Here is a 55,992-nt window from a genome sequence, read left to right on the forward strand (position 1 = left end):
TGGTTTCTACGGGCAGGCCGGCCTGGTGTCAACATCGATTTCGCGGCCTCGATGAAACTTCGTCCGCCGCTCTGTGGATAACCGACCCGGCTTTGCATAATCGATGGGCGAAAGGGCGCGGAATTCAGCGCTTTCAACGGGTGGATGATGATTTTTCGTTCGCCGGCTGCGTCGCAATCCGGACTGCCATTCGATAGCCGACGCAGATATCGCGCCTGCCTTCCCTCGCTTCAACGTCCCATCGGACGCCTTTCCCGCGATCCGCCAGGCGTCCGGACCGCCTCGCCATTGCATAGAAAGGCCCGTCTGAAATAATCCGCCGGAACATCCCGCGCGCTAGGCGGCGTGGGCGGAGGCATATCGCATGGCCCGATCGGCAGTCCCGACCCCGCAGGAAGCTCACGAGCCGGCCAATGCCGCGGTCGATCTCGTCGCCGTCCTTGTTGCCGTTACCGAGGGCGAGCCACGCGTGATGACACTGGAAGGGGGCCGCGCCCTCCCCTCAGGTCCATTTGAGACCGGCCATCGTTCCCTGCAGTCGGGACTGCGAGCCTGGGTCGAGCGGCAGACCCATCATCCGCTCGGCTATGTCGAACAGCTCTATACCTTCGCCGACCGCGACCGCGCCGGCGGAGAAGCCGGCCGGCGCACCATCGCGATCAGCTATCTCGGCCTCACACGGGAGAACGACGTACCGGACGAGGCCGGCGCCGGCTGGCGCGGCTGGTATGATTATTTTCCCTGGGAGGATCGGCGCTCCGGTGTTCCGGCCATCCTCAGGGAGGCGATCGGCCCGGCGCTGGCACGCTGGTCCGGATATGCCCCGACGGAGGCAGCCCAGCGCGAACGGCTCCAGCGCGCCGCGATTCATTTCGGTCTCGATGGAGCGCCCTGGAACGAGGAACTCGTGCTGCAGCGATACGAGTTGCTCTATGAGGCCGGGCTGGTTCCGGAAGCCCGCGAGGCGGCCAAGGACAATTTCGTCGCCGGCCGACCCATGGCGGGCGACCATCGCCGCATCCTCGCCACGGGAATCGCCCGCCTGCGCGCCAAGATCAAATACCGCCCCGTCGTCTTCGAACTGATGCAGCCGGCCTTCACGCTCTACCAACTGCAGAGAAGCGTCGAGGCACTCGCCGGCCTCCTCGTGCACAAGCAGAATTTCCGCAGGCTCGTCGAACAGCAGGAACTCGTCGAGGAAACCGGCGCCACCACCTCGGAAACCGGGGGCCGCCCGGCCCGCCTCTATCGTTTCCGCCACCAGGTGCTGGCCGAACGCGCTGCCGCCGGAACGAAATTGCCGCTCACACGGTCTTGACAGACCTTATGCTCCGTTTAAGTATATGCCTATGATATGCTCAGATGGAGTATAAGATGGCTATGGGATCGACCGAGGTGCTGGCGCGGACCGCACCGATCTATGAGCGCGTGAAGCGGGTCATCCCGCCCTTTGAATGGCCGGTCTTCGCCGACGATGTCGACGCGATTCTCCGCCTGAAGCGCGAGCGGAACGCCGTCATCCTCGCTCATAATTACCAGACGCCAGAGATCTTCCACGGCGTCGCCGACATTGTCGGCGACAGCCTGGCGCTGGCCCGCATGGCCATGAACGTCGATGCCGATGTCATCGTGCTCGCGGGCGTCCATTTCATGGCTGAGACCGCAAAGCTGCTGAACCCGTCCAAGACGGTGCTGATCCCCGATAGGGAGGCCGGCTGCTCGCTCGCCGACTCGATCACGCCCGCCGATGTTCGCCTTCTGCGCCAACGCTATCCCGGCGTGCCGATCATCACCTATGTCAACACTTCGGCGGCGGTGAAGGCTGAATCCGACATCTGCTGCACGTCGGGCAACGCCCGTGCCGTGGTCGAATCGCTCGGCGTGCCGCGCGTGATCATGATCCCCGACGAATATCTCGCCCGGAACATCGCGGCGGAGACCGATGTCGAGATCATCTCCTGGGCCGGGCATTGCGAAGTGCATGAGCTCTTCACGGCCGCCGAAGTGCGCCAGCTACGCGCGGATCATCCGGGCGTCGTCGTCCTCGCGCACCCCGAATGCCCGCCCGATGTGCTCGCCGAAGCCGATTTCGCCGGCTCGACGGCTGCGATGTCGGATTATGTCGGCACGCGGAAGCCGCCTCGGGTCGTGCTGCTGACCGAATGCTCGATGAGCGACAATGTCGCAGTCCAGCACCCTGAACTCGACTTCATTCGCCCCTGCAATCTCTGTCCGCACATGAAGCGGATCACGCTCGGCAACATTCGCGACGCGCTGGAGCAGAACCGCCACGAGGTCCAGGTCGATCCGAAACTCGCGGACCGCGCCCGCCGCGCCGTCGAGCGCATGCTGGAGGTGCGGTGATGGACATAGACGGCCTAAACGGCCTTCCCGTCATCGTCGGTGCCGGTCTCGCCGGCCTGATGACGGCGCTGTGTCTCGCACCGGCTCCGGCCATCGTCCTCTCGGCCGGACCGCTCGGCGACGGGACTTCGAGCGGCTGGGCGCAGGGCGGCGTTGCCGCCGCCGTCGGGCCGGACGATGCGCCCGAGTTGCATCTCGCCGATACACTTCTCGCCGGCGACGGACTTTGTGACAAAGCCGCTGCACGGCACATCATCGAGGCGGGACCGGTGACGATCGAACGTCTCGCCGCACTCGGAGTCCGCTTCGACCGTAATGCGGACGGAACACTGGCTCTCGGCCTCGAGGCGGCGCATGGCCGCAGGCGGATCGTGCACGCTGCCGGTGACGCGACCGGCAGCGAGATCATGCGCGCGATTGTAGCAGCCGCGCGGATGACGACGTCGATCCGCGTCCTCGAAGGCGCCGAAGCTCGCCGGCTCGTCATGGAGGATGGCCGCATCGCGGGCATCGATGTCGCCATGGGCGAACGCGCCTTTCGGATCGCGACCAACCGCGTCGTGATGGCGACCGGCGGCATCGGCGGCCTGTTCGAGCGCTCGACCAATCCGCGTGGCTCCTTCGGCCAGGGTCTCGCCATGGCCGCGCGGGCAGGAGCGGAACTCTGCGATCTCGAATTCATCCAGTTCCACCCGACCGCGCTCGACGGCACCAGCCGGCCGATGAAGCTGATCAGCGAGGCGGTGCGCGGCGAGGGCGCGGTTCTGGTCGACGAGGCCGGCGAACGCTTCCTGGCCGGCGAGCCGGGAGCAGAACTCGCCCCCCGCGATGTTGTCGCCCGCGCCGTCTGGCGGCATATGTCGGCCGGCCACACGGTGTTTCTCGACGCGCGCCGTGCCCCGCCAAGCGGCTTCGCCCGCCGCTTTCCCGCGATCGATGCTCTCTGCCGCGCTGAGGGATTCGACCCGGCCAGCCAGCCGATCCCGATCCGGCCCGCGGCGCATTACCACATGGGCGGCATCCGCGTGGACGCCGAGGGCCGCAGCTCCGTGCAGGGCCTCTGGGCGGCGGGCGAGGTCGCCTCGACCGGACTGCACGGCGCCAACCGCCTCGCCAGCAATTCGTTGCTGGAAGCCGCAGCGATGGCGATGAACGTCGCCGCAAGCATGACTGGAGTCGCGGCGGTCCAACATCGCGGCGGCGGCGAGATCTCCCCGATCGGAGCCGCCGATCCGGCGCTCGTGCAGCCGATCCTCTCGCGCGGCGCCGGCGTGGTGCGCGATCGCGGCCGGATGCTGGCCGCGCTGGATGCTCTCGCCCCGTTTGTGACGGAGGGCGGGCCGGCCAGCGATCCGGCCATCGTCGCCTTGATGATCGTGACCTCGGCGCTGGCGCGAGAGGAAAGTCGCGGCGCGCATTTCCGCAGCGATTTTCCGCTCCATGCGCCGATCGCCGCGAGCTCCGTGACGACTCTGGCCGCGGCGCTCGCCAGCGCCGCGCTGCTGCCTGCCTCCCCTCCCCTCGCCCGGAGCGCCTGAATCATGGCCCTTTCGCAAACGCAGCTCGCCCCCCTGCCCGCCATCCTGATCGAACCGCTGGTCCGCGCCGCGCTGCTGGAAGATCTCGGCCGCGCCGGGGACATCACCACAGACTCTATCGTGCCGTCCGACCAACGGGCGACGACCGTCCTCGCCGCGCGCCAGACCGGCACCATCGCCGGCCTCGACCTCGCGGCGCTTGCCTTTCGTCTGATAGACCCGGCCATCGAGTTCCATCGCGAAAAGCGGGACGGCGACCCCGTCGCGCCGGGAGACGTCGTCGCGCGCATCTCCGGTCCTGCACGCGGTATTCTGACGGGTGAACGCGTGGCGCTCAACTTTCTGAGCCGCCTCAGCGGCATCGCCTCGGCCACATCGGCACTCGCGGAAGCCATCCGCCACGAGCGCGCGACGATTGTCTGCACCCGCAAGACGACGCCGGGCCTCCGCGCGGTCGAGAAATATGCGGTCCGCGCCGGCGGCGGCGGCAATCATCGCTTTGGACTCGACGATGCCGTTCTCATCAAGGACAACCACATCGCCATGGCCGGCGGCGTCGCCATTGCCATCGAGCGCGCCAAGGCCGGCGTCGGCCATCTGGTCAAGATCGAGGTCGAGGTCGACACGCTGGAGCAGCTTGCGGAAGCGCTGCCACTCGGCGTCGATGCCGTGCTGCTCGACAATATGTCGCTCGACCAGTTACGCGAAGCGGTTGCCATGGTCGGTGGCCGGGCGCTGACCGAGGCGTCGGGCCGCGTCACCCCCGCAAGCGCCCCGGCGATCGCCGCGACCGGCGTCGATCTGATCTCGGTCGGCTGGCTGACGCACAGCGCGCCGATCCTCGACATCGGGCTCGACTTCGCGGACTGAGGTCGGGCGCCGCTTGTCCGACGTCGACGTTTCTTGCCTGCCTTCCGGCGGTGAATGAAGCTCAGTCGCCGGGTGACAGCGATGACCTCGCCGCGTCTGTCTGCCGGCGGATCGCATCGCTGCGACCCTCGCGCCAAGCGGCAAAAAGCGCAGTGAGGAGTGCTCGCACCGCCATCGGCGAGCCAGGCCGTTCCGCTTCTGCCTGGCGCGCGGCAGCAAAGAGGGCGGTGGCACCCACGGTGCGCATTTTCCGCCGGTTCAGCCAGTCGGCGGGGCGGCCGATACGATCGGCGAGCGAACGCCGCCGGCCGTGTCGCTGCAGATCCTCCTGCAGCCCGTGGCGGAACGCACGCGCCAGATAGTCGTCAACGCTTTCGCTGCCCGTAAGCCGCATACGAGCCTCCGGCGCAAAGACCGGGGCCAATGGCCGCTCGCACAGGCGCCATGCCCACTCGACATCCTCGAAGCCCGGCCGGCCGAGCGGATCGAACAGGCCGTGGCGGATCAGGAAGTCGCGCCTGACCGACACCGAGCCGCCCCAGGCCTCCCCTCGCGCGGGAATTCTCGGCGTGCTCTCGCGCCATCCGAAGGAAAAGAGCCGGGGCCGGTCGCCGAGCAGCGCATGGCCAAGCGCATTGCTCGACCCCGCGGAGACGGTGCCGATCACGGCATTGGCTTCGCTTGCCCTGCGATGGGCAGCGACATGCGCCGCGGCGAGGCCCGACTCCGGCGTCGCCTCGGGGTCGAGCAAAAGCAGGATCGGCGCGCTCGCGCCGAAGACCGCGAGGTTGCCGGCCATGGCGAGGCTTGCCGGCCCCTGCCGCAGCACGGTGACGGGAAACGCCTGCGCAAATTCCTCCGCGACCCCGGCGGCAACGAAACCCTCCGTCCGGTCGACGATCACCACCTCAAGCCCTGGATCCTGACCGGCAAAGCCCGCGAGCCTCGACCGGATCGAATCGGCCGTCTCGCCGATGAGCAGCAGCGAGATCGACGCGCTCACGGATAGGTCTCCAGCACGCGGTAGGCTTCGTGCCGCGACAGATGCCCAGCCGCGCCGACAACCGCCGTCATGCTCGCCTCGGCCTCGGCATAGCTGTAATTGACCGCGGATGGCCGCAGACGGTGATGCACCGGGACCGCGTCGACGATGCCGAGCCGGAGGCCCGCCGCTTCGACGATCGCCGGCCAGACGAAATCGAGCCCCCAGCCCATACCCTCGGTGTCGGTGAAGGGGAGCAGCAGCCGAGCCGCATCGCGCCGCAGCACGGTCACCGGACCAATCTCGACGAAACGCGTGCGCCGCGCGGCGATGCCTTCGATCCGCGCGGTGATGGCATGGTCGATATAGCTCTCGCGCGAGCGCGCGGGCTGAAAGAGGGCGAAGTCATGCCGGTCGGCCAGTGCGATCAGACGATCCACAAAATCTTCCGGAAACTCCACATCGTCGTCACAGGCGACGATCCAGTCGAAGTTTGAGGCATCCCCGAACAGTGAATTCAGCAACTGGTATTTCGGCGTTCGCTCGCCGACATGGCGCAGCGTATGGGCCACCGGACTCTGCGGCGCGGAGCCTAGCGAGATCCAGCGCTGAGTTACCGTATGTTGCCGGCTCGCCGAAAAGGCGGCGACCGCATCGTCGATAGTGCTCGGCTTGTCCGTCAGATAGACGCCGCCGACCAGGATTGTCGCCATGCCTTCCCGCCCCGCAAGCCTCGGCCGGCTCCCTCGTAGCATGCTCGCGCGACGCGTGCCTATCGCTCAGCCGGCGTGAAGCCGATCGAGGCAAAGCTCCAGCGACCCGCGCCATTCCGGAAGCGCGATGCCATGAACGCTGGCGAGCCGGCTGCAATCGAGGCGCGAATCGGCCGGCCGCTTCGCTGGCGTCGGATAATCGGCAGTCGTGATCGGCGCGACCTGGACCGAACGGCCCCCGCGTGCGATGCTGCCGGCAATGATCGCGGATGCAAATTCATACCAGTTCGCGTCGCCGGTGCCGGTCAGGTGAAACACACCGCGTCCCGACTCATCCTCCGTCTCGATCAACCGGCGGGCGACGGCGAAGACAGCGGCGGCGATATCGGGAGCATAGCTCGGCCGGCCGAATTGATCGGCAACCACCGTCAGCCGATCGCGCGTTGAGGCGAGCCGCAGCATGGTCTTCACGAAATTCGAACCGAAGGGCGAATAGACCCAGGAGGTGCGCAGAATCGCATGGTCGGGCGTCACCGAGGCGATCGCCGCCTCGCCGGCCAGTTTCGTCGCGCCATAGACGCCGAGCGGGCTGGTCGGATCGGTCTCCATATAGGGCGAGCCCTTGGTGCCGTCGAAGACGTAGTCGGTCGACAAATGCACGATCGGGATGCCGAGCCGAGTCGCAGCCCGCGCCAACGCTTGCGGACCGTCGCGATTGACGCGCGCCGCCAGATCCGCCTCGCTCTCGGCCTTGTCGACCGCCGTATAGGCCGCTGCCGAGACGACGACATCGGGCGCCGCGGCAAGCACTGCCGCTTCCACGGAGGCCGGATCGGCGAGGTCAATCTCGGGCCGGGCCAGCGTCACCAGTTCGAAGCCGGAAGCCTCGGCGCGCTCGGCAAGCGAGAGCGCAACCTGACCGCTGCGGCCGGTCACCGCCATGCGCAACATAGAATCAGCCTGTCTTTTCCAGAACGCCAAGACGCTCGCCGCCATAGACGCCATCGCGCAGCGGCCGCCACCACCAGTCATTATCTAGATACCAGCGCACGGTCTTCTCGATACCGCTGTCGAAGGTCTCCGCGGCCTGCCAGCCCAGCGACCGCTCCAGTTTGGTGGCGTCGATCGCATAGCGCTGATCGTGGCCCGGACGATCGGCGACGAAGGTGATCAGCCGGTCATGCGGCGCGGCGGAGGGCTTCAACTGATCGAGGATCGCGCAGATGCGCCGCACCACCTCGATATTGGAGCGCTCATTGCGGCCGCCGACATTATACTTGTGGCCTGGCTCCCCGCGCGTGACGATCGTCGCCAGCGCCTTGGCGTGGTCCTCGACATAGAGCCAGTCCCGGACATTGGCGCCATTGCCGTAGACCGGCAGCGTCTTGCCGGAGAGCGCGTTCAGGATCGTGAGCGGGATCAGCTTCTCGGGAAAATGATACGGCCCGTAATTGTTCGAGCAATTGGAGACGACGACCGGCAGGCCATAGGTCCGCTGCCAGGCGATGGCGAGATGGTCCGACGCCGCCTTGGACGAGGAATAGGGCGAAGACGGATCATAGGGCGTCTCCTCCGTGAAGAGCCCGTCGGCGCCGAGCGAGCCATAGACCTCATCGGTCGAGACATGCAGGAAGCGGAAATCGCGCTTCGCCTCGCCGTCGAGGCCGCCCCAATAGCGCCGCGCCGCCTCCAGCAGGGTGAAGGTGCCGATGACATTGGTCTCGATGAAATCCTTGGCGCCGGTGATGGAGCGGTCGACATGGCTTTCTGCCGCCAGATGCATGACATGCGTCGGGCGGAACGTCTCGAACGCCTCGGCAATCCCTGCTCCGTCGCAGATGTCGAGCTTGGTGAAGCGATGGTTCGGCGCGTTGGCGATGCTCTGCAGCGAGGCAAGATTGCCAGCATAGGTCAGCTTGTCGACCGTGAGCACCTCGGCGCCAAGATCGGAAACGAGATGGCGCACCAGCGCCGAGCCGATGAACCCCGCCCCTCCGGTGACGATGACGCGCATGGCCTTCTCCCTCTAGCCGTTTCCGCCATAGACGAAATAATCGGGCAGTTCCGCGAGCTTCGGCTGCCGGCGGTCCTTGTCGGAAAGCGTCGCCGAGGCGATGTCGCACGGCCAGGTGATGCCAAGTGCCGGATCGTCGAAGGCAAGTCCGCGATCATCGGCCTTGGAATAATAGTCGCTGACCTTGTAGACGACCTCGGTATCGGGCTCGAGCGTGCAGAAGCCATGCGCGAAGCCGACCGGGCACCAGAGCTGGCGGCCATTGGCGGCCGAGAGCTCGACAGCGCAATGCTGGCCATAGGTCGGCGAGCCTCGGCGGATGTCGACGACGACATCGAGGATCGAACCGCGGACGACGCGCACCAGCTTGCCCTGTGGATGGCCGGGCGCCTGGAAGTGCAGGCCGCGGATGGTGCCGGCCGGGCGCGACAGCGAATGGTTTTCCTGGACGAGGGCAACATCCTCGACCTCGCGGCGGAACCACTCCTCCCGGAAGACCTCGCTGAAAAAACCGCGATCATCGCCAAAACGGGCGGGCTCGATCACGGCGAGATCTGCGATCGGAAGTCGAGTGAGCTGCATAGACGGCCTTGAACAGTAATTTGGATGGCCGGCAGCAAAGACCGCAGGCAGGAAAAGCGCTTCACCTATAGCAATCCTGTCCTCAAAGGAAAGCCCGGAGCCCCCGAACGACGCGGCTAGGGCTGGGCGACCTTTGCCGGCTTGGAGGATGAGGAAGCGGCACCGGAGCCGGAAGATGAATCATGCGTCGCTCCCGCCCGGAGAGTGACGAGCCAGATGACGAGCAAGGTGACGAGCGCGACACTGGCGGCGGCAACGGCTCCTCGTCCGAGCCGGCGGACGAAATCGGGCCAATTCGCTCGCACATAAATTCGCGCGCCGATCGCCTCCTGTTCTTCCATCTCAATCTGGCCGCCGACGGCACGGCAACCCGCGACAACGAGTTCCAGTTCATGAGAACCTGCCTTGAGCGGCGTCACCGCGAAGCTCCATTCGGCAACGTTCCGGCGCGAATCGAGGATCTGCAGCAGCGGCGAGCGCGGCTCGATGCGAAAGACACCTTTCGGCCCGAAGAGTTGGGCCGCGATGGAGGCGGACCCGGATGCATCCTCCGCGCGCACCGGAGCATGGCTTCGCAAACTTGAAAAGGCCGGCGCCAAGGCGGCGCCAGCATCCGGATCACGGAGGATCCTGACGGCCACGATCTGCGACTCAAGCGCGCGCATCGCTGGACGCGGATTGTAGACGAGACGGCCGAGCCCGCTTTCGAGAGCCAGCGGCTCGGCCTCGGCGAGCGGAGGCATCGCCTCGGTCGCAGCCGGCAAGGCCGGACCGGCTTCGCGGCGGAGGAAAGAGGGAATGTCGAAATGGCCTTCGGCTTCCGAAGGCCTCTCCTCTGCCCGTGCTGCCGCGGCAAAATCTGCGGTTCGCCTCGGCTCCGCTCGGGTCGCTGGCCTCGCCTCGGATTCGCGGATGGACGCGGCGACAGGAGCGGAACCGGCATCGCGCATTCCGCCGGCCAAAGCCGCTCGCCCCGCCGCTGGCGCGCGCTGGACGATCAGCGGCGCCGCCGCTTTTTCGGCTGGACGACCACCACCGCCGGCGGAAGCCGCGCGCAATGCCGCCGCGATGCGCTGCGCATCTCCTGTCGATCGCGGCTCGGTGGCCACCGCCTGCCGTCGACCGGGAGCGGGCCTCTGTTTCGGACGCGGCGGCTTGCGAAGGAGCAGCAGCAGAACAATGGCCAACGCGGCGCCCGACGCCACGATCAGCGCATAGGGCCAGAACTCAACCAATTGCATAGACGACGCCCCCGAACTACCGGGCGAAGCTTAGCGCATGGCTGGCGGCAACGAAACAAGACCCGCCCCGCAGCCAGAGGCGCCGGGCGAGCCGGGCCCGGTATTTACATATAATAGTACTAATGATATCGACTCCCCATGCCGCTGAGGGAGGAACGCTCGCGGCAAACGGAGGAAATCGTGACCTATTTGAAGAAACTTGCCCTCGCGGCAAGCATCGCCACCTGCTTGTCTTCTGCAGCCATGGCAGCCGAGACGGTTGGCTTCTCGCAGATCGGATCCGAGTCCGGCTGGCGCGCCGCCGAGACCTCGGTCACCAAGCAGCAGGCCGAGAAGCTCGGCATCAACCTGAAGTTCGCCGACGCGCAGCAGAAGCAGGAAAACCAGATCAAGGCGATCCGCGGCTTCATCGCGCAGGGCGTCGACGCGATCCTGGTCGCTCCGGTTGTCGCCACCGGCTGGGATGATGTCCTGACCGAAGCCAAGGAAGCCAAGATCCCCGTCGTGCTGCTCGATCGCGGCATCGACGGACCGGAAGACCTCTATCTGACCTCGGTCGCTTCCGACCAGGTCAAGGAGGGCGAGGTCGCCGGTGGCTGGCTGGTCGGCGCGGTCAAGGACAAGGAATGCAAGGTCGTCGAGCTGCAGGGCACCGTCGGCTCCACGCCTGCGATCAACCGCAAGAAGGGCTTCGAGCAGGCGATCGCCGGCCATTCCAACATCACCATCATCCGCAGCCAGACGGGCGACTTCACCCGCTCGAAGGGCAAGGAAGTGATGGAAGGCTTCCTGAAGGCCGAGAATGGCGGCAAGTCCATCTGCGCCGTCTACGCCCACAATGACGACATGGCCGTCGGCGCGATCCAGGCGATCAAGGACGCCGGCCTGAAGCCCGGCAAGGATATCCTCGTCGTCTCGATCGACGGCGTTCCGGACATCTTCGCCGCGATGGTGGCCGGCGAGGCCAACGCGACGGTCGAACTGACGCCGAACATGGCAGGCCCGGCCTTCGAGGCGCTCGCCGCCTTCAAGAAGGATGGCACGGTCCCGCCGAAGTTCATCATCACCGAATCCAAGCTCTATACTCCGGCGGATGATCCGCAGGGCGAGTATGATCGCCGCAAGGGCCTCGGTTACTGAGGTCGATCGGCAAGCCTTGAGAGGAACTCCGCCGGGTTCGAGCCCGGCGGAGTTCGCGTCTTGGCCGTGAGTTTGGGGGTGAGACGGTGAACCAACCTGCCTTCCGGATGGAGGCGCGCGGTGTTTCCAAGATCTTTGGCAGCCACAAGGCGCTCGATAACGTCGATTTCGGGCTATTGCCTGGCGAGGTCCACGCGCTGCTCGGCGAAAATGGCGCCGGCAAGTCGACCCTGATCAAGATCCTGACCGGCGCGCATCAGCCGAGCGCTGGCACGATTCTCGTCGATGGCGAGGAAGTCGTGCTGACCAGCCCGCAGCACGCCCAGACCTATGGCATCGGAACAGTCTATCAGGAGGTCAATCTCCTCCCCAACCGTTCCGTGGCGGAAAACCTCTTTCTCGGCCATCAACCGACGCGCTTCGGCCTCGTCGACCGGCGACGGATGGACCGTGAGGCACGTGTTCTGCTCCAGCGTTACGGGCTCGACATCGATCCCTCCAGCGAACTCGGCATACATTCCGTCGCCGTACAGCAGATCGTCGCCATCGCAAGAGCCGTTCAGCTTTCCGGCAAGGTGCTCATTCTAGACGAACCGACGGCGAGCCTCGATCGCGACGAGGTCCAGCGCCTCTTCGAAGTGGTTGCCAATCTGAAGCGCGATGGCCTCGCCATCGTCTTCATCACCCATTTCCTCGACCAGGTCTTCGCCCTTGCCGATCGCGTCACCATCCTTCGCAATGGCAAGCTGGTCGACACCTGCCGGCTCGACGAACTGACGCGGACCGAACTCGTCCGCAAGATGCTCGGCAAGGACGTGACCTTCTCCGGCTCCACCAGCCTCAAGACCGAGCGGCCGACCACAGATGTCCTGCTTGAGTTCAAAGGCTATGGAAAGAAGCGCAGCATCCATCCCTTCGATCTCACTATTCACAAGGGCGAGGTGATCGGCGTTGCCGGCCTGCTTGGGTCAGGGCGAACCGAAATGGCCCGCGTCATGTTCGGTATCGATCCGGCCGACGAGGGCACGGCGACGCTGAACGGCAAAGAGGTCTCGCTGAAGACGGCACCAGAAGCGATCGCCTATGGCTTCGGCTTCTGTCCCGAGGACCGCAAGGCGGACGGCATTCTGGGCGATCTCTCGGTGCGCGAGAACATCGTCATCGCCCTGCAGGGCAAGCTCGGCTGGTTCCGCGCGCTCAACCGCGACGAACAGATCGACCTTGCCGGGCAGTTCGGCGAGTCGATGGACATCCGCGCCGCCTCGCTCGACATGCCGGTCAAGCTGCTCTCCGGCGGCAACCAGCAGAAAGTCATCCTGGCCCGCTGGTTGGCGACGGATCCGGCCTTCCTGATTCTCGACGAGCCGACACGCGGCATCGATGTCGGCGCCCATGCCGAGATCGTCCGCACCATCAACCGCCTGCGCGACGACGGTATGGCGCTCGTCGTCATCTCCTCCGAGATCGACGAGGTCGTCGCCTATTCCTCCCGCGTCGTCGTGATGCGCGACCGAACGCTGGTGGCGGAGCTTCGCGGCGAAAACATCAATCCCGGCGTCATCGTGCAAGCCATTGCGACCCATGGGGAGGCGCCAGAATGAGCCGTATCCAGATCGGCCGCTTCGTGAACACCCAGACGGTCGCGCTTGCCGGCGTGCTCGTGCTCAACTGGGTTCTGTTCCCGGGCTTCTTTAATATCGAATGGCAGGACGGCCGCTTTTTCGGCAGCCTCATCGACGTCTTGAACCGTGGCGCGCCCGTGGCCATCCTCGCCATCGGCATGACCGGCGTCATCGCGACCAAGGGCGTCGACCTCTCCGTCGGCGCAGTAATGGCCATGTCCGGCGCCGTGGCCGCAACGCTCGTCGTCGCCGGCTATCCCGCGCCAGTCGCCATTGGCGGGGCGCTGGCTCTCGGCCTCCTCTGCGGGCTCTGGAACGGTGTCCTCGTCGCGATCCTCGACATCCAGCCGATCATCGCGACGCTGGTCCTGATGGTCGCCGGCCGCGGCATCGCGCAGCTCATCACCGCCGGATCGATCGTCACCTTCTCGGACCCGACGCTGGTCTTCATCGGCACCGGCTCGCTGTTCGGCTTCCCGATGCCGGTGGTGATCGCCTTTGTGCTCATGGTGCTGGTAACGCTCCTCGTGCGCAAGACGGCGATCGGACTGTTCATCGAGGCGGTCGGCATCAACCGCTCGGCGGCGACGCTCGCCGGCATCAAGAGCCGGACGCTGCTGCTCGCGGTCTATGGCCTCTCCGGCCTCTGCGCCGCCATCGCCGGCATTATCGTTGCGGGCGACATTCGCGGCGCCGACGCCAACAATGCCGGCCTCTGGCTGGAGCTCGACGCGATCCTCGCCGCGGTGATCGGCGGCACGTCGCTGCTCGGCGGGCGCTTTTCGATCCCGATGTCCGTGGTCGGCGCCCTGATCATCCAGGCGATGAACACCGGCATCCTCGTCTCCGGCTTCCCGCCGGAATTCAATCTCGTGGTCAAAGCAGGCGTGATCACCTTGATCCTGATGATACAATCGCCGCTGGCGGGCCATGTGACCGCCTGGATCGGCCGCAAGAAGGGCGAGGCGACGCGATGAGCCGCAGCCTTCGTCCCCTGGTGGCGACCATCGTCATCTTCCTCATCGCCTATGCCGCCGCGGTGATGCAGTTCCCCGGCCTCCTGTCGACGCGCGTACTCGGCAACTTCCTGACCGACAATGCCTTTCTCGGCATCACGGCGGTCGGGATGACCTTCGTCATCATTTCCGGCGGCATCGACCTCTCGGTCGGCGCGGTGATCGGCTTCACCGGCGTCTTCCTGGCCGTAATGATCTCCTCGCTCGGCCTGCACCCGCTCTTCGCCTTCGCGATCGCGCTCGCCGTCGCGGCCCTGTTCGGCGCGGCGATGGGGCTGGCGATCCATTATCTGCAGATGCCATCCTTCATCGTAACGCTCGCCGGCATGTTCCTCGCGCGCGGCGGCGCCTCGGTGATCACGCAGGATTCGATCCCGATCGACCACGAATTCTACAGCTATATCTCGACGCTCTATTTCCGCCTGCCGGGCGGGGGACGGCTCAGCTTCGTCGGCATGCTCATGGTGGCCACATTCATCGTCGGTGCCATCCTCGCGCACCGGACGAAATTCGGATCCTATGTCTACGCGCTGGGCGGCAATACTGTCTCCGCTTCGCTGATGGGCGTGCCGGTGGCCCGCACGACGGTGCAGATCTACATGCTCTCCAGCGTGCTCGCCTGTCTGGCCGGAATCGTCTTCTCGCTCTATACCTCGGCGGGCTATCCGTTGGCGGCGGTGGGCGTCGAACTCGACGCGATCGGCGCCGTCGTGATCGGCGGAACGCTCCTCACCGGAGGCTATGGATTTGTGTTTGGCACCTTCGTCGGCGTCATGCTGCTCGGCCTCGTACAGACCTACATCATCTTTGACGGGACGCTGTCGAGTTGGTGGACCAAGATCGTGATCGGCATGCTGCTCTTCCTTTTCATCGTGCTGCAGCGGCTCGTCTTCGCCGCCTCGGCCCGCGGGGACCGATCGGCCGAGAAAGCCTGAGCCGATGAGTGAAGCAGGCAGCCTCCTCCGCTCGCTGACGGGGCGGCCGGCTGCGCGGAACTTCCATACTTTCGTCATCAACGAGATCGGCGTCGCGATCGTCACCGGCCGCTTTGCCGTCGGCTCGGTCCTGCCAAGCGACGCCGAGATGATGGGAAGCTATGGCGTGTCTCGCACGGTGCTGCGCGAGGCGCTGCGGACGCTCGAAGCCAAGGGCATGGTCGAGGCCCGGCCCAAGGTTGGCACGCGCGTCTCGCAGAGGAGCCGGTGGAACCTCTTTGACCAGCAGGTACTCGCCTGGCATTTCGAGGCGAAGCTGGACCCGAGCTTCGTCGATGGCCTCTTCGACATCCGCCATGCGCTCGAGGCAAGGGCCGTCGATCTCGCCTCGACCCGCCGCACCGCCGAGCAGATCCGCCTGATGAAATACTGGGTCCACCAGATGGAGCTGGCGCGAGCCGACATGGAGGCCCATGCGCTCGCCAATCTGGAAATCCACCGCCTCATCGTCGAGGCTTCGGAAAATCCGCTGCTGCGCTCCGCCGTCGGCCTGATCGAACTGACCCTCGCCCTCGTGGCCGTTGCTGCCGGCGAGGCGGACGAGACGGCGGTGCGAGGCCGCCAGACGACTGAAATGCAGCAGCTCGTCACCGCCGTCGAAGCGGGCGATGCAGGGGCAGCCGACGCGCAGTTGCGCAGCGTTCTGGCACTGGAGACGGCGACGCTGGAGGCGCGGCGGCGACGCGGCTGAGCGCTCCGCCAGTTGTCCGAGATCAGAGGCTGATGCCGATCACGATCAGGCAGTAGCCGACAAGCGCCGCATTCACGAGCGTGAAATACAGATGTGGCAGCTGCGCCTCGCCCTTGAACAGCAGGAAATTATGGAAGAGCGCAGTCGCCGCGACAAGGAACGCGATCAGTAGTGCCGCGCCCCAGGCCGGCAGGATGCCGAACGTGACTGAGAGACCGCCAACCAGCTGCGCCGCGAAGCCGATCGCCGTCACGAAGGCTGGCAGCTTGCCGCCATAATTGTGATCCATCGCGACTCGTTCCGAGAAATGCAGGAAATTGCGGATCGCGGCGATGACGAAGAACAGGCCGAGGATCACCCGGCCGGCGAGAATCAACGTTTCGGCAGTCGTCATGAACTCCCCCTCTTTCCATCCTGCCTAGCGGATCGCCGGGGCGGAGGAAAGAGGGAGGCAAGCCCGACCTGACCGGGCTTCAGCGCCAGCCAAGCGCCGGCGCAACGTGCTTCAGGATCGCCTCGATGACATGGGCGTTGTACTCGACGCCGAGCTGGTTCGGGACGGTCAGCAACAGCGTATCGGCCTCGGCGATCGCCTCGTCGCCTTTCAATTCCTCGATGAGTTGATCGGGCTCGGCGGCATAGGAACGGCCGAAGACCGCCCTTGTATCGGCTTCGATGAAGCCGAACTTGTCCTCGTCCGGCCGGCCGCCGAAATAGGCTCGGTCGCGATCATCGATCAGCGCGAAGATGGACCGGCTGACGGAAACGCGCGGCTCGCGCTTGTGGCCGGCCTCCTTCCAGGCGGCCCTGTACGCGCGAATCTGCTTCGCCTGCTGGATATGGAACGGCTCGCCCGTCTCGTCGAATTTGAGGGTCGAACTCTGCAGGTTCATGCCGAGCTTGGCCGCCCATTGGGCCGTCGCATCGGTGGCAGCGCCCCACCAGATCCGCTCGCGCAGCCCTTCAGAATGCGGCTCGACGCGCAGCAGGCCGGGCGGATTGGCAAACATCGGCCGTGGATTGGGCTGCGCGAAGCCCTGTCCGCGCAACACGTCCAGAAAGACTTCGGTGTGGCGACGCGCCATGTCGGCATCGCTCTGCCCCTCGGGCGGCGCGTAGCCGAAATGACGCCAGCCGTCGATCACCTGCTCGGGCGATCCGCGGCTGATGCCGAGTTGCAGCCGACCTCCGGCAATGAGATCCGCCGATCCGGCGTCCTCGGCCATATAGAGCGGGTTCTCATAGCGCATATCGATGACGGCTGTGCCGAGCTCGATCCGGCTGGTCTTCGCTGCGGCGGCAGCAAGCAGCGGGAACGGCGAAGCGAGCTGGCGGGCAAAATGATGTACGCGAAAATAGGCGCCATCCGCGCCGAGTTCCTCGGCGGCAACGGCGAGGTCGATCGACTGCAGCAGCGCATCGGCGGCCGAACGCGTCTGCGAATGCGGCGACGGCGACCAGTGGCCGAAAGAGAGAAATCCGATCTTCTTCAAAGCCATAATCGCCCCGGCGCCCTGGAGGGAAGGAAAGCAGCAAGGCCGAAGCGAGGGGAGCTCTCGGCCAAGGCGTAGTTAAGGTCGGGGGCCGGAAGCGGCAAGGCTGAGGAGCGGTGAACAGTCTGGGCACAGAATCACGCCACCGGCAAACCCGGGAGACAGAAGAACCGCTGCCGGCTAGCTGCTGCGCATGAACGCCATGCCCGCGCAACCAGGTTGGCAAAGAGGATACGGAGCCTTGGGAAGTTTCCGGGCCGAAATCGGTCAAGCGATTGAAGAGATGCTGCGCCGGAGCAGGCAAGGCCGGGCACTCGCAGGCAATTACTTCCGAAGCACAGTTCCTGTCGGGTGACTTCCGTCAGACCGTCGGGATTGTCCCGCCGTCAATGACATACTCCGCGCCATGGATCGACGCCGCGCGATCCGACGCCAGAAACGCCACCAGTTCCGCGACCTCTTCCGGCCATGCAGGCCTGCCGATCGGAATGCCTCCGAGCGCCTCCATGACGCCCTGCCGTGCCGCTTCTTCGTCCGTGCGGCCACTTTCCGCGAGTCGCTGGATCATGCGGTCCGCGGCAGAGGTCATGATCCAGCCCGGCGACACCGTGTTCACGCGCACGCCCTTCGGGCCGACCTCCTTCGACAGCGACTTGCTGTAGCTGGCGAGCGCGGCCTTGGCCGCCGCATAAGGGATGGTGGATTCGTAGAGTGGCAATCGGCGCTGGATCGACGCCACATGAATGACGACGCCCGCCCCCTCCTCGATCATCCTGGGCACGAGCAGGCGGTCGAGCCGAACAGCGGCCAGCAGGTTCAGGTTCAAGTTTGCCTGCCAGAACTCCTCGGTTGCGGCCATAAACCCGCCACCCGGCGTGCTCGACCCGCCCAGACAATGCACAAGGATGTCCACGCCGCCGAACCGGTCGACGATGTTCTCTGCCAAAGCCTCGACACCCGCCGGCGTGGCAAGATCGGCCTGGACGAAAAGACAATCTCCAAGGTCCTCGGCTGGTTCGTTCCTGGCACTCGTTGCGGTTCGCGCCCCAGCCGCCTGGAAACGGCGCAAAATTGCCTCGCCCGCGCCTTGCGTTCCGCCCGTGACGAGAACGCGCCTGTTGGCGAATTCTGTCGGATCAGCCTTAAACTTCACGGGGACCGTCATGGCTCGATCTCCAGGCGGACTATCTGGTCATCCTTGATGGTGAAGTTGAACCGCAGAGGGATCGGGCTTCCGGGGAAGGTTCCAGACACCTCGGCAATCACCTCAATACCGCTTTGGCTTGAGGCCGCGCTCCTTGCATCCGCATGATCGTCATACTGGGCGGCCGTCTCCTCAAGCCACGCCCGGATGGCGGCCGGCCCCACATGGTCGCGGCTTTCGTCCTTCACGACTGCGGATTGGGAAAAGCCGGACACAGCGACGGTAAAATCTCTCGCGTTCTTGCCGGAGAAGTAGTTCTGGACGGGGGGTGGAAGATTTGCCGGCATGCGTCCGTCTCTTCTTTGGTTCGGTTTGACGAGCGAGCCGCGCTGGCGGCTCTTGTTGCAGAACCAAGGTGGCGATAGGCTGAAAAAATGGCAAGAACAGACCAAAAAGTAGGGTACTTACCGTCAAGTAAGGAACTGTTTCCGACGCCGAAAACGGCGGCGGACGGCGTGGAGAACGTGCTGCGTATTCTCGAGGGACGCTGGAAGCTGGTGATCCTGTTCCACCTTTTCGGAGGAAAGGTCCTGCGGTTTTCCGAGCTTGAGCGGGAGATTCCAGCGATCTCCCAGAAAATGCTGATTCAGCAGCTACGCCAGATGGAAAAGGACGGAGTCGTCAGCCGCATCGTTCATCATCAGGTGCCGCCCAAGGTGGAATATTATCTTACCGAGTGGGGGCAGGCGCTTTGTCCGGCGCTTGACGCTTTGCTCGCCTGGGCAGCCAGCCGTCCCGACGAACCCCCTGTCGGCCAACGGAGCCCCTGACTCTCGGGCTTTCAGCCTTGCCATTGGCAACAAGAGATATCGATGTGGAAGCGATATTGGAGAAATGGCGCGCCCGAAGAGATTCGAACTCCTGACCCCCAGATTCGTAGTCTGGTGCTCTATCCAGCTGAGCTACGGGCGCCTGCCTTTTCGGCGTTCGTTTGGCGGGGTTTGGACCGCGTTAGAACGCTGCCGGCCGCTCTTTCGGGCGACGGCGGCGTATAGCTAGCCGCTCATCCAACCGATTGCAAGCGCGGAAATTCCGGGCTGCCTGGCGGTGGAAAACTCAGCTGGCTTGAGCCCGCGCATGCCTCGCGCGGTCGAGGGCGACCGGACGATCGGGAATCGATATCTCGAAGACGGCGCCGGGACCCACCATCTCAACGAGCCCGATCTGGCCGCCATGGGCGCGGATGATCTCCGCGGCGATGGCGAGGCCGAGGCCGGTGCCGCCGGGCCTGACGCCACCCTGGAACGCCTGGAACAGGCTCGCCTTGGCTCGTTCCGGCACGCCGGGACCGGTATCGCGCACGCGCAGGATGGCAACCGTCCCCTGCCGCTCCGCCTCGATGGCGATGCGGCGGATGATCGCCGGATCGCCATCACCTTCCATCGCCTGCATCGCGTTGCGGCACAGATTGAGCAGCACGCGGAAGAGTTGGTCCGGGTCGGCATCGATTTCGAAACCGGGCGGCACCTCCACGGCGCAGCCGATCGTCGCGTGCTGATCGAGGCCCAGCACTTCGACAACGTCGCGGGCGACGCGCGTCAAGGCAACGAGCCGGCGCGCCGGCTCGCGCTCGCGCGCCCGGCCATAGGCGAGCGTTGTCTGGCAATAGTCGATGGCCCGGCCCAGCGTCACGATCAGCTTCGGCGCGAATCGCTGCACGGCCGGGTCGGGCAGCGCGGCGATGCGGTCGGAGAAGAGTTGCGCGGCGGCAAGAAGGTTGCGGAGGTCGTGGTTGACCTTGGAAACGGCAAGGCCGAGATCGGCGAGATGGCGCTTCTCGGCCAGCATGTCGGAGAGCTGGCTCTGCATGGCGGCCAGATCCGTCTCGGCGACACCGATCTCGTCGGCCCGCCCGCTCGGCGCGATGATGCGGCTCTTGTCTTCCGGATCCTCGGCAAAGCGCATGATCGCCGCCGAGAGCTGCCGCATCGGCCGGACGAAGAGCCGCTGAAGGCTGATGAAGATCGGGATCGCCGCGATGATAGAAATCGCCGCCGAGAGTATCAAGATATTGCCGGCAAAGCGCAGAAGCGCCGCCCGCAAGGGCCGATCGCTGATGACGAGTTCAAGGCTGGCGCCCTCATGCACCGGACCGAGCACCCTGAGCATTCGCGGCTCGGCGGCGAGGATGGTCTCAAAGGCGGCGCCGATCGAGTTCAGCGTGTTCGAACTGGCGAGATCGACGATGCCGTCGACCGCCTGTGGCATGTCGGCCGCGGCAAGCAGCCGGGTTGCCGGGCCCGTATGCAGCACGATCGCGGTCGCGCCGACAGAACGCAGCAATTCGTCCTGCGTCGCCTGCGACACGTCGCGCCAGGCGTCCGAATCGAGCAGCACGCTCGCGGCCTGCGCGGTCGCGATACGGTCTTCGAGGAAGCGCAGGCGGAAGGCGGCGATGGAAGGCACAAGGCCGGCGATCCCGGTCGCCATCACGAAGAGGACGGTCAGGAGGATCAGCTTGACGGAAAGGCTCGGCCCGGTACGCCGGGCGGTGCTATGGATCACCGCCGAGGCCGCCGCGCCCGCGCCGCCGTCCAATGGTCGGCCCTCGCTCAAGGCTCGCCCCGCGGTTCGTCGCCTCTATCCGCCCATCATGCCCCGGCAAGGGCGGAATCGTCAAATTTGGCGCGGTTCAGATGGCCAGAGCCGCGTTGACTTGGGCGGAGCCTGTCCGTATAAGCCGGGCACGACGAGAGCACGCTTTTGCGCATGCTGAGGTCTGCGCATGCATTGGCATGTCTGGCCGCGCGCTGGGGTTCGGTTCTCCGACCGTTGAAACCGATAAGAAGATTGAGGGCCGCCCCAGGCGGTGACGACCCATGAAGCGTACTTACCAGCCAAGCAAGCTCGTTCGCACCCGCCGCCACGGCTTCCGCGCCCGCATGGCGACTGTCGGCGGCCGCAAGGTCATCGCGGCCCGCCGCGCCCAGGGCCGCAAGAAGCTCACGGCCTGATCCGCCGACGAACGAGGTCGGCCGGCGCCTTGAAAGGCTAGCCATGGATCAAGCGAAGACACCCATGGATTCAAGCGAAGCCATGGATCGGACCAAGACCATGCAGCGCTTGAAGCAGCGCGCCGAATTTGTCGCCGTCGCCGGCGGAGCCAGGGCTCCCCGGCGCGGCTTTCTCTTGCAGATGGGCAAGCAACGCCGCGGCACCGACGCCGCGCGCTTCGGCTTCACCGTCACCAAGAAGACCGGCAATTCCCCCGAGCGCAACCGCATTCGCCGGCGCCTTCGCGAGGCCGTCCGCCTCGCCGGCGCCGAGCATGCCGAGCCGGGGGCGGATTACGTGCTGGTCGGCCGCCGCGCTGCGCTGTCGCAGCCTTTCGAATCCCTCCTTGGCGATCTTGTCTCTGGCCTTGCCGCGCTCCGCGGCGGGGCCAATCGGCGTTCGCCTGCCACCCAACGCGACCGGACGGCGCAAGCCGGTGACCGGATCGATATCGCCCGCGACCCGGGCTCGAGCGACCCCACCCCCGAGAGTTCCGCCCGATGACCGACAATCGCAACCTGATCCTCGCCGTCGTCCTGTCGATTGCGGTGGTCTTCGGCTGGCAATATTTCATCGCCGGTCCGCAGATGGCGAAAAACAAGCCGGCGACGACGGCCGTGACGCAGTCGGCGACACCGGGCGCTACCACGGCTGCAGGTGCGCCGGCCGCCGCTGGCACGACCGCAGGCTCGGCTCCCGCGGCCCCCGCCGACGGCACGCTGATGACGCGCGAGGCCGCGATCGCCTCGACGCCGCGCGTCGCCATCGAGACGAGGTCGGTCTCGGGTTCGATCAATCTGAAAGGCGGCCGTCTCGACGATCTTCGTCTGAATGATTATCGCGTCACCGTCGATCCGAGCAGCCCCACCATCATCCTGCTGTCGCCAGCGAGCGCAGCCGACGGCTATTTTGCTGAACTCGGCTGGGTACCACCGGCCGACGGCACCAAGGTGCCGGGCGCCGATACGCTCTGGACTGCATCGGCTGACGCCAAGCTGACGTCGACCACGCCGGTCGTGCTGACCTGGGACAATGGTGCTGGCCTCACCTTTAAGCGTACGATCTCGGTTGATCCGAGCTACATGTTCACGTCGCGCGACGAGGTGTTGAATGCCACCGGCAAGACGGTTGAACTCGCACCCTATGGCCGTGTCACGCGCCTCGGCGAGCCGGTCGTCGGCGGCTATTACATCCTGCATGAGGGCCTGATCGGCTGGATGGGCGACCAGCACCTCCAGGAGGTGACCTACAAGAAGCTGCGCGGCGAGCCGCCGCAGAACTTCACCGGCGTCAAAGGCGGCTGGCTGGGCATCACCGACAAGTACTGGGCAACCGCAGTCATCCCGCGCGGCGAGGGCGCGGTCGACGTTCAGTTCAAGCATGTCGATGGCGCCGTTCCGCTCTATCAGAGCGATTTCAAGGGCCAGCCGCTGACGATCGCGGCGGGCGCTACCGGCGCGGTCGAGAACCTCATCTTCGCCGGCGCCAAGCAGGTCTCGATCCTCGACGGCTACCGCGACAATCTCAAGATCGACCGCTTCGACCTGCTGATCGACTGGGGCTGGTTCTGGTTCTTCACCAAGCCGCTCTTTTACCTGATGGACTATTTCTACAAGTTCTTCGGCAATTTCGGCATCGCAATCCTGCTCGTCACGGTCATCGTCAAGGCCGTGTTCTTCCCGCTCGCCAACAAGTCCTACAAGTCGATGAGCGCGATGAAGAAGGTGCAGCCCGAAATGGCGGCCCTGCGCGAGCGCTTTGCCGACGACAAGGTGAAGCAGCAGCAGGAGCTGATGGCGCTCTACAAGCGCGAGAAGATCAACCCGCTCGCCGGCTGCTGGCCGGTGGCGATCCAGATCCCGGTTTTCTTCTCGCTCTACAAGGTGATCTTCATCACCATCGAGATGCGCCACGCGCCGTTCTTCGGCTGGATTCACGACCTTTCGGCGCCCGATCCGACCAACCTCTTCACGCTGTTCGGCCTGATCCCCTGGTCGCCGCCGCATCTCCTGATGATCGGAATCTGGCCGCTGATCATGGGCGTCACCATGTGGGTGCAGATGCGCCTCAATCCGGCGCCCGCCGATCCGGCGCAGCAGGTCATCTTCAACTGGATGCCGGTGATCTTCACCTTCATGCTCGGCTCGTTCCCGGCCGGCCTGGTGATCTACTGGTCGTGGAACAACACGCTTTCGGTCACCCAGCAATATGTGATCATGCGTCGTCAGGGCGTCGACGTGAACCTCATTGGCAACATCCTGTCGAGTTTCAAGAAGAAGCCGAAGGACGGTGAGCCGGCTCCGGCGGCGAAATTGCCGGCGGCGGCCAACGCCAATCCGAAGCCATCGGCCAAGCCGCCGACGAAGCCAGGGACGAAGTCGACCCCGCCCAAGGCCAAGAGCTGACCAAGACGCTGTCTGACCAAGCCTTGGTCTGACCAAGCCCTGGTCCGGCGAGGCCGCATGACGACAAGGCTGCGAGCCCAGAAGGCCCGCAGCACGGAGAACCCGATGCCCGAGATTACGCAGGAAGAGCTCGACCGGATCGAGGCCGGCCGCCTCTTTTTCGCAAGGCCATGGCGCTTTGTGCTGAGCGCCCCCACGGTCGAGGCACTGCCGCCGATCGGCGACGCCGAAGTCGCCTTTGCCGGCCGATCCAATGTCGGCAAGTCGTCGCTGATCAACGCGCTCACCGGCCGCAGCGGCCTGGCGCGGACGTCGAACACGCCGGGACGCACCCAGGAACTGAACTTCTTCACGGCCGATAGCGGCCTCTGGATCGTCGACATGCCGGGCTATGGCTATGCCGAGGCGCCGAAGAAGCTGGTTGAAGCATGGAACAAGCTGATCCGCGCCTATCTGCGCGGCCGCGTCAGCCTGCGCCGCGTCTATGTGCTGATCGATTCTCGCCATGGCCTCAAAGCCAACGACCTCGAGACTCTGAACCTGCTCGACGAGACGGCCGTTTCCTACCAGATCGTTCTGACCAAGGTCGATAAGCTGCGGACCGGCGAGATCGACAAGGTCCAGGCCGATACGATCGCCAAGATCGCCCGCCGCCCGGCCGCCCATCCGGTGACGCTCGCCACCTCCTCCGAGACCGGAGAGGGCATGGACCTGCTGAAGGCCGAGATCGTCGCGCTGGCGGGCTAGCGCCCGGCTTCCTCGCCGCTTGAAGACCTCGTCGTCGTCATTGTTCCGCCATGCGAGACTCGTTATAGAGCCCTGCCCTATCGGAGACGCTCCATGACCGAGACCGACATCGCAGCCGGCACCGATCCGGTGCTCACGGCGCAGCTCATCGCCACCGCACTGCCCTATATGCTGCGCTACGACGAGAAGACGGTCGTGGTGAAGTTCGGCGGCAATGCCATGGGCTCGGAAGAGCTCGGCAAGGCCTTCGCCGAGGACATCACCCTCCTGAAGCTCGCCGGGCTCAACCCGGTCGTCGTCCATGGCGGCGGGCCGCAGATCAACGCTATGCTCTCCCGCCTCGGCATCAAGTCGGAATGGGCCGGCGGCATGCGAATCACCGACAAGGCGACGGTCGAGATCGTCGAGATGGTTCTGGCCGGTTCGATCAACAAGGAGATCGTGCAGACGATCACCGAAGCTGGCGGTCGCGCGATTGGGTTGACCGGCAAGGACGGCAACATGGTCACCGTCACGCCGCTGAAGCGCCGCATCGTCGACCCCGATTCGAACATCGAGAAAATCATCGACCTTGGCTTTGTCGGCGAGCCGAAGACCGTGCGCACCGAAGTGCTCGAAGTGCTGGCGAAGTCCGAGATCATCCCCGTCCTGGCGCCGGTCTGCGCCGGCGAGGATGGCGAGACCTACAATGTCAACGCCGACACTTTCGCTGGCGCCATTGCCGGCGCGCTGCATGCCACGCGCCTCCTGTTTCTCACCGACGTCCCCGGGGTTCTCGGTCGCGACAAGCAGCTGATCAAGGAGCTGACGGTGGACGAGGCCCGCGCCATGATCGCGGACGGCACCATCTCCGGCGGCATGATCCCGAAGGTCGAGACCTGCATCGAGGCGCTGGACCGCGGCGTCGAAGGCGTCGTCATCCTCGACGGCAAGACTCCGCATGCGGTGCTGCTGGAACTCTTCACCGAAAGCGGTGCCGGCACGCTGATTAAGCGCTGACAGGGCCGAGATGAACCATAGCGCACCCGCGACGCTCGCCGACCAGCCGGATCTCTCCCGCTTCGCCGATGTGCGCAGCTGGATCTTCGACCTCGACAACACCCTCTATCCGCGCCACACGAACCTGTTCGCGCAGGTGGATGTTCGCATCCGCGACTATGTCCAGCGGCTGCTGGACCTTCCATCCGAGGACGCGCAATTGCTTCAGCGCGACTATTATCGCCGCTACGGCACGACGCTGCGCGGCCTGATCGTCGAGCACGGCATCACCCCGGACGACTTCCTCGAATATGTCCATGACATCGACCATTCGCCGGTCGAAGCCGATCCGCGCCTGGCGAGCGCCATTGCGCGCCTGCCGGGCCGGCGCTTCATCTTCACCAACGGTTCGAGACTGCACGCCGAGAAGGTGATGGCGCGCCTCGGTCTCGGACCCGAGTTCGAGGACATTTTCGACATCGTCCGTGCCGACCTCCTACCGAAGCCGCATCCCGACACCTATGCCCGCTTCCTCAGCGAAAACGCGATCGACCCGACCTCGGCCGCCATGTTCGAGGACCTCGCCCGCAATCTCGAAGTGCCGAAGGCGCTGGGCATGGCGACCGTCCTGATCGTCCCGCGCGGCACCGAGGAAGTCCTCGCCGAGACCTGGGAAACCGAAGGCAGCGAAGGCGCCCATATCGACCATCTGACGGACGATCTCGGCGTGTTCCTGGAGACGGTTCTGAGCGGCATTCCGGCGGCCTGAGGCCGGCCCCGCCAGGCGTTCGTCGCGGGTCGCGCCTCGGGACAGTCCATGCGTCCGCGCGCTGCTGCGCCTGCAATCGCGGCGTGGGCCGGCGATCGCCCGGCCGAACACATCGGCGCCACAATCGCTCAGCATAGCAGGCGGATCTGGGGCACAGATCCGACGTCGGCCACGGCGTCTTCCCGACCTGCGCAAAGAGGCCATCCGTGTCCCAGTGGTTCAGGCATGCCGCCCTGTCGGCTGCCGTCTTGATTCTGTGCTGCATCCTTGTGTTCTATTTTTACTGCGCCGAGGCCCGCCTCGACGCAGTGTTCAATTCCGACATGCTGATCCTTCCGCAGATCAGCTGGAACATGGCGACACGGGCCTGGGGCTGGTTCATGCAGCAGCAGGCACGTCTCATCGGCGTGTTTCCGGACCAGCTCGTCTATCACGCCCTTGCACGACTGGGACTGGACGCGCGAGCGGCCATCCCGCTGCAGGCGGCGCTGACGCTCTTCGCCGAAATCCTGTTCGCTGCGCTCGTCATCGCTCGCCTTGCGCCCGCCGGATTCGCCAACCGCATGGTCGCAGCCGCGGTCGTCTTCATCGGCGCGCCGATGGCCCTTGCACTCGTCGTGCCCTGGGCACCCTATCGCGATCTCGCCATGCCGATGAACCATTCCGGCGCGTTCGTCCTGACGCTTGCCCTGGCGCTGCGCCTCGACGCGCGGCCCCGCGATCCATGGACGATCGGCCTCGTCCTCGTCGGCTGCTTCTCCGATACGCTCTTCCTCCTGACGGGCGTGGTGCCCCTGGTCGTCGCCCGTGCGGCCGTCGATTTTCCGCCTTTGCCCAAGCTACGCACGGCCCTGAAGGCGCTGCCGGTGCTTTTTGCGGCGATTGTCGGCCTGCTGGCGCAGAAGCTCGTTTTCCATCAGGGAAACGTCTCGGTCTCGCTGCCGGCGGTGCTGCGGTCCTGGCGGACTTTCCTGGGTGAGCTGGTCACGCAGCCTCAACTCGCCTTCTTCGTCATGGTCGGCCTCGCGACGATGGTGCTGGTCCTGCGCGCGCTCCTGCGCATGCCCGGCACGGACCGGCGTGGGCGGATCGTGCTGCTCTTCGCGCTCGGCTCGATGGCGATGTCGCTCGCTGCGCTGATGAGTTTCTACGTCGATGTTCCGAGCCTGCGCTACGCGTGGCCATTGATCGGCTGGCCGCTCATCCTGCTTTCCTTCCTGCTGGCCGTACGGATCGATGGCGGCGTACTTGTCCTTGCGGGGCTGGCCGGGCTGGCCGTCGCCGTCGTTCTGGTCACGCAGACGGGACCGGCGCCACCTGTCCTCGCCTGGCGCGCTCCGGACGAGCTCTGCGTCTCGAAGCTTGTGCAGGAAGAAGGCCTTGATGCCGGCCTGGCGGATTTCTGGCATGCGCGGCGGCTGGTCGTTTCGAGCGATTATGCGCTGAAGATCGAACAGATCACCGGAGATGGCGCCGCCTATCTATGGGGCAACGATCCCCATTGGTTCTTCCATGATTGGCGCCGGCCTGACGGCATCGTGCATTACGACCACATCCTGATGGCCGGTCTCGACCGCGCCGCCATCCTCTCCGCGTTCGGTCAGCCCGATCTGATCCGGCCATGTCCGACGACCGAAGTCTGGATCTGGCGAGACAGAGACCATGTCGGCCCGATCATGGCGGCACGCTCGCAAGACGTCGTGGCGCATGTCCGGCCCGAAGAACTCGGGGCCATGCCGATACCGTCAGGCCCGCCGCCAACGCCCTGAGCACGAACCGCCTACCGGCTGAACCGCGTCCCCCGTCGCCCGGATCCGGGTTGCGGACCGCCGCGCCACAGAAATATTCTCGAACATTCTCCCGAAAGCCCTCATGAACCAGCCTCTGATCGAAATCCGTCCGGCCGATCTCGTGCCGGAACTCAGCGTGGTCATCCCGACCTTCAACGAGCGCGGCAATATCGCGCCGCTGGTCGAGCGCCTCGCCGCGGCGCTCGAAGGCCTCGCCTGGGAGGCGATCTTCGTCGACGACGATTCGCCCGACCGCACCATCGACGCCGTCCACGAAATCGGCGCCCGCGACGGACGCGTTCGGGCGATCCTGCGCGTCGGCCGCCGCGGCCTCGCCGGTGCCTGCATCGAGGGCATGCTTTCGGCGAGCGCCCCCGTCGTCGCCGTGATCGACGCCGATCTCCAGCATGACGAGAAGGCCCTGCCGCTCATGCTGGACGCGATCCGCGCCGGCGCCGACCTCGTCGTCGGCACCCGCTATGCCGGCGGCGGCGAGGCCTCCTCCTTCAGCGCGGCCCGCGGCGCCATGAGCCGCTTCGCCACCGGCCTTTCGAAACGCCTCTTCCGCATCCGCACCTCCGATCCGATGAGCGGCTTCTTCATGCTGCGGCGCGAGGTCGTCGAGAAGGCCGCCCCGCGCCTGCAGACCCAGGGCTTCAAGATCCTGCTCGACATCCTGCTGACCGCCGGACCCGATCTGCGCGTCGGCGAGGTGCCCTATGCCTTCGGCACCCGCCAGCACGGCGAGAGCAAGCTCGACAACCAGGTCATGCTGGATTTCGCGGGGCTGCTGCTCTCGCGCGCCACCGGCGGCCTCGTCTCGGTCCGCTTCCTGGTCTTCGGCCTCGTCGGCGTCTTCGGTCTCTTCGTCCATCTCCTCACGCTGCGCCTCACGCTCGGCACCGGCGCGGACTTCGTGGTCGCACAGTCGGCCGCGACCATCGTGGCGATGACGTTCAACTTCTTCGTTAACAATTTCCTGACCTATCGCGACCGCCGCCTTGCGGGCTGGTCCATGCTGCCGGGGCTCGTCAAGTTCTACGCCGTCTGCGGCGTCGGCGCGGTCGGCAATGTCGGCGCCGCCAGCTGGGTGTTCCACGAGACCGCGACATGGTGGGCGGCAGGCGTCGCAGGATCCATCGTCGGCGCCGTCTGGAACTATCTCCTCAGCGCGTCCCTCGTCTGGAAAAGCAAGGCCTGAAGACTGGATGAGCGCCGGGCTTGCCCCCCACGGAGCCGGCGCAACGCGCCCGCAGCGTGCCATGCGATCCGCTTGCGTGCGCCAGGCGCCGAGACTTCCGTTGACTTAGCCGCATCCGCCGATATCGTCCGCCGACCACGATACCGACAAGAAACGCACCGGAACCGGACCCATGCCGCACGATCACACCGCCCTGCAATCGATCATCGAGGTCGCCTTCGAGGCGCGCGCCGAGATCGGAACCGACACCAAGGGCGAGGTGCGCGAGGCCGTCGACTACGCGCTCGAACTGCTGGACAAGGGCAAGGCGCGCGTCGCGGAGAAGGTCGATGGCGACTGGGTCGTGCATCAATGGCTGAAGAAGGCGGTGCTGCTCTCCTTCCGCCTCAACCCGATGAGCGCCATCTCCGGCGGCCCCGGCGGCTCCACCTGGTGGGACAAGGTGCCCTCGAAGTTCGACGGCTGGGGCGCGGCTGAATTCGGCGCCGCGGGCTTTCGTGCCGTGCCGGGGTCCATCGTCCGCCGCTCGGCCTACATCGCCCCGAACGCCATTTTGATGCCGTCCTTCGTCAATCTCGGCGCCTATGTCGACAGCGGCACCATGGTCGATACGTGGGTGACGGTTGGCTCCTGCGCGCAGATCGGCAAGAACGTGCATCTCTCCGGCGGCGTCGGCATTGGCGGCGTATTGGAGCCGCTGCAGGCCGGCCCGACGATCATCGAGGACAATTGCTTCATCGGCGCGCGGTCTGAGGTGGTCGAGGGCGTGATCGTCGGCGAGGGCTCGGTGATCTCGATGGGCGTCTTCATCTCGGGCTCGACCAAGATCGTCGACCGCGAGACCGGCGAGATCCATATCGGCCGCGTTCCGCCTTATTCCGTGGTGGTTTCCGGCTCACTGCCGGGCAAGCCGCTGCCCAATGGCGCGCCCGGACCGTCGCTCTATTGCGCGGTCATCGTCAAGCGCGTCGACGAGAAGACCCGCTCGAAGACCTCCGTCAACGAACTGCTGCGCGACTAGTATACAGTCTGCATAAATCCTTGCGAATGGTTGTGGGAAATGACACGATCCGGTTGTGGTGCGAAGGGGGATCGCGCCACGATCGGGGGTCGCATTGGATTGGCGTTGGGCTCTGTTCTCGTTTGAAGGGCGGCTGCCGCGTGCGCCCTTCTGGATCATCCTTGCAGCCTATCTCATCGGCCTTCCGTTCGTCTCCGTGATGCTGAAGCGCCTGTCGTTCCTGGGTCCGGCGCTCGCGCTCGCCCTGGATATCGCGTTCTACCCGGCGATTATCTGGATCGCCTTTGCCGTCGCGGCGAAGCGCCTGCATGACCGGGGCAAATCGGCCAGCTGGCTCCTTCTCTATGCGCTGGCTCCGATGCTCCTGGGTCAGATCGCCACGGGCATGACGGGTATTCCTACCCACGGTCATAGCGCCATCCTCCTGTCCTATATGCGCTGGGTGCTCGCCCTCTGGAGTTCGATTGAACTCGTCATCCTGCCCGGTATCCGAGGCCCCAACCGTTTCGGACCTGAGCCGGGCCTCTGATGGGCTTGATTGGTGCTGGAGGGCGTGGCAACGAGAGGCATGTCCTCCAGCGATCCTGAATCCGTCCTTCCCGCCGATCCGGTCGGCCTGCTCCAGAGCCTCGTCCGCTGCCCGTCGGTGACCCCGGCAGAGGGCGGTGCCCTCGCGCTTCTCGAAAGCGTCCTGAAGCCGGCTGGCTTCACCGTCGAGCGCCCGGTCTTCTCGGAGCCCGGAACCCCCGACGTTGAAAACCTCTTTGCAACCATCGGCGCCGGCGCGCCGCATTTCGTCTTCGCCGGCCATACCGACGTCGTGCCGCCCGGCGATCCGGCGCGCTGGTCGCATCCGCCCTTCGCAGGCGCGATCGAGGACGGCATGCTCTATGGCCGCGGCGCCGCCGACATGAAGGGCGGCATCGCCGCCTTCGTCGCCGCTGCCCTCGATTTCGCCAATGGCGGCCCGTGGGCCGGAACGATCTCGCTTCTCATCACCGGCGACGAAGAAGGCCCGTCGCTGAATGGCACGGTCAAACTGCTCGATTGGGCGGCAAGGCACGGCCACCGCTTCGATTCGGCGATTGTCGGCGAGCCGACCAACCCCTCGACGCTTGGCGATGCCATCAAGGTCGGCCGCCGCGGCTCTCTGTCGGGCACGATCACTGTCCATGGCCGCCAGGGCCATGTCGCCTATCCGCATCTGGCGGTGAATCCGATCCCGCAACTCATGCGCTTGGTCCGCCGCCTCACCGCGGAGCCGCTCGACCATGGCAGCGAGCATTTCGATGCTTCCAATCTCGAATTCGTCGGTCTCGACGTCGACAACAAGGCCTGGAACGTCATCCCGGCCGAGGCGAGCGCGCGCTTCAACATCCGCTTCAACGACGAATGGACCCGCGACACGCTGGAGGCCTGGATCGAGGCCCGGTTGGCAGAAGCGGCAGGCAACGAGATCCATTACGAACTCGGCTTCGAGCCCGGCTGGAGCGCCTCGTTCCTGACACGTTCGGATGCGCTGATCGGCACGCTTACCGCCGCGATCGAGGCGGAAACCGGCCGCAAGCCGGCCCTTTCGACCAGCGGCGGCACCTCGGATGCCCGCTTCATCAAGGATTATTGCCCGGTCGTCGAGTTCGGCCTCGTCGGGCAGACCATGCACCAGATCGACGAGCGCATCGCGGTCGCCGACCTCCTCGCCCTCAAGGCCATCTACCGCCGGTTTCTGGGCGGCTATTTCGCCTGACTGAAGTCCGCCCGCCCATGCTCGCCGCCGACACGACCGCCGCGCTCACCGGCGCCATCGAGCTGTTCCTCGGCCGCCCCAGCGGGTTGAAGCGCTTTGATCTGAGCTTTGAAGGATTCTGGCGCTCCTTTGCTGCCCTCCTCTACATCCTTCCTTTCTTCGCGATCGTCGTCGCCGCGGACTGGATGACCCTGTCGCAGCAGCCGGACGCACCGGCCTTGACGACCCTGGCCGTCGCGCGGCTCTTCGACGTTGGGCTCGATTTCGGCGCCATGCCGGTCGTTCTTGCCCTGCTGGCAAGACGCCTCGGCATTCAGCGGAGCTATATCGGCTATGTGATCGTCCGCAACTGGTCGACGCTGGTTATCGTCGTCCCACAGGCCGTGATCTCGCTGCTGTTCGGGCTCGGCATCGTTTCGATGGAGGCGTCGGAGCTGATGTCGCTGGTCGTTGTCGGCGTCATGCTCTTCTATCAATACCGGATCGCGCGCTGGACCCTCGGCTGGAACGGTACGCAGGCCGCCGGCCTCGTCGCCGCGGACCTCGGCCTAAGCCTGATCCTGCTCTTCTTCGTCCATGGCCTGTTCGGCATCTGAGGCATAGTCGACGCGGACGAGATAGAGCCCGCCAGGCGGCGCGACCGGCCCGCAGGCTTTGCGGTCGCGCGCATCCAGAACGTCGCGCACTCGCGACACCGGCCATTTCCCCTCGCCGACCTTCTTCAGCGTTCCGACCATCGAACGGACCTGATTGTGCAGGAAGGACCGAGCCGAGACCTCGAAAAGGATCTCGCTGCCGACGCGGGAAACATCGAGCCGGTCCAGCGTCTTCAAGGGCGACAGCGCCTGGCAGTCGGCCGAGCGGAACGTGGTGAAATCATGCTTGCCGAGCAGCGAATCGGCGGCCTGCTGCATCGCGTCGATATCGAGTGACTTGCGGACATCCCAGACGCGGTCGATGTCGAGCGCCGCCGGAGCGCGGCGGTCGATCACGCGGTAGAGATAGTGCCGGGCAACCGCCGAGCGGCGTGCATCGAAGATGTCGGAAACTGGCTCGGCCTCGAGGATCGCGATCGGCGCTGGACGAAGCTGCGCGTTCATCGCATCGCGGATGCGATCGCCGCTCCAGAGTCCGGAGAGGTCGAAATGCGCGACCTGGCCCAGCGCATGCACGCCCGTGTCGGTTCGGCCGGCGCCCTTGGTCAACGCCGCTTCGCCGGAAAAGCGATGGATCGCCTCGTCGATCGTCTGCTGCACAGAAGGCGCGTTGGCCTGCCGCTGCCAGCCCGAATAGGGCCTGCCGTCATATTCGATGAGGATCTTGTAGCGTGGCATGGCGCGGACTAGCCGAGCCGGTCGCCTTTCGCAACCCCCGCCCCGCGCAGGAACTCCACCGCCGGCAGTGGTTTCCCGCCCGCGCGCTGCAACTCGACGAGGCGCACCGCGCCCGCGCCGCAGGCGATCGTGAGTTGATCGTCCAGAACGGCTCCAGGCTCGCCGGAGCCGGCTCCCAGCGTCGAGCGCAGCACCTTGACGCGCTCGGCCTTGCCGGCGAGTTGCATCTCGCACCAGGCGCCGGGAAAGGGCGACAAGCCGCGAATATGATTGTGAACATCGCGGGCCGGCCGCGACCAGTCGATCCGCGCCTCGGCCTTGTCGATCTTGGCGGCATAAGTGACACCGGCTTCCGCCTGCGGCACGCCATCGAGACCGCCCCGCGACAGCGCCGCCAGCGCGCGAACCATCAAATCGGCGCCGAGCCGGGCCAGGCGATCATGCAGATCGCCCGTCGTCCAGTCTGGCTCTATCGCGATCCGTTCGGCCATGGCGACGGGCCCGGTATCGAGCCCCGCCTCCATCCGCATGACCATCACACCCGCCTCGGCATCACCGGCCATGATCGCGCGATGGATCGGCGCTGCACCGCGCCAGCGCGGCAGCAGCGAGGCGTGCAGATTGAGGCAGCCCTCGCGCGGGGCATCCAGCACCGCCTGCGGCAGGATCAGCCCATAGGCGACCACGACCGCCACATCGGCGTCCAGCGAGGCAAACGCCTCTTGCTCGGCCTCGCCCTTCAGCGATTTCGGCGTGAACACGGGAATAGCGAAATGGTCGGCGACGAGGTGGACGGGAGACTTCTTCTCGTCCAGACCCCTTCCAGCCGGTTTCGGCGCGCGCGTATAGACGGCGACGACCTCGTGGCCCTGGCCGATGATCTCGGTGAGCGTCGGCACCGCGAAATCCGGCGTGCCCATGAAGACGATGCGAAGGCTCATGGGCGGGCTATGCTCACATCTCTTCGCTGGCGTGCGACTTGAACTCGGGCTTGGTGCCAGATTTCGCCGCCTTGACGAATTTCTTGACCACCATCTCGCGCTTCAGCCGCGACAGGTAATCGATGAAGAGCTTGCCATCGAGATGGTCGACCTCGTGCTGGATGCAGGTCGAGAGCAGCCCATCGGCGTCGATCTCGTGCGGCTTGCCGTCGCGATCGAGATAGCGCAGGCGCACCGAGGCAGGGCGCTCGACTTCGGCATAGAAGTCGGGGATCGACAGGCACCCTTCCTCATAGGTCGAGCGGTCCTCGGCGGAGGTGACGATCTCGGGATTGATCAGGAAGAGCGGCTTCCGCTCGGCGCCATCCTCGCGACCCGACACGTCGATGGTCACGATCCGGCGCGGCACGCCGACCTGGATCGCCGCCAGCCCGATGCCGGGCGCCTCATACATCGTCTCCAGCATGTCATCCAGAAAGCGGCGCAGATCGTCGTCGACGCGCTCCACCGGCGCGCTGACGAGCCGGAGCTTCGGGTCGGGAAGGGTGATGATGTCGAGCTTGGCCATGAAAACCTCAACGCTGGCTGGCCTGAAATAGGCAATCGTCGCGAACCGGTCAATCGCGGATTGCCGCGACTTTCGGGGAATCGCCGCCCCAATGTTCATGTTTTGATCTGGTTTTGCACGAAAATCTGCTATGGTCCGGCCCATGCAGGATATTCTCTTTTCCCTCGCGGGCCGGCCGATCACCCTTGCTGAGACGCTGCTCGGCGGCGCCGGCCTTGCGCTGCTCATGCTGTTTCTCGTCCTCGTTCTGGCCTGGCGCGGCGCGGCGCGGCGGGCGGCGCTGGAGGCGGACCAGCATATGCAGGGCGCGGAACTGCAACAGCGCATCGCCGATCTGGTCCGCATCCAGTCCGAAATGACCGGCCGCATGCAGACCATGGCCGAAGTCTTCGGCTCGCGCCAATCCGACCTGGTGCGCGGCCTTTCCGAGCGCCTCGACGGGTTTGGCCACCGCATCGGCCAATCGATGAACGAGACGACGCGCAATACGCATGAGGGACTGAGCCGCCTGCATGAGCGGCTCGCCGTCATCGACAATGCCCAGCGCAACATCACCGAGCTTTCCTCGCAGGTCGTCGGGCTGCAGCAGATCCTCGCCAACAAGCAGACGCGCGGCGCCTTCGGCCAGGGACGGATGGAAGCGATCATCCAGGATGGCCTCCCGGCGGGCGGTTACGCCTTCCAGGCGACGCTCTCCAATGGCAACCGGCCGGACTGCGTCGTCGCCTTTCCGAACGGCGCGCCGGACCTCGTCATCGACGCCAAGTTTCCACTTGAGGCCTGGAATGCCATCCGCGCCGCCGAGGGCGGCGAGTTCGCGAGAGCCGCCGAAGTCCAGTTCCGCCGCGATGTCACCAAGCACGTCAAGGACATTGCCGAGCGCTATCTGATCCCCGGCGAGACGCAGGATACGGCGTTCATGTTCGTGCCGTCGGAATCAGTGTTCGCCGAAATCCATGAGCGCTTCGAGGACGTCGTGCAGGCGGCACATCGGCTGCGCGTCGTCATAGTCTCCCCGTCGCTGCTGATGCTCTCGATCCAGGTCCTGCAATCCGTGCTGCGCGACGTGCGCATGCGCGAACAGGCCCATCTGATCCAGGGAGAGGTTCTGAAGCTGATGGAGGATGTCGGCCGCGTCGACGAGCGCGTCCTGAAGCTGCAGGCCCATTTCGGCCAGGCTTCGAAGGATATCGACGACATATTGATCTCGACGCGCAAATTGAAGAATCGCGGCGCACGGATCGAGCAGCTCGAATTCGGCGAAGAAGGCTCGCCGGCCTATGACCGCCAGGGGGATCTGCTGGCGGGGGAGTAGCGGGCCTTCCTTCGACACTCTCGCCGTCAGTAGCCCCGCCCGCTCTCCGCCAGAAATGCCACCTCCTCCGCCGTCGATATCCGCCCGAGTTCGGCATTCCTGTGCGGGAATCTCCCAAAACGCTGGATCAACGCCCGGTGCTTCTCGGCGAAGGTGAGGAAGTTCCGGTAGATTTCCGCCTGTTCCACTGGCGCGTCGGCGAGGAGCTCCTCGTAGAGGCGGACGGAAAGGTCCTGGTCTCGCAGCGCCTCGCTGTGCTCGAAGGGCAGATAGAGGAAGCAGCGCTCGATCAGGCAGAAGCGCTGAACGCCGCTCTCGACCAGATCGCGCGCCACCGCCCGCGCCCGCTCGTCATAGGCATAGGCCCGTGGATCGGCACGGAAGAGATTGCGCGGGAACTGGTCGAGGAAGATCACGAGCCCGATCTGCGCCTCGCGCGGCAAGGCGGCGAGGTCCCAGTTCTCGGCCGAAACCGCATCCAGAGCGGAGCCAAAGGCCGCGCGGATCGCTTCGTCCGTCTCGTCGCGTCGCTCGAACCACAGTGCCGCCTTGTCGGCTGGATAATGATCGACACTGGCAAGCTCGCCGCACCAGAAGCGATGCGCCCGGATCAGAATGTCTGCGTCGATGTCCGTCATCCCTGGCCCCTAGAACGGCGTCCGCGCGCGGAGCGCGGCGGTGAGCGTTCCCTCATCGAGATAATCGAGTTCGCCGCCGACTGGCACGCCATGGGCGAGGCGCGACACCTTGACCGGCGTCGCCGTCAGGCGGTCGGTGATGACATGGGCCGTCGCCTGCCCGTCGACGGTGGCGTTCACCGCGATGATCACTTCCGCGACCTCGCCGGAGGCACAGCGCCGCACCAGCGCATCGATGGTCAGGTCGTCCGGCCCGATGCCGTCCAGCGGCGACAGCGTGCCGCCGAGCACATGGTAGCGCGCCTTCATGGCCCCGGCCCGCTCCAGCGCCCAGAGATCCGAGACATCCTCGACGACGATGAGAATGCGGCCATCGCGCTCGGGATCGGTGCAGATCGAGCAGGGGTCAACGGTATCGATATTGCCGCAGACAGAGCAGACCTTGACCCGCTCGGCCGCAACATTCATCGCGCCCGCGAGCGGGACCAGCAGTTGCTCCTTCTTCTTGATCAGCGCCAGCGCGGCGCGCCGCGCCGATCGCGGTCCGAGGCCGGGCAGCTTGGCGAGAAGCTGGATCAGCCGCTCGATCTCGGGTCCAAGGACGGAACGGGCCATGGTGGCGGGAAGCGCCTCAGAACGGCAGCTTGAGGCCTGGCGGCAGGCCGAGGCCGCCGGTCAGCGCCTGCATCTTGTCGGCCATCGCCTTCTCGGCCTTCGCCCGCGCGTCGGCATGGGCGGCGATGATCAGGTCCTCCAGAATCTCGACCTCGTCCGGCTTCATCAGGGAGGGGTCGATCGTGAGCTTCCGGAGGTCGCCCTTGGCGGTCATGGTGATCTGGACGAGCCCGGCACCGGAGGCGCCATCGACCTCGATGGTTGCGACTTCGGCCTGCATATCCTGCATTTTGGACTGCAGTTCCTTGGCCTTCTTCATCATGCCCAGGAAATCGCTCATAGGCCTTCGCTCCTCTTGTCGTTCTGAAAGTTCAATCTTCGCCGGCTTCCGGCGCTTCGTCGGGGTTCTCGGTCGCCGGGATGTTGGCAGGCGGCAGGATCGCGTCCGCGCCCTCCTCCGACCGAATCTGCACGTCGACGATCTCGGCGCCGGGGAACCGCGCCAAAACGGCCGCGACCAAGGGATCCGAGCGCGCATCGCTGCGCGCCTTCAGCTTCATGGCCGCCCGCGCCTCGGCGATGGTCGGCTCCGTCGCGCCTTTGCCAACCACGACGCTGAAACGAGTATCGGTCCAGTCGCTGACCTTCCTCATGATCTCGGCCGCGAGACCCCGCCCGGCTCCATCGACCGGCTCGAATTCGAGCAATGTGGAATCGAACCGGATGACCCGCACCTGCGTCTCGAGGGCGAGCTTCAACGGAACGTCGCGCTTCATGCCGACATAGGCGACCAGATCGTCAAAACGCTGAAAGCGAATCGCCGGCTCCGCCTTGGCGCTCGGCGTGGGGACCGGCTGCGGCGCGGGATCGGGCGCTGCAAAGGCCTCGACCGCCGGCAGGGGCCGAAGCCCGCCATTGCCGGTGCGGGCACTAGCCGTCGGACCCGAAGGCAACGACGCGGCGGGCGCCGGGCTCGCCGGCGCCGATGCGGGAAGGGCGGCGCCAGACTTCAGCAGCCGCAGCGCCTCGTCCGGTGTCGGCATATCGGCGACATGGGCGATGCGGATCAGCACCATGTCGGCGGCGGCGAGAGGCCGGCTTGAGGTCGCGACCTCATCGATGCCCTTGATCAGCATCTGCCAGGCGCGCGACAGCACGCGAAGCGAAAGAGCTGCCGCAAAAGCAGCCGCCCGCTGGCGCTCCGATTCGGGCAAGGCTGCCTGATCGGAAGGGTCCGGCACGACCTTGAAGCGCGTCACCATATGGGTGAAGGCGGCGAGGTCCTGAAGCACGACGGAAGGATCGGCGCCGATATCGTATTGATGTTTCAGAAGACTCAGCGCCTCGGCGGTACGGCCGGCCATCAGCGCCTCGAAGAGATCGACGATGCGGGCCCGGTCGGCGAGGCCGAGCATGGCGCGCACATCCTCGGCGCGGATCGCGCCGGCACCATGAGCGATGGCCTGGTCGAGCAGCGACAGCGAATCGCGAGCCGAGCCCTCGGCGGCGCGCGCGATCATGGCGAGCGCCTCGCCGTCGATCTCGACGTTCTCCTTCTGCGTGATCGAGGAGAGCAAGCCGATGAGCTGGCCCGATTCGATGCGGCGCAGATCGAAACGCTGGCAGCGCGACAGCACCGTGACCGGCACCTTGCGGATCTCGGTGGTGGCGAAGATGAACTTCACATGCTCCGGCGGCTCCTCCAGCGTCTTCAACAGGCCGTTGAAGGCGGCGCCGGAGAGCATGTGCACTTCGTCGAGGATATAGACCTTGTAGCGGGCCGTAACCGGCTTGTAGCGAACTGCCTCGATGATCTCGCGGATATTGTCGATGCCGTTATTGGAGGCCGCGTCCATCTCGATCACGTCGACATGGCGCCCTTCCATGATCTCGGCGCAATGGACGCCAAGCACGGGCATTTCGATGGTCGGCCGATCGATCGTCTCGGTCTTGTAGTTGAGGCCACGGGCGAGGATGCGCGCAGTCGTCGTCTTGCCGACGCCGCGCACGCCCGTCAGCATATAGGCCTGCGCGATCCGCCCGGTTTCGAACGCGTTCGTCAGCGTGCGGACCATCGGCTCCTGGCCGACGAGGTCGTCGAAGCTCTTCGGCCGGTATTTGCGCGCAAGGACACGATAGGCGCCGCCAGCGCCAGTCGTCGTCCCGCTTATCTGATCGCCGCCATCCATCGCCGGTCCGTCGCCCTGTTCGCTGATGGATATATCCGCGATCGGCCGCAAAGCGCGAGGATAAATCCTCTCATGCGGCAACGCCCGCCCAGATGGGCGGCACGCGCGGAGACGATAGGGGAAAAGTGGGAGGCTGGCACGCGACCCGTGCCTGGCTCGTTGGGGCTGCTTCCTTCCGGACCTGACCCGGTTGGCGAGTGGTACGTCCACCACCAACCTCCCGCCGCACATATCGTCTTTTGGCGCGACGAAGGCAAGCCCCCTCGCGCGGCACGGGACTATCGCCGAGGAACGCTCTGTGGCGTAATGGCCGCCCCCAAGGGAATCGGCCGGCCTGCCGGCGCTTGACCCGCCCCTCTCGATCACCACGCGCAATGACCCGTTCCGTTTTTTCCCGCCTGCCGACGCCGGAGCCGAGCACCCTGACCGGCTTTTCTGGCAACCGTCTCGAACGCCGCAGCGAAGCGCGCAACGAATCGACGCTTGCCGCTACACTCGCCGACCCTTCCGCGCGCATCTTCCTGCTGCGCGGCGACGATGCCTTGCTGCGGAGCAGCGAATCGGTCGACGCGCTGTTCACGCTGAAGGAGGCCCACGCCGTTGGTGCGGCGATGGACGATGTGATCCTGCTCGGCTGGGACGGCTCTTCGCCGCGGCTGGCGACGACGCTGACATCCGACGTTTCGTTCGATGTCGACATCTTCCACGCTGTGTCGATGCGCACGCTGGCGATCAACGGCGCGGCCGGCGGACTGCTCGCCGACACCGCCGATCCGGCAACGCTGGGCGCGCTGGCGCAGGCTCGAGCGCTCCTTCACTGGCACGGCTCCTGCCGGTTCTGTGGACGCTGTGGCACGCGCACGCAGATGGCGCAGGCCGGCTATCGCCGCGACTGCCCTTCCTGCAACGCGCAATATTTCCCGCGCACCGATCCGGTCGCCATCATGCTCGCCACCCATGGCGACCAATGCCTGATGGGACGACAGGCCCGCTTCGCGCCGGGCACCTATTCCTGCCTCGCCGGCTTCGTCGAGCCCGGCGAGACCATCGAAGATGCGGTGCGCCGCGAGATCCAGGAAGAGGCCGGTATCCGCATCGGCCGCGTCGCCTATCACGCCAGCCAGCCCTGGCCCTTCCCGATGTCGCTAATGATCGGCTGCTTCGCCGAGGCGATCTCGACCGATATCGTGCCGGACACGGAAGAGCTCGAGGATTGCCGCTGGTTCTCGCGCCAGGAAACACTGGCGATGCTATCCGGTAGCCACCCCGCCGGCCTCTCGACACCGCCCAAGATGGCCATCGCTCACACGCTCATCCGCGCCTGGGCCGAGCAGTAGCGGATCGCGTCTCTCGGGCGCAATTTCCACCGCACCGCCAGGATTCCCTGCAACAACTCAACGGAAATTCGTAGTCGACAGAGAAGCCGTTTGACAGCCGATTGTCGCGTGGGAAAATACCCCACAAGATAGTTTGACGGCCGGATCGCCCGGTCGCATCAGGCTCGGAGCCGATCGGTTGCGCATTCACGTCATCAATCTTGAGCGACGGCCAGATCGCCGCAACCAGTTCATGGAGTGGAACGGGCATCAGCCTCTTCGGTTCGAGTTCCTTGCCGCCGCCGATGGCCGGCGGATCGATCGGGCCAGGCTGATCGAGCAGGGCTTGCTCGATCCGGCCGACCGGGAATTCAACAATGGCGCGCTCGGCAACGCCCTCTCACAGCTTTCGCTCTGGCAGGCTTGCGCCGCCGGCCACCAACCGTTCCTTGTCTTCGAGGACGATGCTTGTCTGCGCGGTGATTTCTGGCGCCATGCCCGCCCGCTGATGGAGCGATACCTCTCAGCCCATCCCATCATCCTGTTCGGCTTCAACACCGACGCGGTCACGGCGCTCCGCGGCGCGGATGGCTTTGTCTCGGTCGTGCGCTTCGACGAGAGGATCAAGCGCCGCCCGGGCTACTTCCGCGACTACGGAAAACTGCAGGACGTGCGGCCGCAGCTGTTCCAGTGCCTGCAGTTCTGGGGATCGCTCGCCTATGCGATCACCCCGGCAGGCGCCCGAGCGTTGATCAACGCCTGCTTCCCCCTCTCGTCGCGGGCGCGCATCGAGATGATCGGCGAAGGCCGGTCCGTCATCCCGTGCGGCGTCGACGGCATGATGAATGTCGCCCTTCAAGAGGGCAGGCTCAAGGTCCTCGCCTGCTATCCGCCCCTGGTGCTGGGTCCGAACAGCCATGCCGATTCGGATATTCAGCGATTGGGCACCGTGGGAGCGGGGGCGCCCGATCGCCGGTCACATGATCAGAATGTCTCAGCGACACCGGCGCGAAAATCCGCCGCCGGATAGACACCAAGGATCCGGACTTCGTCGGAGAAGAACTGCAGTTCCTCCAGCGCGAGCGAAAGCGCGCGGTCGTCGGGATGACCCTCGACATCCGCGTAGAACTGCGTCGCGAAGAAGCGGCCGCCGAGCTGGTAGCTTTCCAGCTTCGTCATGTTGATGCCGTTGGTCGCAAAGCCGCCGAGCGCCTTGTAGAGCGCCGCCGGGATGTTCCGAACGCGGAACACGAAGGTGGTGATGACCGGCCCATTGCCGGCGCGGGCATGAACGGGCTCGCGCGCCAGGACCACGAAACGGGTCGTATTGTGCTCGGCGTCCTCGACATTCTCGGCCAGGATATCGAGGCCGTAGATTTCGGCGGCCAGGCGCGGCGCGAGCGCGGCGCGGCTCAGATCGCCCGCCTCGGCCACGAGGCGTGCCGCCCCCGCAGTATCGCCAGCAACGATGGCGCGCCAGCCATGCTCGCGCAGGATGCGCCGGCATTGGCCGAGGGCATGAACGTGGCTCTCCACCGTGCGGATCGTCTGGAGCGTTGCTCCGAACGGCGCCATGAGTTGGAAGCGGATCGGCAGGAAATACTCGCCGATGATATGCAGCCCCGAATCCGGCAGCAGATGATGGATGTCGGCGACGCGGCCCGCGAGCGAGTTCTCGATCGGGATCATGGCGAGATCGACATCGCCGCGCGTCATCGCCTGGAAGCAATCTTCGAAGGTCGGCGCCGGCACCGCTTCATAGTCGGGCAGGACATTGGCACAGGCGATGTGGGAATTGGCTCCCGGCTCGCCCTGGAACACGACTTTCTTCATTTCGAAGGCTTTTCTTTGCTGGACAGGGATCCGTCGATGCGCGCCGACGCGCCGGGATCGAGGAGAAGGCGGGCTCTTTCGAGTTCGGCAGGAGTATCGACACCGAGCGGAACCGCGTCAACGACCTCGACATCGATGCGCATGCCAGCCTCCAGGGCCCGCAATTGTTCCAGCTTTTCGCGCATTTCGAGCGGCGACGGCGGCAGGGCGACATAGCGATCGAGCGCGGCGCGGCGATACGCATAGAGACCAATATGATGATAGAGCGGCCCCTCGCCCCATGGCGCCGTGGCGCGGGTGAAATACAGCGCCCGCAGATGCCGGTCCGACGGCACGCCGGCGATCCGCTTCGGCGAGCCGACGATCTTGACGATGTTCTCGTTGAGGCGGTCAGCCTCCGTCTCGATGAAGGCGGCGATGGTACCGATGTCGACGGCGGGATCGGCGAGCGGCTGGAACGCAGCGCGCACAGAAGACGGCTCGATCGTCGGCAGATCGCCCTGCACGTTGACGATGATATCGAACTTTCGTTCAGGATCGACGAGGCCGGCGGCCTCATGAATCCGGGAAGAACCGTTCGGATGGTCCGATCGCGTCATGACCGCCTCGCCGCCGACCTTGCGGATCGCGGCGACGATGGACGAATCATCGCTGGCGACCACGACCGGCCCGATCGCGGCCTCGACGGCCCGACGCCAGACATGCACAATCATCGGCTCGCCATGGATGTCGGCGAGGGGCTTCCCCGGCAGGCGGGTGGAAGCCATACGCGCCGGAACGAGGACCAGCGCTCGGTTCGAAAGGTTCATTCTGTGCGGTTCCTGTCTCCGCCCCGGCATGCCGGGTGTCAAAAGGTCTCAAGCCCCGGGCGTTCATACGTATTGCGCCTCGCCCGGAAAAGCTTGTAGTTTCCGCGCCACATGTGATGGCGGATGCGGCTCTTGGCTGCGCTGTTGTCGGTATCTGCTGCTGGCCGGGACCTTTCCTATGGATTCTTTCGAGCGTAACAAGATTCTTGGCGCGATCCTCGGCACGCTGCTGCTCGTGATGTCGCTCGGCATCATCGCCGGAGCCGTCTATGCGCCGGCCGAGGCGGAGAAGCCCGGCTTCGTGATCGAGGTAGCGGAGGCACCGGCAGCTGGAGGCGCGGCTCCCGCCGTGGCCCAGGACCCGCCGATCGCCGTCCTGATGCAGACGGCGAACGCAGAGGCTGGTGCGACCGTCGCGAAGAAATGCGCCGCCTGCCACAATTTCGTGGAAGGCGCCGGCGCCAAGGTCGGCCCCGATCTCTACGGCGTACTGGATCGTCCGATCGGCGAGATGGCCGGCTTCAAATATTCGGCGCCGCTGCAGAAGGCGCACGAAGCCGGCGAGAAGTGGACCTATGAGCATCTCTATCACTTCCTGAAGAAGCCGAGCGCCGACATGCCCGGCACCGCCATGGGCTTTGCCGGTCTGCCGAAGCCGGAAGATCGCGCCAACGTCATCGCCTATCTGCGCACGCTGGCGGCCACCCCGGAGCCGCTGCCGACGCCGGAAGCCGCCGCTCCGGCTGCCGCACCCGCCGATGCAGCGCCGGCTCCCGTCAAGCCTGCGGATGCAGCTCCGGCAGCGCCCGCTGCCCCCGTCGCGGAACCAGCGGCTCCGGCCGCTCCGGCTGCCGAGCCTGCGCCAGCCCCTGCGGCTCCCGCACCGGCGCCTGCGACCCCCGCACCAGCTCCTGCGGCACCGGCACCGGCCAACCCATAAGCCGCCGGATTAAATCTTGGAAAGGAAAGGCCGGAGGCTCCCCTCCGGCCTTTTTCATGCCGTGATTCTCGGTGGCTTTGGGGGAGATGGTTGCCCCAGCGGCAATCGCCCCTAAGAATGTCACACTTGTTGCCGGAGAATCATGCCGATGAGAGCCGCCGCCCTGGCCGTCCTGACGACCCTGACGCTGCTTGCGCCCGCCGGCGCGGCGTTCTCGTCCGAACCTGTCTGGCGCCACGCCACATCGCTGATCGGCGAGCCGAAATATCCCGAAGGCTTCCAGCACTACGACTATGTGAACCCCGACGCGCCGAAAGGCGGGACGCTGCATCAGGCGGCCGTCGGCACTTTCGATAGCTTGAATCCGTACATCGTCCAGGGCGTGCCCGCGGCAGGACTATCAAGCGTTGGCGGTGGCAATCTCTATGACACGCTGATGGAGACGGCGACGGATCAGGCCTCAACCAATTACGGCCTGCTCGCGGAAGCCGTGAGCTATCCCGGCGATTTTTCGTGGGCGAAGTTCAGGCTGAACCCCAAAGCAAAATGGCACGATGGTACCCCGATCACACCAGACGATGTTGTTTGGTCGTTCGAGACGCTGAAGACGCTGAGCCCGATGTACAACAAGTACTACGGCCATGTGACGAAGGCTGAAATCACCGGCGACCGCGAAGTGACATTCACTTTTGATCAGCCGGGGAATCGCGAATTGCCGACCATCATGGGTGACCTTGTCGTGCTGCCGAAGCACTGGTGGGAGGGGACCGACGCCAGCGGCAAAAAGCGCGATATTTCGAAGACGACCCTGGAACCGCCGCTCGGCTCAGGCCCATACAAGATCGAATCGTTCGACCCAAATCGTCAGATTGTATGGACCCGTGTCACCGACTATTGGGGCAAGGACCTGCCGACCCGCGTCGGTCGCAACAATTTCGACCGCATAGTCTACGACTATTATCGCGATCAGACGGCTGAATTTCAGGCGTTCAAGAAAGGCGGCCTGGAAGATTTTCGCGCCGAAAACCGGATCGGACGCTGGATGACGGAATACGACTTCCCGGCGGTGAAGAAAGGTGACGTCATCAAGAGGGATTTTCCCTATCATTCCTCTGGCCGCATGCAAGGCTACTTCCTCAACATGCGACGCGACAAGTTTGCCGATCCGCGTGTGAGGGAGGCGCTCAATTACGTCTTTGATTTCGAGACGATGAATCGGACCTTGTTCTTCGACAAATACAAGCGGATCAATAGCTACTTCGCCGGAATCGACCTCGCATCAAGCGGCCTGCCGCAGGGCAAGGAACTGGAAATCCTTCAAACAGTGAAGGACGAAGTGCCGCCGGAGGTGTTCACGACTCCGTTCGTGGCGCCGGTCAATGACAACCCCCAGGCCTTCCGCGACAATCTCCGCAAGGCTGTCGACCTGTTCAAGCAGGCAGGCTGGAACTTCCAGAACAACAAACTCGTCAACGCCAAGACCGGCGAGCCATTCACGATTGAATTTATCGAGAACGACCCCTCTTACGAGCGAGTGGTCAGCCCCTTCATCGCCAATCTGAAACGCGTGGGCATCGATGCGCGGCTGCGCATCGTTGACTCGTCGCAATACGTCGAGCGCGTGAACAATTTCGACTTCGACGTTATTTCCTCCGTCATCGGCCAGTCGCAATCGCCCGGCAACGAACAGCGCGAGATGTGGAGTTCGCAGTCGGCCGACCAGAAAGGCAGCCGCAACTATGCCGGCATCAAGAATCCGGCGATCGACAAGCTGATCGACCGGGTTTTGTATGCCAAGGACCGCGAGGAGCTCGTCGCCGCAACCCATGCGCTCGACCGCGTGCTGCTGTGGAACTGGTATGTCGTGCCGCAATGGTACAGCGACGAGATCCACGTGGCCTATTGGAACAAATTCGGCATCCCCGAGAAGCAACCTGACTACAGCGGCATCGATACCGATTCCTGGTGGATCGATCCGGCCGAGGAAAAGGCGCTGGGGGCGGCGCCTTGATGCGGGTCACTCCGACACGGCGCCACTTCCTCGCCGGCAGCGCGACGCTCGCGCTGTCGCCGCTTCTGCCTTCGACATTCGCGCACGCTGAGCAGCCAGCGCCGCGTCACGGATTCTCCGTCTTCGGGGAGCTGAAATATCCGGCCGACTTCAAGAACTTCGCCTATGTCCTGCCCGATGCGCCGAAGGGCGGCAGCTTCGTCTTTTCGGCCCCCAACTGGTACTACAACCAGGGGCCGAACACCTTCAACACGCTGAACGGCTACACCTTCAAGGGAGACGCTCCGCCGAGGGTGGAACTCACCTTTGACACGCTGATGACCGCCGCCCTCGACGAACCGGATTCGGTTTATGGCCTCGTGGCCGAAAGCGTCACCGTCTCGGCCGATCGCAACCGCTACACCTTCACGCTGCGCGGCAATGTGCGCTTCCATGACGGCTCGCCCCTGACGGCGGAGGACGTCGCCTTTTCCTTCCAGCTCCTGAAGGACAAGGGCCATCCGGATATTTCGCAGGCGATCCGCGAGATGACCGATGTCCGCGCCAATGGGTTGCGCGACCTCGTCGTCACCTTCTCGGGCAAGCAGAGCGCCAAGACCCCGCTCATCGTCGCCTCCACCTTGCCGATCTTTTCCAAAGCCTATTATTCCACGCGCGATTTCGAAGCCTCGACGATGGAGCCTCCGCTCGGCTCGGGCCCTTACAGGATCGCGGCCGTCAATGCCGGCCGGTCGATCGTCTATGAGCGGGTCCAGGACTATTGGGGACGCGATCTTCCCGTCGCCGTCGGAACGGGCAATTTCGACCGTATCCGGCTCGAGTTCTACCAGGACGAGGATGTCGAGTTCGAGGCCTTCGCCAAGGGCGAGCTCACCTGGCGCGAGGAGTTCTCCTCGAAGAATTGGGCAACGCGCTACAATTTCCCGGCGATCGTCGATGGCCGCGTGAAGAAACCGCCCTTCCCGGCCGAGCGCCGCGCCGACATGTATGGCTGGTTCTTCAATCTGCGGCGGCCGCAATTCTCCGATCCGCGCACGCGTCAGGCGATCGGCCTCGTCTTCGATTTTCCCTGGGCCAACAAGAACCTGTTCTATGGGCTCTACAAGCGATCGGCCTCGTTCTTCGACGGTTCCGATTTCGCCGCCTCCGGCCTGCCGAGTCCGGCCGAGCTGGCGCTGCTCGAACCGTTCCGCGCGGAACTGCCGGCCGCGATCTTCACCGATGCGCCGTTCACGCTGCCGGAATCCGACGGCAGTGGCCGAGATCGCAAGCAATTGCGAGCCGCTTCCGCGCTTCTGGCCGAGGCTGGATGGAAGCGCGACGGCGCGAAGCTCGTCCGCGAGGACGGCACCCGCCTGACGGCCGAATTCCTGATCCAGACCCAGGCCTTCGAACGCGTGCTGGCGCCGCTGATCGACAATCTGAAGGCGATCGGCGTCGACGCGACCATGCGCCTCGTCGATGCGACGCAGTATCAGCGCCGCAAGAACGATTTCGATTTCGACATCATGGCCTATCGCAACATGTTCGATGCGACGCCGATCGACGGGATCGAGCAGCTCTTCGGCTCGGTCAGCGCCGACACGCCTAGCGGCTCCAACCTCTCCGGCGTCAAGAACAAGGTCGTGGACGCGCTCGTGACCAAAGCGGGCGCCGTGACGAGCCGCGACGAACTCGTGACCGTGCTTCGCGCGCTCGACCGCGTACTGCGCTCGCAGCAGATCTGGTTCCCCGCCTGGGGATCGGACGAGCACCGCGTCGCTGCCTGGGACATGTTCGGCTGGCCCGAGGTGAAGCCGGATTACGGCTTCTCGCCGGAAATGATGTGGTGGGTCGACGCCGACAAGGCCGTCGCGATCGGCAAGGCGGACTGAACCATGGGTGCCTATATCCTCCGCCGCGTGCTGCTGATGATCCCGACCATATTCGGCATCATGGCAATCAGCTTCGCGGTGATCCAGTTCGCGCCGGGTGGCCCGGTCGAGCGCGTCATCGCCCAGCTATCGGGCAACGACATTTCCGGCTCCGAGCGGATTTCCGGCGGCGGGGGCGATCCCGGAACGCGGGGCCAGGACCAGCTCGGCGGCGGCCCGATCAATTCCAAATATCGCGGCGCACAGGGCCTCGACCCGGAATTCATCGCCAAGCTGGAGAAGCAGTTCGGCTTTGACAAGCCGCCGCTGGAGCGTTTCGGCCTGCTTTTGTGGAACTATGCCCGCTTCGATTTCGGCCAGAGCTATTTCCGCTCGATCTCGGTCATCGACCTGATCAAGGAAAAGCTGCCGGTCTCGATCACGCTCGGCCTCTGGATGACGCTGCTCTCCTATGGCATCTCAATCCCGCTCGGCGTGGCCAAGGCGGTTCGCGACGGCTCCAAGTTCGACATCTGGACGTCTGCGGTGATCATCGTGGGCTATGCGATTCCCGGCTTCCTCTTCGCCATCCTGCTGCTGGTGCTCTTCGCCGGCGGCAGCTTCCTCGACTGGTTCCCGCTAAGGGGCCTGACTTCCGACAATTGGGCCAGCCTTTCCCCTGGCGGCAAGGCCATCGACTATCTCTGGCACATCACGCTGCCGATCATCGCCATGTCGCTTTCGGCGTTCGCGACGACGACGCTTCTGACCAAGAACTCGTTCCTCGACGAGATCCGCAAGCAATATGTCGTCACCGCCAGAGCCAAGGGCCTCACCGAAAATCGGGTGCTTTATGGCCATGTCTTCCGCAACGCGATGCTGATCGTGATCGCCGGCTTTCCAAGCGCCTTCCTCGGCGCCTTCTTCGCCGGCTCGCTGCTGATCGAGCAGATCTTCTCGCTCGATGGCCTCGGCCTGCTCGGCTATGAATCCGTGCTCGGCCGCGACTATCCCGTGGTGTTCGCGACGCTTTACGTGTTCTCGCTGGTCGGGCTGGTGCTCGGACTGCTGTCCGACCTCATCTACACCTGGGTCGATCCGCGGATCGATTTCGAACGGCGGGAGGTCTGACCATGACCGATGCCGCCTTTGCCCCGACAGTGCCCGAAAAGCGTCCGTTGCTGTCGCCGATGAACCAGCGCCGCTGGCGCATCTTCCGCCATCACCGGCGGGGTTATCTCTCGCTCTGGCTGTTTCTCGGCCTGTTCGGGCTGACGCTGATCTCGAATTTCATCGCCAACGACCGGCCGATCCTCGTCTCCTACAAGGGCGAGCTGCTGATGCCCGTCTTCACCGATTATCCGGAGGAGAAGTTCGGCGGCTTCCTCGCGACGACGAATTTCCGCGACCCCTTCATCCAGGATGAAGTTCGCGCGAATGGCTGGATGCTCTGGCCGCCGATCCGCTATTCCTACAACACCGTCAACAACGAAATGTCGATGCCGGCGCCCGCCAAGCCCTGGTGGATGATCCCGGCCGACCAGCGTTGCACCGCCTATCCGCAAGGCGCGACCGATCCCAACTGCACGCTCGGCAATTTCAACTGGCTCGGCACCGACGACCAGGGCCGAGACGTGGTGGCACGCCTGCTCTACGGCGTGCGCATATCCGTGCTGTTCGGCCTGATCCTGACCGTTCTTTCCTCGGTCATCGGCATCGCGGCGGGCGCGATCCAGGGCTATTTCGGCGGCTGGATCGATTTGATCATGCAGCGCTTCATCGAGATTTGGACGTCGCTGCCCGAGCTCTACATCCTGCTGATCATCGCCTCCATCCTGGTGCCGAGCTTCTGGATATTGCTGCTGATCCTGCTCTCCTTCAATTGGGTCCGGCTGGTCGGGCTCGTGCGCGCCGAATTTCTCCGGGCCCGCAATTTCGAATATGTCCGCGCCGCGCGCGCGCTCGGCGTCGGCAACCGCACGATCATCATCCGCCATGTGCTGCCAAATGCCATGGTCGCGACGCTGACCTTCCTGCCCTTCATCCTGAACGGCTCGATCACGACGCTGACCTCGCTCGATTTCCTCGGCTTCGGCCTGCCGCCTGGTTCTGCCTCGCTTGGCGAATTGCTGGCGCAGGGCCGCAACAACCTTCAAGCGCCCTGGCTCGGCCTCACCGGCTTCATCGTGATCTCGCTGCTGCTGAGCCTCCTGGTTTTTATCGGCGAGGCCGTCCGCGACGCGTTCGACCCGAGAAAGACGTTCAGTTGATGAGTGTGCCAAACAACAGCCACACGGACGCGACCGGCACTCCCCTCCTCACCGTCGACAATCTCCACGTCGACTTCGTCCAGGACGGCAAGCGTAGTGTTGCCGTCGATGGCGTGTCCTTCACGGTCGGGCGCGGCGAAACCGTCGCGGTGGTGGGTGAATCCGGCTCCGGCAAGTCCGTCACCGCCCTCTCTGTCTTGAAGCTCCTGCCCTATCCGTCCGCCGAGCATCCGGAGGGTGGGCGCATCCTGTTCGACGGCGAGGATCTCCTGACCGCGTCGGACAAGGCATTGCGCAAGGTCCGTGGCAACCGGATATCGATGATCTTCCAGGAGCCGATGTCGTCGCTGAACCCGCTGCACACCGTGGAGCGGCAGATCGGCGAGATATTGTCGGTGCATCGAGGGCTGACGGGAAATAAGGCGCGCAGCCGGATTCTGGAACTCTTGAACGAAGTCGGCATACGCGATGCCGAGAAGCGGCTCGGCGCCTATCCGCACCAGCTCTCCGGCGGCCAGCGCCAGCGCGTCATGATCGCCATGGCGCTCGCCAATGAGCCGGAACTCCTCATCGCCGACGAGCCCACCACCGCGCTCGACGTGACCGTGCAGGCGCAGATCCTGGAGCTCCTGAAACAGATCCAGCTGCGGCGACAGATGGCGCTGCTGTTCATCACGCATGATCTCGGTATCGTCCGTCGAATTGCCGACCGCGTCTGCGTCATGACCCAAGGTAGGATCGTCGAGCAGGGACCGACGCGCGAAATCTTTGCTCATCCGCAGAACGCCTATACGCGGCACCTGCTCGCCGCCGAACCGAAGGGCGAACCGCCTTCCACCGATGTCATGGCGCCCGTCGTCGTCGCCGCCGACGACCTCAAAGTCTGGTTCCCAATCAAGGCCGGTTTGCTCCGAAAAACAGTCGACTATGTGAAGGCGGTCGATGGCATCGACATCGTGGTGCGGCGCGGCCAGACGCTCGGCGTCGTCGGCGAGAGCGGTTCGGGCAAGACGACGCTCGGCCTTGCGATCATGCGGTTGATTTCCTCCAAGGGGGCCATCCGTTTCAACGGCAACCAGATCGACGGTCTGGGATTCCACGCGATGCGGCCGCTTCGCCGAAACATGCAGATCGTCTTCCAGGACCCCTTCGGCTCGCTGTCGCCGCGTCTCTCGGTCGCCGAGATCATCGCGGAGGGATTGCAGGTGCACGAACCGGCGCTGTCCGCAGCGAACCGCGAGAAGCGGGTCGCGAAAGCGTTGGAAGAGGTCGGGCTCGATCCCGCCAGTCGCCACCGTTACCCGCACGAATTCTCCGGCGGCCAGCGCCAGCGCATAGCGGTGGCCCGCGCCATCGTGCTCGAGCCGGAATTCATCATGCTGGATGAGCCGACCTCAGCGCTCGACATGTCTGTGCAGGCGCAGGTCGTGGACCTCCTGCGCGACCTGCAGCGCCGACGCGGCCTCGCTTATCTCTTCATCAGCCACGATCTCAAGGTCGTTCGGGCCCTGGCGAACGAAGTCATGGTCATGCGCAACGGCAAGGTCGTCGAACGCGGCTCGGCGCAGCAGATCTTCACCGAACCGCAGTCCGACTATACGCGCGCGCTCATAGCCGCCGCCTTCTCCATCAAGGCCGCGCCCGAGGGGGTGGTATCGCAATGACCGGGTCGAACAAGCTTCCTGGCGTCCTGATCGCTTCGGGTCCCTGGCAGGCCGAGCCTTGGGCGGATCCCTTCCGCCGTCACCAGCCGCAACGCCCGCTCATGATCTGGCCCGATGTGCCCGATCCGGGCGCGGTGCATTACGTCCTCGCCTGGAAGCCGCCATCCGAGGCATTCCGCGACCTGCCAAACCTCAGGGCGATCTTTTCGCTGGGCGCCGGCGTCGACCATATCGTCCATGTGCCGGATCTGCCGAAGGTCCCGGTCACGAGGCTGGTCGACGGTGACCTCGCCCAGCGGATGAATGAGTGGGTGGTGCTGCAGGTGCTGCTGCATCACCGCCAGCATCTGGCCTATGCCCGGCAGCAGGCGGCAAGTCTCTGGCGGGAGATTGCGCAGCCGGCCGCACCGGAAGTGCGGGTGGGGATCATGGGTTATGGCGAGCTTGGCCGAGCCGCCGTCTCGGTCCTCCGCCCGCTTGGCTTCAACCTCGCCGCCTGGAGCCGGACACCCAAGGACGACGCGGACATCCAGACCTATTCCGGCCAGGATGGCCTGACGCCGTTCCTGGCGCGCACCGACATATTGGTCGTGCTCCTGCCGTTGACGGACGAGACCCGGGGCATCCTGAACCGTTCACTGTTCGAACGGCTGGCCAGGAACGGCCCTCTCGGCGGCGGCGTGGTGATCAATGCCGGTCGCGGCGGTCTGCAAGTCGAAGCCGACCTGATCCAGGCGCTCGACGCCGGGTATCTTGTCGGCGCAAGCCTCGACGTCTTCGAACCAGAGCCACTACCCTCGTCGAGCCCGCTATGGCTACACCCAAAGGTGGTCATGACGCCCCATGTCGCCGCGACAAGCGAGGCCGATATCCAAGCGGACGTGATCTTCCGCGCCATTCGCGACTTCGAGGCCGGCCAGCCGTTGCGCAACGTCGTCGACGTCAGCCGGCAATATTGAAGAACCGCGAGTCACGAAGGCCGCGCGCTCACACCGGTCTGCGGATTGCGATCGGCGCGCCGCTGGTCGCGGCGATGCGATGCAGTGCGCCTGTCAGAGGCTCGCAAACAACTTCCATGTGGTAGCCGCTCGCATGCAGCAGCGTATCGGCATCCTGCAACATGCCGATGTGCCCCTTCCAGGCGATCAGATCGCCTCGGCGTAGCGAGGCAAGATCGGCCGGATCGAGCGCCTCTCCGAGACCCGCCGCCTGCTGGTCCGAATCGCGCGGCGCGGCGATGCCGATTTCCGCCAGCGCCAATTGCACGAGTCCCGAACAGTCGATGCCGAGGCTGGTACGTCCACCCCAGAGATAGGGGACATGCAGGAAGCGTTCGGCGACTGTCACGAAATCTTGGGTCTCCCTTGCTTCCAGCGGTGCGAGATGACGCGAAACGACCGCTCCGGCGCCGCCGGCCAGCAACGAGAAGACCGTGCCCCGCGTCTCTGTCTCGCCGGTGATCGCGAGCCGAGAACCGAGCGACAGCGCGCCGATCGGGGGCAGTTTCATATCCGCCGCCGGATAGAGAAACGTCCGCAATGCGGTGACCCGGTGCGTCGGCGACGGCTGCATCGGCGCGAGCGCCTCGGAGGCGACATATCCGACATAGGAATCGGTATCGAGCTGGATCCAGGCCCAGCCCTCTATCGTCTCCTCGAAGACAAGGGCGCCCTCCCCCATCAACGCCTCGCTGTCGATGGGAGCATCCGATCGCGGTGCACGCCGTATCGGTGTCGACGGCAAGCCGATACGCATCGGCCGTCCCTCGACGAAGCGCGCAGCGCTGACGCGACCATCCAACCGCCGATCGGCGAGATCGGGACGGACGGCGTTGACGCGGCGATCGAGTTCCCGGGCTTCGCTCACGGTGGCAGTTCCTTGTGGCGGGCGATGATGATGTCGCCGAGACGCTCGACGGCAAGCGCACCGGCGACGGTACGCTGGATGACGACATTGCGGCGATCGGCCGGATCGCGATGGCGCGACACCAGACCGAGGCGCCCCATCGTGTCGAGCGCCCGCGTGATCGCCGGCTTGGTCACGCCAAGCTTTTCAGCCAGTCCGCGCACGGTATGCGGCGGCATGTCGAGATAGACCGTCAACAGCACGGCCATTTGCCGCGCCGAGAGATCGTGCTCGCCGTCACGGACGAGATCGAAGGTCACATCGTGCCAGAGACGCAGCGCCTGCGACGGGCGCAACTCGGCGGGCATGAACGGCTCCGGAGCCAGAGCAAACCGAATTCGTTTCGGAACCGTTCCATTTAGCCGCAAAGCCGTTCCGGCGACAAGGCTCAAGCGGACGGCGTCGGCGTCGCGACGGCAACACGTTCCTCGCCAGGGTAGCGGGCCTGCAAAAGCGAGAACAAGGCGCGGATCGCCTGCGCCTCGCCCCCCTCCGGCCGGCCGGGCCGCGGGGCCGGATTCCAGGCGTAGATATCGGCATGGATCCACGGCACGCTCTTCGGCACGAAGCGGTCGAGAAAGAGAGCCGCTGTGACCGAGCCGGCGAAACCGCCGCTGCCGGCATTGTTGATGTCGGCTACCTTCGAATCCAGCATCGACGCATAGGGCCGCCAGAGCGGCATGCGCCAGAGTGGATCTCCGACCCGATCGGAATGGCGCATCACCGCCTCGGCGAGGCTGTCGTCGTGGCAGTAGAATGGCGGAATATCCGGGCCGAGCGCGACACGCGCGGCACCGGTGAGCGTCGCGAGGTCGATGAGGAGATCGGGTGCCTCCTCCGCGGCAAGAGCCAGAGCATCCGCGAGGATCAGCCGGCCTTCCGCATCGGTATTGCCGATCTCGACGGTAACGCCGGAGCGGGACCGGAAGATATCGCCGGGCCGGAAGGCTTGGCCGGATATGGCGTTCTCGACGGCGGGAACGATCAGCCGCAGGCGGACAGGCAGCTTCGCCGCCATGATGAGTTCCGCGAGACCCATGGCATTGGCCGCGCCGCCCATATCCTTCTTCATGAGCAGCATTCCGCTCGACGGTTTGATGTCGAGGCCGCCGGTGTCGAAGGTTACGCCTTTGCCCACCAGGGTGATTCTGGGGTGGCTCGGATCGCCCCAGCTCAGTTCGACGAGACGTGGCGCCCTGTCGTCGGCAGCGGCAATGCCGACCGTGTGGACCAAAGGCAGATTGGCGCCGAGCAGGGCCGAACCGACGATCTGCGAAAACTCCGCGTCGTGGCGCTGCGCGAGGCCGCGAATATGCTCGGCGAGCTCGGCCGGTCCCAAATCGTTCGCGGGCATGTTGATCAGATCGCGCACCCGGTAAACGACACGCGAGGCCGTGCGCGCGGCCGCGATATCGACCCCCTTCGGCACCACCAGCCTCGGCGCCGGCACAGCACTCGTCTTGTAGCGGGTGAAGCGGTAGTTGCCGAGCGCCCAGCCAAGCGTCGCCAGCTCCGAGTCCGGAATGGCCGTGTGGAACTCGTAGTCGCCCTGCGGCAGGATCATCGGCAACCGGGCGCTGAGCAACCGGTCGCCCGGGGCGTCGGCGCGGCCAAGACCGAACAGCACCCGCCCGATCGAACCGCGCGAATCGGCAATGATCGTGATCGCCCCGG

At 65.3% G+C, this 55,992-nt stretch carries 55 protein-coding genes, 1 tRNA gene and 1 other RNA gene (1 of these 57 only partly in view); 32 read left to right on the forward strand and 25 right to left on the reverse strand.

Features of this window, described 5'->3' with window-relative positions:
• The first annotated feature begins 364 nt into the window (after positions 1–364).
• The 4 genes from OSH05_RS23950 to nadC all read left to right on the forward strand — a co-directional run bounded on the left by OSH05_RS23950 (position 365) and on the right by nadC (position 4,772).
• Positions 365–1,318: an NUDIX hydrolase gene (locus OSH05_RS23950; RefSeq protein WP_104221078.1), complete on the forward strand. Its 954-nt coding sequence runs from the start codon at positions 365–367 to the stop codon at positions 1,316–1,318.
• A gap of 62 nt (positions 1,319–1,380) precedes the next feature.
• Positions 1,381–2,364: a quinolinate synthase NadA gene (nadA, locus tag OSH05_RS23955; protein WP_104221079.1), complete on the forward strand. Its 984-nt coding sequence runs from the start codon at positions 1,381–1,383 to the stop codon at positions 2,362–2,364.
• On the forward strand, positions 2,364–3,902 hold the full coding sequence (locus OSH05_RS23960) for an L-aspartate oxidase (RefSeq protein ID WP_104221080.1): 1,539 nt from the start codon (positions 2,364–2,366) through the stop codon (positions 3,900–3,902). The genes nadA and OSH05_RS23960 overlap by 1 nt, the downstream gene beginning before the upstream one ends.
• A gap of 3 nt (positions 3,903–3,905) precedes the next feature.
• The gene (gene nadC, locus OSH05_RS23965; protein ID WP_104221081.1) at positions 3,906–4,772 is read left to right on the forward strand and encodes a carboxylating nicotinate-nucleotide diphosphorylase; all 867 of its coding nucleotides are present in this window, start codon (positions 3,906–3,908) and stop codon (positions 4,770–4,772) included.
• Between the two features lie 61 nt (positions 4,773–4,833).
• On the opposite strand, the gene OSH05_RS23970 is transcribed toward nadC, so the two are convergent.
• From OSH05_RS23970 to OSH05_RS23995, 6 genes are all read right to left on the reverse strand, one after another.
• The gene (locus OSH05_RS23970; RefSeq protein ID WP_104221082.1) at positions 4,834–5,775 is read right to left on the reverse strand and encodes a glycosyltransferase family protein; all 942 of its coding nucleotides are present in this window, start codon (positions 5,773–5,775) and stop codon (positions 4,834–4,836) included.
• Complete coding sequence (locus tag OSH05_RS23975; RefSeq protein WP_207778826.1) at positions 5,772–6,467, reverse strand: DUF707 domain-containing protein; 696 nt, start codon at positions 6,465–6,467, stop codon at positions 5,772–5,774. The genes OSH05_RS23970 and OSH05_RS23975 overlap by 4 nt, the downstream gene beginning before the upstream one ends.
• Before the next feature lie 66 nt (positions 6,468–6,533).
• A complete protein-coding gene (gene rfbD / locus OSH05_RS23980) occupies positions 6,534–7,415 on the reverse strand; it encodes a dTDP-4-dehydrorhamnose reductase (protein ID WP_104221121.1) in 882 nt (293 codons plus the stop codon).
• A 7-nt stretch (positions 7,416–7,422) separates the two neighbouring features.
• Positions 7,423–8,481 carry a dTDP-glucose 4,6-dehydratase gene (rfbB, locus tag OSH05_RS23985; protein ID WP_104221083.1) on the reverse strand — a complete coding sequence of 353 codons (1,059 nt, stop codon included), beginning with the start codon at positions 8,479–8,481 and terminating at the stop codon, positions 7,423–7,425.
• Between the two features lie 12 nt (positions 8,482–8,493).
• Complete coding sequence (gene rfbC / locus OSH05_RS23990) at positions 8,494–9,063, reverse strand: dTDP-4-dehydrorhamnose 3,5-epimerase (RefSeq protein ID WP_104221084.1); 570 nt, start codon at positions 9,061–9,063, stop codon at positions 8,494–8,496.
• Positions 9,064–9,179: 116 nt separating this feature from the next.
• On the reverse strand, positions 9,180–10,304 hold the full coding sequence (locus OSH05_RS23995) for a hypothetical protein (RefSeq protein WP_104221085.1): 1,125 nt from the start codon (positions 10,302–10,304) through the stop codon (positions 9,180–9,182).
• Positions 10,305–10,442: 138 nt separating this feature from the next.
• Here OSH05_RS23995 and ytfQ point away from each other — a divergent pair, with 138 nt between their 5' ends.
• The 5 genes from ytfQ to OSH05_RS24020 all read left to right on the forward strand — a co-directional run bounded on the left by ytfQ (position 10,443) and on the right by OSH05_RS24020 (position 15,768).
• Complete coding sequence (gene ytfQ, locus OSH05_RS24000; protein WP_104221086.1) at positions 10,443–11,444, forward strand: galactofuranose ABC transporter, galactofuranose-binding protein YtfQ; 1,002 nt, start codon at positions 10,443–10,445, stop codon at positions 11,442–11,444.
• A gap of 107 nt (positions 11,445–11,551) precedes the next feature.
• A complete protein-coding gene (locus OSH05_RS24005) occupies positions 11,552–13,045 on the forward strand; it encodes a sugar ABC transporter ATP-binding protein (RefSeq protein WP_104221087.1) in 1,494 nt (497 codons plus the stop codon).
• Positions 13,042–14,043, forward strand: coding sequence for an ABC transporter permease (locus OSH05_RS24010; protein WP_104221088.1), 1,002 nt, complete (start codon positions 13,042–13,044; stop codon positions 14,041–14,043). Before OSH05_RS24005 ends, OSH05_RS24010 begins: the two co-directional genes overlap by 4 nt.
• Positions 14,040–15,017 (forward strand): galactofuranose ABC transporter, permease protein YjfF, encoded by a 978-nt coding sequence (gene yjfF, locus OSH05_RS24015; protein WP_104221089.1) that lies wholly within the window; start codon positions 14,040–14,042, stop codon positions 15,015–15,017. Before OSH05_RS24010 ends, yjfF begins: the two co-directional genes overlap by 4 nt.
• Before the next feature lie 4 nt (positions 15,018–15,021).
• Positions 15,022–15,768: a FadR/GntR family transcriptional regulator gene (locus OSH05_RS24020; protein ID WP_104221090.1), complete on the forward strand. Its 747-nt coding sequence runs from the start codon at positions 15,022–15,024 to the stop codon at positions 15,766–15,768.
• A gap of 22 nt (positions 15,769–15,790) precedes the next feature.
• Here the strand turns inward: OSH05_RS24020 and OSH05_RS24025 are convergent, their stop codons facing one another.
• The 4 genes from OSH05_RS24025 to OSH05_RS24040 all read right to left on the reverse strand — a co-directional run bounded on the left by OSH05_RS24025 (position 15,791) and on the right by OSH05_RS24040 (position 18,752).
• Complete coding sequence (locus tag OSH05_RS24025; RefSeq protein ID WP_104221091.1) at positions 15,791–16,162, reverse strand: DoxX family protein; 372 nt, start codon at positions 16,160–16,162, stop codon at positions 15,791–15,793.
• A gap of 79 nt (positions 16,163–16,241) precedes the next feature.
• A complete protein-coding gene (locus tag OSH05_RS24030; protein WP_165801720.1) occupies positions 16,242–17,261 on the reverse strand; it encodes an LLM class flavin-dependent oxidoreductase in 1,020 nt (339 codons plus the stop codon).
• A gap of 361 nt (positions 17,262–17,622) precedes the next feature.
• The gene (locus OSH05_RS24035; protein WP_104221093.1) at positions 17,623–18,426 is read right to left on the reverse strand and encodes an SDR family oxidoreductase; all 804 of its coding nucleotides are present in this window, start codon (positions 18,424–18,426) and stop codon (positions 17,623–17,625) included.
• Positions 18,423–18,752 (reverse strand): nuclear transport factor 2 family protein, encoded by a 330-nt coding sequence (locus OSH05_RS24040; RefSeq protein ID WP_104221094.1) that lies wholly within the window; start codon positions 18,750–18,752, stop codon positions 18,423–18,425. The genes OSH05_RS24035 and OSH05_RS24040 overlap by 4 nt, the downstream gene beginning before the upstream one ends.
• Positions 18,753–18,839: 87 nt before the next feature.
• On the opposite strand from OSH05_RS24040, the gene OSH05_RS24045 reads away from it, so the two are divergent.
• Positions 18,840–19,235: a winged helix-turn-helix transcriptional regulator gene (locus tag OSH05_RS24045; RefSeq protein WP_104221095.1), complete on the forward strand. Its 396-nt coding sequence runs from the start codon at positions 18,840–18,842 to the stop codon at positions 19,233–19,235.
• Positions 19,236–19,300: 65 nt separating this feature from the next.
• Here OSH05_RS24045 and OSH05_RS24050 read toward each other — a convergent pair.
• Together OSH05_RS24050 and OSH05_RS24055 are read right to left on the reverse strand one after the other, a co-directional pair.
• Positions 19,301–19,377 (reverse strand) — tRNA-Arg (locus OSH05_RS24050).
• A gap of 144 nt (positions 19,378–19,521) precedes the next feature.
• Complete coding sequence (locus tag OSH05_RS24055; RefSeq protein WP_266353044.1) at positions 19,522–21,021, reverse strand: sensor histidine kinase; 1,500 nt, start codon at positions 21,019–21,021, stop codon at positions 19,522–19,524.
• 263 nt (positions 21,022–21,284) lie between these two features.
• Between OSH05_RS24055 and rpmH the strand changes: the two genes are divergently transcribed.
• From rpmH to OSH05_RS24115, 12 genes are all read left to right on the forward strand, one after another.
• A complete protein-coding gene (gene rpmH / locus OSH05_RS24060; protein ID WP_104221096.1) occupies positions 21,285–21,419 on the forward strand; it encodes a 50S ribosomal protein L34 in 135 nt (44 codons plus the stop codon).
• Between the two features lie 64 nt (positions 21,420–21,483).
• Positions 21,484–21,963, forward strand: a complete 480-nt coding sequence (rnpA, locus tag OSH05_RS24065) for a ribonuclease P protein component (RefSeq protein WP_266353045.1) — start codon at positions 21,484–21,486, stop codon at positions 21,961–21,963.
• Positions 21,960–23,864 (forward strand): membrane protein insertase YidC, encoded by a 1,905-nt coding sequence (gene yidC / locus OSH05_RS24070; protein ID WP_104221097.1) that lies wholly within the window; start codon positions 21,960–21,962, stop codon positions 23,862–23,864. The genes rnpA and yidC overlap by 4 nt, the downstream gene beginning before the upstream one ends.
• 105 nt (positions 23,865–23,969) lie before the next feature.
• A complete protein-coding gene (gene yihA / locus OSH05_RS24075) occupies positions 23,970–24,611 on the forward strand; it encodes a ribosome biogenesis GTP-binding protein YihA/YsxC (protein ID WP_104221098.1) in 642 nt (213 codons plus the stop codon).
• A 93-nt stretch (positions 24,612–24,704) separates the two neighbouring features.
• Entirely contained in the window at positions 24,705–25,610 is a 906-nt protein-coding gene (gene argB, locus OSH05_RS24080; protein WP_104221099.1) for an acetylglutamate kinase, read from the forward strand.
• A gap of 10 nt (positions 25,611–25,620) precedes the next feature.
• Entirely contained in the window at positions 25,621–26,358 is a 738-nt protein-coding gene (locus OSH05_RS24085) for a pyrimidine 5'-nucleotidase (RefSeq protein WP_104221100.1), read from the forward strand.
• A gap of 206 nt (positions 26,359–26,564) precedes the next feature.
• Complete coding sequence (locus tag OSH05_RS24090) at positions 26,565–28,127, forward strand: hypothetical protein (RefSeq protein WP_104221101.1); 1,563 nt, start codon at positions 26,565–26,567, stop codon at positions 28,125–28,127.
• Between the two features lie 103 nt (positions 28,128–28,230).
• On the forward strand, positions 28,231–29,349 hold the full coding sequence (locus tag OSH05_RS24095) for a glycosyltransferase (protein WP_104221102.1): 1,119 nt from the start codon (positions 28,231–28,233) through the stop codon (positions 29,347–29,349).
• Positions 29,350–29,521: 172 nt separating this feature from the next.
• Positions 29,522–30,370: a 2,3,4,5-tetrahydropyridine-2,6-dicarboxylate N-succinyltransferase gene (gene dapD / locus OSH05_RS24100; protein WP_104221103.1), complete on the forward strand. Its 849-nt coding sequence runs from the start codon at positions 29,522–29,524 to the stop codon at positions 30,368–30,370.
• Positions 30,371–30,464: 94 nt separating this feature from the next.
• Positions 30,465–30,899, forward strand: a complete 435-nt coding sequence (locus OSH05_RS24105; protein WP_165801718.1) for a DUF805 domain-containing protein — start codon at positions 30,465–30,467, stop codon at positions 30,897–30,899.
• Positions 30,900–30,938: 39 nt separating this feature from the next.
• Positions 30,939–32,117 (forward strand): succinyl-diaminopimelate desuccinylase, encoded by a 1,179-nt coding sequence (gene dapE, locus OSH05_RS24110; RefSeq protein ID WP_104221105.1) that lies wholly within the window; start codon positions 30,939–30,941, stop codon positions 32,115–32,117.
• 17 nt (positions 32,118–32,134) lie between these two features.
• Positions 32,135–32,713 carry a hypothetical protein gene (locus OSH05_RS24115; protein WP_104221106.1) on the forward strand — a complete coding sequence of 193 codons (579 nt, stop codon included), beginning with the start codon at positions 32,135–32,137 and terminating at the stop codon, positions 32,711–32,713.
• On the opposite strand, the gene truA is transcribed toward OSH05_RS24115, so the two are convergent.
• From truA to def, 3 genes are read right to left on the reverse strand one after another with little or no spacing between them, the layout of a single operon-like run.
• Entirely contained in the window at positions 32,666–33,451 is a 786-nt protein-coding gene (gene truA, locus OSH05_RS24120) for a tRNA pseudouridine(38-40) synthase TruA (RefSeq protein WP_104221107.1), read from the reverse strand. The genes OSH05_RS24115 and truA overlap by 48 nt on opposite strands.
• A gap of 8 nt (positions 33,452–33,459) precedes the next feature.
• Positions 33,460–34,392, reverse strand: a complete 933-nt coding sequence (gene fmt, locus OSH05_RS24125; RefSeq protein ID WP_104221108.1) for a methionyl-tRNA formyltransferase — start codon at positions 34,390–34,392, stop codon at positions 33,460–33,462.
• Positions 34,393–34,405: 13 nt separating this feature from the next.
• Positions 34,406–34,960: a peptide deformylase gene (gene def, locus OSH05_RS24130; protein ID WP_104221124.1), complete on the reverse strand. Its 555-nt coding sequence runs from the start codon at positions 34,958–34,960 to the stop codon at positions 34,406–34,408.
• 142 nt (positions 34,961–35,102) lie between these two features.
• Here def and OSH05_RS24135 point away from each other — a divergent pair, with 142 nt between their 5' ends.
• Entirely contained in the window at positions 35,103–36,275 is a 1,173-nt protein-coding gene (locus OSH05_RS24135) for a DNA recombination protein RmuC (protein ID WP_104221125.1), read from the forward strand.
• Positions 36,276–36,301: 26 nt separating this feature from the next.
• On the opposite strand, the gene OSH05_RS24140 is transcribed toward OSH05_RS24135, so the two are convergent.
• From OSH05_RS24140 to ffs, 5 genes are all read right to left on the reverse strand, one after another.
• The gene (locus OSH05_RS24140; RefSeq protein ID WP_104221109.1) at positions 36,302–36,913 is read right to left on the reverse strand and encodes a DUF924 family protein; all 612 of its coding nucleotides are present in this window, start codon (positions 36,911–36,913) and stop codon (positions 36,302–36,304) included.
• 9 nt (positions 36,914–36,922) lie between these two features.
• A complete protein-coding gene (recR, locus tag OSH05_RS24145) occupies positions 36,923–37,528 on the reverse strand; it encodes a recombination mediator RecR (RefSeq protein WP_104221110.1) in 606 nt (201 codons plus the stop codon).
• Between the two features lie 16 nt (positions 37,529–37,544).
• Positions 37,545–37,868 (reverse strand): YbaB/EbfC family nucleoid-associated protein, encoded by a 324-nt coding sequence (locus OSH05_RS24150; RefSeq protein ID WP_104221111.1) that lies wholly within the window; start codon positions 37,866–37,868, stop codon positions 37,545–37,547.
• A 31-nt stretch (positions 37,869–37,899) separates the two neighbouring features.
• Positions 37,900–39,717, reverse strand: coding sequence for a DNA polymerase III subunit gamma/tau (locus OSH05_RS24155; protein WP_104221126.1), 1,818 nt, complete (start codon positions 39,715–39,717; stop codon positions 37,900–37,902).
• Between the two features lie 128 nt (positions 39,718–39,845).
• Positions 39,846–39,935, reverse strand: an RNA gene (gene ffs, locus OSH05_RS24160) — signal recognition particle sRNA small type.
• Between the two features lie 156 nt (positions 39,936–40,091).
• On the opposite strand from ffs, the gene nudC reads away from it, so the two are divergent.
• Positions 40,092–41,054 carry an NAD(+) diphosphatase gene (gene nudC, locus OSH05_RS24165; protein WP_104221112.1) on the forward strand — a complete coding sequence of 321 codons (963 nt, stop codon included), beginning with the start codon at positions 40,092–40,094 and terminating at the stop codon, positions 41,052–41,054.
• Between the two features lie 178 nt (positions 41,055–41,232).
• Positions 41,233–42,063: a glycosyltransferase family 25 protein gene (locus OSH05_RS24170; protein WP_165801719.1), complete on the forward strand. Its 831-nt coding sequence runs from the start codon at positions 41,233–41,235 to the stop codon at positions 42,061–42,063.
• Here OSH05_RS24170 and OSH05_RS24175 read toward each other — a convergent pair.
• On the reverse strand, positions 42,018–42,866 hold the full coding sequence (locus OSH05_RS24175) for a prephenate dehydratase (RefSeq protein ID WP_104221114.1): 849 nt from the start codon (positions 42,864–42,866) through the stop codon (positions 42,018–42,020). The two genes, OSH05_RS24170 and OSH05_RS24175, sit on opposite strands and share 46 nt — an antisense overlap.
• Entirely contained in the window at positions 42,863–43,675 is an 813-nt protein-coding gene (locus OSH05_RS24180) for a 3-deoxy-manno-octulosonate cytidylyltransferase (protein WP_207778827.1), read from the reverse strand. The genes OSH05_RS24175 and OSH05_RS24180 overlap by 4 nt, the downstream gene beginning before the upstream one ends.
• 178 nt (positions 43,676–43,853) lie before the next feature.
• Between OSH05_RS24180 and OSH05_RS24185 the strand changes: the two genes are divergently transcribed.
• From OSH05_RS24185 to OSH05_RS24215, 7 genes are all read left to right on the forward strand, one after another.
• The gene (locus tag OSH05_RS24185) at positions 43,854–44,615 is read left to right on the forward strand and encodes a c-type cytochrome (protein ID WP_104221116.1); all 762 of its coding nucleotides are present in this window, start codon (positions 43,854–43,856) and stop codon (positions 44,613–44,615) included.
• A gap of 148 nt (positions 44,616–44,763) precedes the next feature.
• Positions 44,764–46,626, forward strand: a complete 1,863-nt coding sequence (locus tag OSH05_RS24190; protein ID WP_104221127.1) for an extracellular solute-binding protein — start codon at positions 44,764–44,766, stop codon at positions 46,624–46,626.
• The gene (locus OSH05_RS24195) at positions 46,626–48,500 is read left to right on the forward strand and encodes an extracellular solute-binding protein (RefSeq protein ID WP_104221117.1); all 1,875 of its coding nucleotides are present in this window, start codon (positions 46,626–46,628) and stop codon (positions 48,498–48,500) included. Before OSH05_RS24190 ends, OSH05_RS24195 begins: the two co-directional genes overlap by 1 nt.
• Positions 48,501–48,503: 3 nt before the next feature.
• The gene (locus tag OSH05_RS24200) at positions 48,504–49,610 is read left to right on the forward strand and encodes a microcin C ABC transporter permease YejB (RefSeq protein ID WP_104221118.1); all 1,107 of its coding nucleotides are present in this window, start codon (positions 48,504–48,506) and stop codon (positions 49,608–49,610) included.
• A 2-nt stretch (positions 49,611–49,612) separates the two neighbouring features.
• The gene (locus tag OSH05_RS24205) at positions 49,613–50,749 is read left to right on the forward strand and encodes an ABC transporter permease (RefSeq protein WP_266353053.1); all 1,137 of its coding nucleotides are present in this window, start codon (positions 49,613–49,615) and stop codon (positions 50,747–50,749) included.
• The gene (locus OSH05_RS24210) at positions 50,749–52,413 is read left to right on the forward strand and encodes an ABC transporter ATP-binding protein (protein WP_104221579.1); all 1,665 of its coding nucleotides are present in this window, start codon (positions 50,749–50,751) and stop codon (positions 52,411–52,413) included. Before OSH05_RS24205 ends, OSH05_RS24210 begins: the two co-directional genes overlap by 1 nt.
• The gene (locus OSH05_RS24215) at positions 52,410–53,372 is read left to right on the forward strand and encodes a 2-hydroxyacid dehydrogenase (RefSeq protein WP_104221578.1); all 963 of its coding nucleotides are present in this window, start codon (positions 52,410–52,412) and stop codon (positions 53,370–53,372) included. The genes OSH05_RS24210 and OSH05_RS24215 overlap by 4 nt, the downstream gene beginning before the upstream one ends.
• Positions 53,373–53,400: 28 nt before the next feature.
• Here OSH05_RS24215 and OSH05_RS24220 read toward each other — a convergent pair whose 3' ends face one another.
• The 3 genes from OSH05_RS24220 to OSH05_RS24230 all read right to left on the reverse strand — a co-directional run.
• Entirely contained in the window at positions 53,401–54,279 is an 879-nt protein-coding gene (locus OSH05_RS24220) for a C40 family peptidase (protein WP_104221577.1), read from the reverse strand.
• Entirely contained in the window at positions 54,276–54,626 is a 351-nt protein-coding gene (locus OSH05_RS24225; protein ID WP_104221576.1) for a MarR family winged helix-turn-helix transcriptional regulator, read from the reverse strand. The genes OSH05_RS24220 and OSH05_RS24225 overlap by 4 nt, the downstream gene beginning before the upstream one ends.
• Before the next feature lie 80 nt (positions 54,627–54,706).
• Positions 54,707–55,992, reverse strand: the 3' portion of a protein-coding gene (locus tag OSH05_RS24230; RefSeq protein ID WP_266353054.1) for a leucyl aminopeptidase family protein. 139 nt of this gene lie beyond the right edge of the window; only the last 1,286 of its 1,425 coding nucleotides appear in the window; its start codon lies off the right edge, out of view; its stop codon occupies positions 54,707–54,709.

This window comes from Kaistia algarum (assembly GCF_026343945.1).
Lineage (GTDB): Bacteria > Pseudomonadota > Alphaproteobacteria > Rhizobiales > Kaistiaceae > Kaistia > Kaistia algarum.

Bases quoted from the DNA above. Each gene is read 5' to 3' on its own strand.
- OSH05_RS24020 (WP_104221090.1), top strand. From the start codon at position 15,022: ATGAGTGAAGCAGGCAGCCTCCTCCGCTCGCTGACGGGGCGGCCGGCT.
- ytfQ (WP_104221086.1), top strand. From the start codon at position 10,443: ATGCCGCTGAGGGAGGAACGCTCGCGGCAAACGGAGGAAATCGTGACC.
- yihA (WP_104221098.1), top strand. From the start codon at position 23,970: ATGCCCGAGATTACGCAGGAAGAGCTCGACCGGATCGAGGCCGGCCGC.
- OSH05_RS24005 (WP_104221087.1), top strand. From the start codon at position 11,552: ATGGAGGCGCGCGGTGTTTCCAAGATCTTTGGCAGCCACAAGGCGCTC.
- OSH05_RS24045 (WP_104221095.1), top strand. From the start codon at position 18,840: ATGGCAAGAACAGACCAAAAAGTAGGGTACTTACCGTCAAGTAAGGAA.
- dapD (WP_104221103.1), top strand. From the start codon at position 29,522: ATGCCGCACGATCACACCGCCCTGCAATCGATCATCGAGGTCGCCTTC.
- def (WP_104221124.1), bottom strand. From the start codon at position 34,960: ATGGCCAAGCTCGACATCATCACCCTTCCCGACCCGAAGCTCCGGCTC.
- yjfF (WP_104221089.1), top strand. From the start codon at position 14,040: ATGAGCCGCAGCCTTCGTCCCCTGGTGGCGACCATCGTCATCTTCCTC.
- OSH05_RS24115 (WP_104221106.1), top strand. From the start codon at position 32,135: ATGCTCGCCGCCGACACGACCGCCGCGCTCACCGGCGCCATCGAGCTG.
- rpmH (WP_104221096.1), top strand. From the start codon at position 21,285: ATGAAGCGTACTTACCAGCCAAGCAAGCTCGTTCGCACCCGCCGCCAC.
- OSH05_RS24135 (WP_104221125.1), top strand. From the start codon at position 35,103: ATGCAGGATATTCTCTTTTCCCTCGCGGGCCGGCCGATCACCCTTGCT.
- OSH05_RS24155 (WP_104221126.1), bottom strand. From the start codon at position 39,717: ATGGATGGCGGCGATCAGATAAGCGGGACGACGACTGGCGCTGGCGGC.
- OSH05_RS24185 (WP_104221116.1), top strand. From the start codon at position 43,854: ATGGATTCTTTCGAGCGTAACAAGATTCTTGGCGCGATCCTCGGCACG.
- OSH05_RS24150 (WP_104221111.1), bottom strand. From the start codon at position 37,868: ATGAGCGATTTCCTGGGCATGATGAAGAAGGCCAAGGAACTGCAGTCC.
- dapE (WP_104221105.1), top strand. From the start codon at position 30,939: ATGTCCTCCAGCGATCCTGAATCCGTCCTTCCCGCCGATCCGGTCGGC.
- OSH05_RS24210 (WP_104221579.1), top strand. From the start codon at position 50,749: ATGAGTGTGCCAAACAACAGCCACACGGACGCGACCGGCACTCCCCTC.
- OSH05_RS24180 (WP_207778827.1), bottom strand. From the start codon at position 43,675: ATGAACCTTTCGAACCGAGCGCTGGTCCTCGTTCCGGCGCGTATGGCT.
- nudC (WP_104221112.1), top strand. From the start codon at position 40,092: ATGACCCGTTCCGTTTTTTCCCGCCTGCCGACGCCGGAGCCGAGCACC.
- OSH05_RS24040 (WP_104221094.1), bottom strand. From the start codon at position 18,752: ATGCCGGCAAATCTTCCACCCCCCGTCCAGAACTACTTCTCCGGCAAG.
- OSH05_RS24200 (WP_104221118.1), top strand. From the start codon at position 48,504: ATGGGTGCCTATATCCTCCGCCGCGTGCTGCTGATGATCCCGACCATA.
- OSH05_RS24140 (WP_104221109.1), bottom strand. From the start codon at position 36,913: ATGACGGACATCGACGCAGACATTCTGATCCGGGCGCATCGCTTCTGG.
- OSH05_RS24085 (WP_104221100.1), top strand. From the start codon at position 25,621: ATGAACCATAGCGCACCCGCGACGCTCGCCGACCAGCCGGATCTCTCC.
- OSH05_RS23950 (WP_104221078.1), top strand. From the start codon at position 365: ATGGCCCGATCGGCAGTCCCGACCCCGCAGGAAGCTCACGAGCCGGCC.
- OSH05_RS23995 (WP_104221085.1), bottom strand. From the start codon at position 10,304: ATGCAATTGGTTGAGTTCTGGCCCTATGCGCTGATCGTGGCGTCGGGC.
- OSH05_RS23960 (WP_104221080.1), top strand. From the start codon at position 2,364: ATGGACATAGACGGCCTAAACGGCCTTCCCGTCATCGTCGGTGCCGGT.
- nadC (WP_104221081.1), top strand. From the start codon at position 3,906: ATGGCCCTTTCGCAAACGCAGCTCGCCCCCCTGCCCGCCATCCTGATC.
- nadA (WP_104221079.1), top strand. From the start codon at position 1,381: ATGGGATCGACCGAGGTGCTGGCGCGGACCGCACCGATCTATGAGCGC.
- truA (WP_104221107.1), bottom strand. From the start codon at position 33,451: ATGCCACGCTACAAGATCCTCATCGAATATGACGGCAGGCCCTATTCG.
- yidC (WP_104221097.1), top strand. From the start codon at position 21,960: ATGACCGACAATCGCAACCTGATCCTCGCCGTCGTCCTGTCGATTGCG.
- OSH05_RS24205 (WP_266353053.1), top strand. From the start codon at position 49,613: ATGACCGATGCCGCCTTTGCCCCGACAGTGCCCGAAAAGCGTCCGTTG.
- rfbB (WP_104221083.1), bottom strand. From the start codon at position 8,481: ATGCGCGTCATCGTCACCGGAGGGGCGGGGTTCATCGGCTCGGCGCTG.
- OSH05_RS24095 (WP_104221102.1), top strand. From the start codon at position 28,231: ATGAACCAGCCTCTGATCGAAATCCGTCCGGCCGATCTCGTGCCGGAA.
- OSH05_RS24225 (WP_104221576.1), bottom strand. From the start codon at position 54,626: ATGCCCGCCGAGTTGCGCCCGTCGCAGGCGCTGCGTCTCTGGCACGAT.
- OSH05_RS24010 (WP_104221088.1), top strand. From the start codon at position 13,042: ATGAGCCGTATCCAGATCGGCCGCTTCGTGAACACCCAGACGGTCGCG.
- rnpA (WP_266353045.1), top strand. From the start codon at position 21,484: ATGGATTCAAGCGAAGCCATGGATCGGACCAAGACCATGCAGCGCTTG.
- argB (WP_104221099.1), top strand. From the start codon at position 24,705: ATGACCGAGACCGACATCGCAGCCGGCACCGATCCGGTGCTCACGGCG.
- rfbC (WP_104221084.1), bottom strand. From the start codon at position 9,063: ATGCAGCTCACTCGACTTCCGATCGCAGATCTCGCCGTGATCGAGCCC.
- OSH05_RS24175 (WP_104221114.1), bottom strand. From the start codon at position 42,866: ATGAAGAAAGTCGTGTTCCAGGGCGAGCCGGGAGCCAATTCCCACATC.
- OSH05_RS24215 (WP_104221578.1), top strand. From the start codon at position 52,410: ATGACCGGGTCGAACAAGCTTCCTGGCGTCCTGATCGCTTCGGGTCCC.
- fmt (WP_104221108.1), bottom strand. From the start codon at position 34,392: ATGAGCCTTCGCATCGTCTTCATGGGCACGCCGGATTTCGCGGTGCCG.
- OSH05_RS24190 (WP_104221127.1), top strand. From the start codon at position 44,764: ATGAGAGCCGCCGCCCTGGCCGTCCTGACGACCCTGACGCTGCTTGCG.
- OSH05_RS24195 (WP_104221117.1), top strand. From the start codon at position 46,626: ATGCGGGTCACTCCGACACGGCGCCACTTCCTCGCCGGCAGCGCGACG.
- OSH05_RS24025 (WP_104221091.1), bottom strand. From the start codon at position 16,162: ATGACGACTGCCGAAACGTTGATTCTCGCCGGCCGGGTGATCCTCGGC.
- OSH05_RS23975 (WP_207778826.1), bottom strand. From the start codon at position 6,467: ATGGCGACAATCCTGGTCGGCGGCGTCTATCTGACGGACAAGCCGAGC.
- recR (WP_104221110.1), bottom strand. From the start codon at position 37,528: ATGGCCCGTTCCGTCCTTGGACCCGAGATCGAGCGGCTGATCCAGCTT.
- OSH05_RS24035 (WP_104221093.1), bottom strand. From the start codon at position 18,426: ATGACGGTCCCCGTGAAGTTTAAGGCTGATCCGACAGAATTCGCCAAC.